This is a genomic window from Photobacterium sp. GSS17, from assembly GCF_028621875.1.
Classification (GTDB): domain Bacteria; phylum Pseudomonadota; class Gammaproteobacteria; order Enterobacterales; family Vibrionaceae; genus Photobacterium; species Photobacterium ganghwense.
Genome location: NZ_CP117518.1, coordinates 172,743 through 230,413 on the forward strand (window position 1 = coordinate 172,743; position 57,671 = coordinate 230,413).

At 49.8% G+C, this 57,671-nt stretch carries 50 protein-coding genes (1 of these 50 only partly in view); 25 read left to right on the forward strand and 25 right to left on the reverse strand.

What is annotated here, in order from left to right:
- Window positions 1-230 precede the first annotated feature (230 nt).
- Window positions 231-1,403 carry a cation:proton antiporter gene (locus PGW97_RS17195; protein WP_047887711.1) on the reverse strand — a complete coding sequence of 391 codons (1,173 nt, stop codon included), beginning with the start codon at window positions 1,401-1,403 and terminating at the stop codon, window positions 231-233.
- A gap of 495 nt (window positions 1,404-1,898) precedes the next feature.
- On the opposite strand from PGW97_RS17195, the gene PGW97_RS17200 reads away from it, so the two are divergent.
- From PGW97_RS17200 to PGW97_RS17215, 4 genes are read left to right on the forward strand one after another with little or no spacing between them, the layout of a single operon-like run.
- On the forward strand, window positions 1,899-3,275 hold the full coding sequence (locus PGW97_RS17200; RefSeq protein ID WP_273860665.1) for a TolC family protein: 1,377 nt from the start codon (window positions 1,899-1,901) through the stop codon (window positions 3,273-3,275).
- Window positions 3,272-4,246 (forward strand): HlyD family secretion protein, encoded by a 975-nt coding sequence (locus tag PGW97_RS17205; RefSeq protein WP_273860236.1) that lies wholly within the window; start codon window positions 3,272-3,274, stop codon window positions 4,244-4,246. The genes PGW97_RS17200 and PGW97_RS17205 overlap by 4 nt, the downstream gene beginning before the upstream one ends.
- A 5-nt stretch (window positions 4,247-4,251) precedes the next feature.
- Window positions 4,252-5,508 (forward strand): ABC transporter permease, encoded by a 1,257-nt coding sequence (locus PGW97_RS17210; RefSeq protein WP_273860237.1) that lies wholly within the window; start codon window positions 4,252-4,254, stop codon window positions 5,506-5,508.
- Entirely contained in the window at window positions 5,505-6,707 is a 1,203-nt protein-coding gene (locus PGW97_RS17215; RefSeq protein WP_273860238.1) for an ABC transporter permease, read from the forward strand. The genes PGW97_RS17210 and PGW97_RS17215 overlap by 4 nt, the downstream gene beginning before the upstream one ends.
- Window positions 6,708-6,821: 114 nt before the next feature.
- On the opposite strand, the gene exaC is transcribed toward PGW97_RS17215, so the two are convergent.
- A complete protein-coding gene (gene exaC, locus PGW97_RS17220; RefSeq protein WP_273860239.1) occupies window positions 6,822-8,342 on the reverse strand; it encodes an acetaldehyde dehydrogenase ExaC in 1,521 nt (506 codons plus the stop codon).
- A gap of 192 nt (window positions 8,343-8,534) precedes the next feature.
- Here exaC and PGW97_RS17225 point away from each other — a divergent pair, with 192 nt between their 5' ends.
- A complete protein-coding gene (locus PGW97_RS17225; protein WP_047887715.1) occupies window positions 8,535-9,425 on the forward strand; it encodes an AraC family transcriptional regulator in 891 nt (296 codons plus the stop codon).
- A gap of 128 nt (window positions 9,426-9,553) precedes the next feature.
- Here PGW97_RS17225 and PGW97_RS17230 read toward each other — a convergent pair whose 3' ends face one another.
- Window positions 9,554-10,030, reverse strand: a complete 477-nt coding sequence (locus PGW97_RS17230; RefSeq protein WP_047887716.1) for a CreA family protein — start codon at window positions 10,028-10,030, stop codon at window positions 9,554-9,556.
- 198 nt (window positions 10,031-10,228) lie between these two features.
- Here PGW97_RS17230 and PGW97_RS17235 point away from each other — a divergent pair, with 198 nt between their 5' ends.
- Entirely contained in the window at window positions 10,229-11,992 is a 1,764-nt protein-coding gene (locus PGW97_RS17235) for a lysophospholipid acyltransferase family protein (protein WP_273860240.1), read from the forward strand.
- Window positions 11,993-12,101: 109 nt separating this feature from the next.
- Here the strand turns inward: PGW97_RS17235 and PGW97_RS17240 are convergent, their stop codons facing one another.
- From PGW97_RS17240 to ovoA, 5 genes are all read right to left on the reverse strand, one after another.
- Window positions 12,102-13,154: a hypothetical protein gene (locus tag PGW97_RS17240; protein ID WP_047887718.1), complete on the reverse strand. Its 1,053-nt coding sequence runs from the start codon at window positions 13,152-13,154 to the stop codon at window positions 12,102-12,104.
- Window positions 13,155-13,227: 73 nt separating this feature from the next.
- The gene (locus PGW97_RS17245; protein WP_047887719.1) at window positions 13,228-13,677 is read right to left on the reverse strand and encodes an META domain-containing protein; all 450 of its coding nucleotides are present in this window, start codon (window positions 13,675-13,677) and stop codon (window positions 13,228-13,230) included.
- Window positions 13,678-13,790: 113 nt separating this feature from the next.
- Window positions 13,791-14,132: a hypothetical protein gene (locus PGW97_RS17250; protein ID WP_273860241.1), complete on the reverse strand. Its 342-nt coding sequence runs from the start codon at window positions 14,130-14,132 to the stop codon at window positions 13,791-13,793.
- Window positions 14,133-14,313: 181 nt separating this feature from the next.
- Entirely contained in the window at window positions 14,314-14,619 is a 306-nt protein-coding gene (locus PGW97_RS17255; protein WP_273860242.1) for a DUF1289 domain-containing protein, read from the reverse strand.
- 102 nt (window positions 14,620-14,721) lie between these two features.
- The gene (gene ovoA, locus PGW97_RS17260; protein WP_273860243.1) at window positions 14,722-16,848 is read right to left on the reverse strand and encodes a 5-histidylcysteine sulfoxide synthase; all 2,127 of its coding nucleotides are present in this window, start codon (window positions 16,846-16,848) and stop codon (window positions 14,722-14,724) included.
- 299 nt (window positions 16,849-17,147) lie between these two features.
- Between ovoA and PGW97_RS17265 the strand changes: the two genes are divergently transcribed.
- Entirely contained in the window at window positions 17,148-17,717 is a 570-nt protein-coding gene (locus PGW97_RS17265; RefSeq protein ID WP_273860244.1) for a hypothetical protein, read from the forward strand.
- A 53-nt stretch (window positions 17,718-17,770) separates the two neighbouring features.
- Here the strand turns inward: PGW97_RS17265 and PGW97_RS17270 are convergent, their stop codons facing one another.
- From PGW97_RS17270 to PGW97_RS17290, 5 genes are all read right to left on the reverse strand, one after another.
- On the reverse strand, window positions 17,771-18,082 hold the full coding sequence (locus PGW97_RS17270; RefSeq protein WP_047887723.1) for a hypothetical protein: 312 nt from the start codon (window positions 18,080-18,082) through the stop codon (window positions 17,771-17,773).
- Window positions 18,083-18,910: 828 nt separating this feature from the next.
- Window positions 18,911-19,456, reverse strand: coding sequence for a GNAT family N-acetyltransferase (locus PGW97_RS17275; protein ID WP_242551945.1), 546 nt, complete (start codon window positions 19,454-19,456; stop codon window positions 18,911-18,913).
- A gap of 144 nt (window positions 19,457-19,600) precedes the next feature.
- Window positions 19,601-20,047 (reverse strand): SRPBCC family protein, encoded by a 447-nt coding sequence (locus PGW97_RS17280; protein ID WP_217392844.1) that lies wholly within the window; start codon window positions 20,045-20,047, stop codon window positions 19,601-19,603.
- A gap of 1,043 nt (window positions 20,048-21,090) precedes the next feature.
- Window positions 21,091-21,666 carry a hypothetical protein gene (locus PGW97_RS17285; protein WP_273860245.1) on the reverse strand — a complete coding sequence of 192 codons (576 nt, stop codon included), beginning with the start codon at window positions 21,664-21,666 and terminating at the stop codon, window positions 21,091-21,093.
- A gap of 446 nt (window positions 21,667-22,112) precedes the next feature.
- A complete protein-coding gene (locus PGW97_RS17290; protein ID WP_273860246.1) occupies window positions 22,113-23,438 on the reverse strand; it encodes a S41 family peptidase in 1,326 nt (441 codons plus the stop codon).
- 858 nt (window positions 23,439-24,296) lie between these two features.
- Between PGW97_RS17290 and PGW97_RS17295 the strand changes: the two genes are divergently transcribed.
- Window positions 24,297-25,505 carry a NupC/NupG family nucleoside CNT transporter gene (locus PGW97_RS17295; protein ID WP_273860247.1) on the forward strand — a complete coding sequence of 403 codons (1,209 nt, stop codon included), beginning with the start codon at window positions 24,297-24,299 and terminating at the stop codon, window positions 25,503-25,505.
- Window positions 25,506-25,604: 99 nt separating this feature from the next.
- On the opposite strand, the gene PGW97_RS17300 is transcribed toward PGW97_RS17295, so the two are convergent.
- Window positions 25,605-26,486 (reverse strand): NAD(P)-dependent oxidoreductase, encoded by an 882-nt coding sequence (locus tag PGW97_RS17300; protein ID WP_273860248.1) that lies wholly within the window; start codon window positions 26,484-26,486, stop codon window positions 25,605-25,607.
- Between the two features lie 222 nt (window positions 26,487-26,708).
- Here PGW97_RS17300 and PGW97_RS17305 point away from each other — a divergent pair, with 222 nt between their 5' ends.
- The 5 genes from PGW97_RS17305 to PGW97_RS17325 all read left to right on the forward strand — a co-directional run bounded on the left by PGW97_RS17305 (window position 26,709) and on the right by PGW97_RS17325 (window position 32,895).
- Entirely contained in the window at window positions 26,709-27,380 is a 672-nt protein-coding gene (locus PGW97_RS17305) for a hypothetical protein (RefSeq protein WP_273860249.1), read from the forward strand.
- Between the two features lie 176 nt (window positions 27,381-27,556).
- Window positions 27,557-29,380 (forward strand): protein translocase subunit SecD, encoded by a 1,824-nt coding sequence (gene secD / locus PGW97_RS17310; RefSeq protein WP_273860250.1) that lies wholly within the window; start codon window positions 27,557-27,559, stop codon window positions 29,378-29,380.
- Complete coding sequence (secF, locus tag PGW97_RS17315; protein WP_273860251.1) at window positions 29,380-30,279, forward strand: protein translocase subunit SecF; 900 nt, start codon at window positions 29,380-29,382, stop codon at window positions 30,277-30,279. The genes secD and secF overlap by 1 nt, the downstream gene beginning before the upstream one ends.
- A 443-nt stretch (window positions 30,280-30,722) precedes the next feature.
- Entirely contained in the window at window positions 30,723-31,475 is a 753-nt protein-coding gene (locus tag PGW97_RS17320) for a hypothetical protein (RefSeq protein WP_273860252.1), read from the forward strand.
- Between the two features lie 229 nt (window positions 31,476-31,704).
- Complete coding sequence (locus tag PGW97_RS17325; RefSeq protein WP_047884781.1) at window positions 31,705-32,895, forward strand: cystathionine beta-lyase; 1,191 nt, start codon at window positions 31,705-31,707, stop codon at window positions 32,893-32,895.
- Window positions 32,896-33,018: 123 nt separating this feature from the next.
- Here the strand turns inward: PGW97_RS17325 and PGW97_RS17330 are convergent, their stop codons facing one another.
- Entirely contained in the window at window positions 33,019-33,678 is a 660-nt protein-coding gene (locus PGW97_RS17330) for an HD domain-containing protein (protein ID WP_217393293.1), read from the reverse strand.
- Between the two features lie 129 nt (window positions 33,679-33,807).
- On the opposite strand from PGW97_RS17330, the gene PGW97_RS17335 reads away from it, so the two are divergent.
- A complete protein-coding gene (locus tag PGW97_RS17335; RefSeq protein WP_273860254.1) occupies window positions 33,808-34,308 on the forward strand; it encodes a hypothetical protein in 501 nt (166 codons plus the stop codon).
- A gap of 155 nt (window positions 34,309-34,463) precedes the next feature.
- On the opposite strand, the gene PGW97_RS17340 is transcribed toward PGW97_RS17335, so the two are convergent.
- On the reverse strand, window positions 34,464-34,742 hold the full coding sequence (locus PGW97_RS17340) for a hypothetical protein (RefSeq protein WP_273860255.1): 279 nt from the start codon (window positions 34,740-34,742) through the stop codon (window positions 34,464-34,466).
- Window positions 34,743-35,148: 406 nt separating this feature from the next.
- On the opposite strand from PGW97_RS17340, the gene PGW97_RS17345 reads away from it, so the two are divergent.
- From PGW97_RS17345 to astB, 5 genes are all read left to right on the forward strand, one after another.
- Window positions 35,149-35,736 carry a DNA-3-methyladenine glycosylase I gene (locus tag PGW97_RS17345; protein WP_047884778.1) on the forward strand — a complete coding sequence of 196 codons (588 nt, stop codon included), beginning with the start codon at window positions 35,149-35,151 and terminating at the stop codon, window positions 35,734-35,736.
- 124 nt (window positions 35,737-35,860) lie between these two features.
- Window positions 35,861-36,784 (forward strand): cation diffusion facilitator family transporter, encoded by a 924-nt coding sequence (locus tag PGW97_RS17350; protein WP_047884777.1) that lies wholly within the window; start codon window positions 35,861-35,863, stop codon window positions 36,782-36,784.
- Window positions 36,785-37,100: 316 nt separating this feature from the next.
- The gene (locus PGW97_RS17355; RefSeq protein ID WP_273860256.1) at window positions 37,101-37,487 is read left to right on the forward strand and encodes a hypothetical protein; all 387 of its coding nucleotides are present in this window, start codon (window positions 37,101-37,103) and stop codon (window positions 37,485-37,487) included.
- A gap of 114 nt (window positions 37,488-37,601) precedes the next feature.
- Window positions 37,602-37,934, forward strand: a complete 333-nt coding sequence (locus tag PGW97_RS17360; protein ID WP_373689507.1) for an SMR family transporter — start codon at window positions 37,602-37,604, stop codon at window positions 37,932-37,934.
- A gap of 498 nt (window positions 37,935-38,432) precedes the next feature.
- Window positions 38,433-39,767 (forward strand): N-succinylarginine dihydrolase, encoded by a 1,335-nt coding sequence (astB, locus tag PGW97_RS17365; protein ID WP_217393296.1) that lies wholly within the window; start codon window positions 38,433-38,435, stop codon window positions 39,765-39,767.
- Window positions 39,768-39,823: 56 nt separating this feature from the next.
- On the opposite strand, the gene PGW97_RS17370 is transcribed toward astB, so the two are convergent.
- Window positions 39,824-40,792: a LysR family transcriptional regulator gene (locus PGW97_RS17370; RefSeq protein WP_047884773.1), complete on the reverse strand. Its 969-nt coding sequence runs from the start codon at window positions 40,790-40,792 to the stop codon at window positions 39,824-39,826.
- Window positions 40,793-41,047: 255 nt separating this feature from the next.
- Between PGW97_RS17370 and PGW97_RS17375 the strand changes: the two genes are divergently transcribed.
- The 5 genes from PGW97_RS17375 (at window position 41,048) to PGW97_RS17395 (ending at window position 46,832) form a co-directional block, all read left to right on the forward strand.
- Window positions 41,048-41,782: a beta-ketoacyl-ACP reductase gene (locus PGW97_RS17375; protein ID WP_047884888.1), complete on the forward strand. Its 735-nt coding sequence runs from the start codon at window positions 41,048-41,050 to the stop codon at window positions 41,780-41,782.
- 403 nt (window positions 41,783-42,185) lie between these two features.
- A complete protein-coding gene (locus PGW97_RS17380; RefSeq protein ID WP_273860257.1) occupies window positions 42,186-44,687 on the forward strand; it encodes a purple acid phosphatase family protein in 2,502 nt (833 codons plus the stop codon).
- Window positions 44,688-44,940: 253 nt separating this feature from the next.
- Complete coding sequence (locus PGW97_RS17385) at window positions 44,941-45,771, forward strand: helix-turn-helix transcriptional regulator (RefSeq protein ID WP_273860258.1); 831 nt, start codon at window positions 44,941-44,943, stop codon at window positions 45,769-45,771.
- A gap of 48 nt (window positions 45,772-45,819) precedes the next feature.
- Window positions 45,820-46,515, forward strand: a complete 696-nt coding sequence (locus tag PGW97_RS17390) for an AzlC family ABC transporter permease (protein ID WP_047884772.1) — start codon at window positions 45,820-45,822, stop codon at window positions 46,513-46,515.
- A complete protein-coding gene (locus PGW97_RS17395; RefSeq protein WP_047884771.1) occupies window positions 46,512-46,832 on the forward strand; it encodes an AzlD domain-containing protein in 321 nt (106 codons plus the stop codon). The genes PGW97_RS17390 and PGW97_RS17395 overlap by 4 nt, the downstream gene beginning before the upstream one ends.
- Window positions 46,833-47,015: 183 nt before the next feature.
- Here the strand turns inward: PGW97_RS17395 and PGW97_RS17400 are convergent, their stop codons facing one another.
- The 8 genes from PGW97_RS17400 to PGW97_RS17435 form a co-directional block, all read right to left on the reverse strand.
- The gene (locus PGW97_RS17400) at window positions 47,016-48,035 is read right to left on the reverse strand and encodes a substrate-binding domain-containing protein (protein WP_047884886.1); all 1,020 of its coding nucleotides are present in this window, start codon (window positions 48,033-48,035) and stop codon (window positions 47,016-47,018) included.
- 64 nt (window positions 48,036-48,099) lie between these two features.
- Window positions 48,100-49,020, reverse strand: coding sequence for a ribokinase (rbsK, locus tag PGW97_RS17405; protein ID WP_273860259.1), 921 nt, complete (start codon window positions 49,018-49,020; stop codon window positions 48,100-48,102).
- 258 nt (window positions 49,021-49,278) lie between these two features.
- Window positions 49,279-50,157 (reverse strand): ribose ABC transporter substrate-binding protein RbsB, encoded by an 879-nt coding sequence (gene rbsB, locus PGW97_RS17410; RefSeq protein ID WP_047884769.1) that lies wholly within the window; start codon window positions 50,155-50,157, stop codon window positions 49,279-49,281.
- A 66-nt stretch (window positions 50,158-50,223) separates the two neighbouring features.
- Window positions 50,224-51,207 carry a ribose ABC transporter permease gene (gene rbsC, locus PGW97_RS17415; RefSeq protein ID WP_047884768.1) on the reverse strand — a complete coding sequence of 328 codons (984 nt, stop codon included), beginning with the start codon at window positions 51,205-51,207 and terminating at the stop codon, window positions 50,224-50,226.
- Window positions 51,204-52,709 carry a ribose ABC transporter ATP-binding protein RbsA gene (rbsA, locus tag PGW97_RS17420; RefSeq protein ID WP_047884767.1) on the reverse strand — a complete coding sequence of 502 codons (1,506 nt, stop codon included), beginning with the start codon at window positions 52,707-52,709 and terminating at the stop codon, window positions 51,204-51,206. Before rbsA ends, rbsC begins: the two co-directional genes overlap by 4 nt.
- Before the next feature lie 42 nt (window positions 52,710-52,751).
- On the reverse strand, window positions 52,752-53,171 hold the full coding sequence (gene rbsD / locus PGW97_RS17425; RefSeq protein WP_273860260.1) for a D-ribose pyranase: 420 nt from the start codon (window positions 53,169-53,171) through the stop codon (window positions 52,752-52,754).
- 651 nt (window positions 53,172-53,822) lie between these two features.
- Entirely contained in the window at window positions 53,823-54,614 is a 792-nt protein-coding gene (locus tag PGW97_RS17430; RefSeq protein WP_273860261.1) for a TOBE domain-containing protein, read from the reverse strand.
- 137 nt (window positions 54,615-54,751) lie between these two features.
- A complete protein-coding gene (locus PGW97_RS17435; protein ID WP_273860262.1) occupies window positions 54,752-56,101 on the reverse strand; it encodes an endonuclease/exonuclease/phosphatase family protein in 1,350 nt (449 codons plus the stop codon).
- A gap of 1,141 nt (window positions 56,102-57,242) precedes the next feature.
- On the opposite strand from PGW97_RS17435, the gene PGW97_RS17440 reads away from it, so the two are divergent.
- Window positions 57,243-57,671, forward strand: the 5' end (the start) of a protein-coding gene (locus PGW97_RS17440) for an NAD-dependent malic enzyme (protein ID WP_047884763.1). The gene runs 1,287 nt beyond the window's last position; 429 of the gene's 1,716 nt are visible here — the first part of the coding sequence; its start codon is at window positions 57,243-57,245; the stop codon falls past the right edge of the window.

The window sequence follows — 57,671 nt, forward strand, 5'->3', positions numbered from 1 at the left end:
AAGGCCACAAGCGAAGCCAAGTCTGAACAACACTATTCAACGATTTCTACGTTCATGCTGACCGTAGTTTGCTGCAACCCTTGAGGCTGGGGTTGCAGCTTTTTTTTGTTTAATTCAGCAGGGCGGATCGGCTGAGCCACAAGCACGGGAGGACACACCCAAGTGAATACCAGATATCAGGCGGATTCCAGTTATCAGGTGGATTCAAGGTAAGAGCCGATGTAAAGACATCAGTCCTGACGTAACGTTTTGACCGTGGATATGGGGGTCGGGTAGCGCTTCACGACCCAGTAGGTCGACAGAATAAAGGTGGCCATAGTCGCAAACTGAATGAACAGCGCTGCCTGATTAGACAGCATGCCGGTCTCCATGGCGGCATAAGCGACCAGGAAGGAAAACTCACTGGCCTGACTGAGCCGGGCACTGAGTTCCTGATGCATACTGGGTTTCTCTTTGGCCAGCTGCAAGGCAACTTTAAATCCCCAAAATTTCACACCAACCAGAATAACCCCAAATGCCAGCCCCAGCAGGCTGTAGATATTGGCTTGCTGAATATCTATTCTGGCCCCGATGGCAAAGAAAAACAGGATAAGGAAAAACTCCCGCAGCGGTTTGAGGTGAACGGCAATAGCCTGTGATACCTGACTGACCGCAATGGACAGCCCCGCGATAAATGCGCCGCTTTCATAAGACAACCCCACCTGATGTGCCAGCTCTGACCAGAAAAAACACCAGGCTAAGGTGGTCACAAAGCTGTATTCCTGAATGACATCGAAACGCCGGAACAGGGGCAAAATCACAAATCTTACCCCCAGAAAAGCCATCACACACATCAGAGCAAACTCGCCCAGCATCATCAGGAAGCTCAATGCCATTGCCTCACCGCTTTCCATGTTGAGGAAAATAATGACGCTGATCGCCAGAATATCCTGTACCAGCAAAATACTGGTAATCACTTCCCCCATACGTTTGTGGTGCAGAGTGGTGGTCGGAATGAGCTTTAGTCCGATGACGGTACTGGAAAACATCAAGGCCGCGGCAATGATTGCTGAATCCAGTAGTGGCAGTCGGATCAGCAGGCAAAATCCGAGGGTCACGGCAAAAAAGAAAGCGCTGGTGCACAGAGTGATAATGGCGCTTTCATGAAACAGGCTGAGCAGCTTTTTGGGTTGCAGGTTCAGGCCGATCAAAAACAACAGCAGAATGACCCCTAGATTACCGAACTGAGTAATATTTTCGGCACTGGTGACCAGATTGAGCCCGTGTGGCCCTAGCAGCAGACCGGCCGCAATGTAGGCAAGAATGATGGGCTGGCAGGCATATAGAAACAGGGTGCCCAGCAGGGCTGCGCTGATAATGATCACGCAAAGCTCAAAAATCAGGGGAGCTAAGTCAAGGGACATACAGGCAGTACCACAGTCTTTCAGAGGGCAGTCTTTATTGTGGTTCAGAACCTCAGGGTGTGCTTAGGTGCCAGATTGCGTATCATGTCTGGGTTTCTGTATAACGCTGTATGTGCAGTTGCTGAAATAAAGTGCCGATGCAATGCGTCCATACCAGCAGACCAGAACCGCTTGAGACTGATAACTGACAGAAGACTTGGTTGCCCTGTGGGAGGGTTCAGGCACGTGTTTGATATTAGCCGTGCTTGTCAGATAAGGAGACTGGTTGTTTTTTAGAGCTATTGCTCTAGAATTGGCAGTTTCAATCCGTCTCTATCGCCAACGGTAAACGGCCAGGAATGGTTTATAGGTAAAAAAATGAAGAAGAAGCGAACAGTCTGGTGGCCGGGCTGTGCCTCATTATGGCTCTCGGTTGCCTGCGTAGCCTCACCGGTTTCTCAGGCCTCAACGGCCCAGATAGCAGTATCTGGTGCGTCGACCTCTCAGGGGACCGCGATGACAAGCCGCATCGAAAGCGGACATACACAGCAGACCATCAGTTTTTGGGATGCCTGGCAGAAAGTTATCAGCGAGAACGATGGCCTGGCCGCTGAGCGAGCAAATGTGGACCGGTATCGCCATATGCAGGATGCCGCCAGGGATCTCTACCTGCCGAAAGTCACCGCGTCGGCCAACTACACCCGACTGGATCAGGCCGTTGAAATTAAGCCATCGGATCTGGCTGCTAGTATGCCGGCTGGCGAGGCGATTCAGGGCATTGCCCAGATGCTGGGGATCAACCCGGCTAATATCGATCGCTTGTTTACTTCGCAACTGACAGACAGGGATGTGTTTACCAGTTCGATCCGAGCAGTTTGGCCGATTTTTACCGGTGGCCGAATTACCGCTGCGCAGGATATTGCCGAAGGACAGACGGTTGAAGCGAAATCCCTTTTGGCGATGAAGCAGCAAGCGACGTTTGAAGACCTGTCCAAGTTTTATTTTGGCGTCGTGATGTCAAAGCAGGTGCTTGATACTCGTATTGATGTAGAGAACGGCCTGAAAAAACATTGGGAGCATGCCCAAAAACTGGAGCAACAAGGACAGATCGCTCGTGTTGAACGTTTGCAGGCAGAGGCATCCTATGACAAAGCGCGGGTTGATCGCCAAAAAGCCCAACGGGATTTGGAAATTGCCCAGGCGGCATTGTCTCGGTTACTGAAATTCCCGGGTGCCTTGATGCCGTCTACGGCGCTGTTCATCAATCCGTCGCTGCCGCCGATGCACACTTTTATCGACAAGACGCTGGCAGACTACCCGGGTTTACAGATTCTTGACGCCAAACGCCGTCAGGCGCGGGGACTGATTGATGCGGAAAAAGGCAAGTACTACCCGGAAGTGTTCCTGTACGGCAATTACAGCCTGCATGAAGATGACACCTTGGCCGCGAAAACGGCACCTGACTGGGCGGTTGGCGTTGGAGTATCAATTCCGCTGGTGGATAACGGTGGTCGCTCCGGCAAAGTTAAAGCTGCGCACAGTGCCGTGACTCAGGTGAACTATCTGCGGGCCCAGGCTGAGCAGGATCTGTCGGTGCTGGTTGAAAAAACATACCGCGAAGCGATGCAGTCGCTGGAGGAATACCATGGTCTGGCGTCCAGCCTGTCTTTGGCACAGGAAAATCTCAACCTGCGTGAAAAAGCCTTTAGTCAGGGTCTGTCGACATCACTGGATGTGGTCGACGCAGAGTTATACCTTGCCGGTATCCGAACCCAGCGTTCGGCGGCAGCCTATCAGTATGTAATGTCACTGACCAAGTTGTTGGCGGTCAGCAGCGATATCAATCAATTCAGTCAATATCAGCAATACCAGGGGATTAAGGTTCAGTCATGAGTAAGTTGAAAACATTGGCCGCGGTTATACCGGCTGCGGCATTGGTCGGATGGCTGGGTTACTCCTTCTGGCAGGCTTATCAGCCGTTTCCCGTCCGTTTGCAGGGGCAAGTTGAAGCCCAGCAGTACAATATCTCATCCAAAGTGCCGGGACGTATTGAACATGTTCTGGTGCGTAAGGGGGATACGGTTGCGAAGGGTGATCTGATTTTTACTCTGCTGAGCCCGGAGCTGGACGCCAAGCTGGAGCAAGCCCGTGCCGGTGAAGAAGCCGCGGGCGCGCTGGCACAGCAGGCAGAAAACGGTGCGCGTTCTCAGGAAATCGCAGCAGCGAAAGATCAATGGCAAAAAGCTAAAGCCGCCGCCGGATTGATGGAAAAAACCTATCGTCGGGTCGACAACCTGTACAAAGACGGTGTGATGGCCGAGCAAAAACGGGATGAAGCCTTTACCCAGTGGCAGGCGGCGCTTTATACCGAACGCGCCGCTTATCAGATGTATGCTATGGCTACTGAAGGGGCACGGGAAGAAACCCGTCGTGCCGCGCAGGAAAAAGCCCGCATGGCCGCTGGCGCAGTGGCGGAAGTGGAAGCTTACGCGGCGGATACCCAGATCACCAGTTGGTACAACGGTGAGGTTACCCAAGTTTTGTTGCATGAAGGAGAGCTGGCACCGCAGGGTTTCCCGGTAGTTAGCGTGGTTGACATGCAGGATGCGTGGGCTGTGTTCCATGTCAAAGAAGATCAACTGAGCAAGTTTACCCTCGGGGCAGAGTTTAATGCGGTGATTCCGGCGCTGGGTGATAAAGCCCATGCGTTCAAGGTTAGCCATGTGGCGGCCATGGGGGATTTCGCTACCTGGCGTACCACCGATCCGGCGCAGGGTTTTGACATGCGTACGTTTGAGGTGGAAGCGCGCCCGATGAGGCCGATTGATCATCTCCGTGTCGGGATGAGTGTAATTATCGAGTAATGACAATGGCACATTCCGATTTATCCGTTACGCCACCGACATGGTGCAGACGACAGGCACTGAAACAGGAATGGCAGCTGATCCGGCGTGATGGTTGGCTTTTCGCGATGGTGAGCTGGGTACCGGTGCTGGTGTTCCTCCTGCTGTGGGGCGTATTTTCTGCCGGGATCGCCAGAGATTTACCGATCGGGGTGGTTGATGGCGACCACAGCCGTCTGTCGCGCCAGTTGATCCGTGATTATGACGCCAGCCCGACGCTCAGTGTGACCAGATCGTTCACGTCGGTTGAAGAGGGGGGCGCGGCACTGCGGGGTGGTGATATTTATGCGCTGGTGGTCGTACCGCGGGATCTGGAAAAAGAGACGCTGACCGGCAAAGCGCCCACGGTTACGGTGTTTTACAACAGCCAGTTTATTCTGATTGGCAAACTGGTGAACTCGGCGGTGCTGCAGGCGCAAGGAACACTGAACGCCAAAGTGGAAGCCTTGCAGCATATGGCATCGGGAGCTACGGTTCCGTTACAGGCGCTGGGGCAGGCCGTGCCGGTGCAAAGTCAGATTACGCCGCTTTATAACAGCAATAGCCATTACGGCCAGTTTCTGGTGGCGGCTGCAATTCCTGCCGCATGGCAGATTGCGATAGTGATCACCACCATCATGGCCCTCGCCGCAGAACAGCGTGGACGGGGGATAAGCTCATGGCTGGAAAGTTATCCGGTTCGCTGCCTGTTGGCGAAATTGTTGCCCTATACCTTGATATTCACGTTGCATGGTGCGCTGTTCCTTTGGGGGTTGTACGGCGTACTGGACTGGCCGATGCACGGTCACTGGGGCGTTCTTTTGTTGGCGCAATGCCTGACGGTTATTGCCTGTCAGGGCATTGCCAGCCTGCTTTTTCTGATGACCTTGGATGCCACCAAAGCAATGAGTCTGGCGGCGGGGTTTACCGCGCCGGCCTTTGCGTTTGTTGGGGTGACGTTTCCGGCGACTGATATGCCGGGGTTTGCTCAGTTCTGGCGTGCGATGCTGCCAGTATCGCACTATCTCGATATACAGTTACATCAGGTTAACCATGGACAGAGCTGGTCACTGGCCATGCCGCAGTTGTTGGTGTTGGCCGTCTTTTCGGTGACGCTGTGCCTGGCCGCCTGGCGGGTGACTCACCTGGCGAAGCCGAACAACCCCACGCTGCCTGGTGTCAGTGACATTAATCGCGTCAATGACATCGGCGCAAGCCAGAGCGAACAGGAGGGGAGTCAATGAGCTGGCGTACCTTGTTTAAGTTTGAGTTGCGCGCCATTTTTACCAATCCGTCCATTCTGTTTACGGTTTTTGGTGGCGTCCTGATTTACTCTTTTCTGTATCCGATGCCTTATGCCAATCAGCTGCCGCGGGAGCAGGCAATTGTGGTCGTCAACCAGGATAAAACCCCGCTCAGCCGTGAACTGGAACGCATGGTGGATGCCACGCCGCAAGTAACCATTGCCGTCAGGGCAGAGTCTCTGGCTGAGGTCCGGCAACGCATCAATGCCGGGCAAGCTGAAGGCTTGTTGGTGATCCCGCCGAATTTTTACCGGGATTTGTTGCTGGGGAAAAGCCCGACACTGGTTTACGCCGGTGATGCGGCTTATTTTCTGGTGTATGGCACGGTGGTGGAAGGGTTAGCTTCTGCCGGAGGCACACTGGCCGCCAAAGCCAAGGTCAGCCGTATGGTCATGTCCGGTGAAAACCTGACTCTGGCTGCCCAGCAATTTACCCCGATAAAGCTCAATGCCCAGCCGGTTTTTAATCCGGGGATGGGGTATGTCAATTATGTGGTGCCGGCCGTTTTTGTATTGATTCTGCACCAGACATTGCTGATTGCGGTCGCCTTGCTTGGAGGCGGGCAGAATGAGTATCGTCTGGCCGGAAAAACCGGCTACTGGCTGCAGTATCCGGCCTGGCAAGTGGTGGTGGTTCGGGGAATCTGCTTTTCGCTGATTTATCTGCCGCTGGTCATGTACTATTTCGGCTTCAGTTTCAGCTATTACCACATCAGCCGACTGGCCAATATCCGGGATTTGCTGGCGGTTACACTGCCGTTTTTACTGGCCGTGATTTTCCTGGGAATGATTCTGGGACAGCTTATTCCGCGCCGGGAACTGGCCACGGTTGTCGTACTGCTCAGTTCGTTACCGTTAGTTTTTTCGGCAGGTTTTATCTGGCCGCCGGAAGCGATACCGGCACCGATAACGGCGCTGGCACAGTTGATTCCGTCGACACCTGCGATTAATGCTTTTCTGCGTCTGAATCAGATGGGGGCGGATTTCCATCAGGTCGTTGGCTGGTGGACGCAGTTGTGGTTACAGGTGGCGGTTTATGGGGGCATCGCAGCAGCAATGATGTTGTCTGTTAAACGTCAGCGGAAGCAACAGGTGCGGGCGGCAGGGAGCACTCAGCATAAAAGCGAAAACAGCCATTAAGCAGCATTCTGTATTCCTGTCAATAAAAGAGCGATAGGGTTTCCCCTATCGCTCTTTGTCTTATCAGGGCATCAGCCCTATGAGAGGACGCTTCTCATTGACGTTGTTTTTGAATCAGAAGAAACCCAATGCGTTGTCGCTGTAGCTGACCAGCATGTTTTTGGTCTGCTGGTAATGATCAAGCATCATTTTGTGGGTTTCACGGCCAACACCAGACTTCTTGTATCCGCCAAAGGCTGCGTGTGCCGGGTAGTGGTGATAGCAGTTTGTCCATACACGACCGGCCTGAATTGCACGGCCCATGCGGTACGCCAGGTTCATGTCGCGGGTCCAGACCCCGGCACCCAGACCAAACTCAGTATCGTTCGCAATGGCGATGGCTTCCGCTTCGTCTTTGAACGTGGTGACTGCCACAACCGGACCAAAAATCTCTTCCTGGAAAACACGCATCTTGTTGGTGCCTTTCAGCAATGTTGGCTGGATGTAGAAGCCGCTACCCGGCAGACTTGATGTTTGATCGATACCGCCACCGATCAGCACCTGTGCGCCTTCTTCTTTACCGATTTCCAGGTAAGACAGGATTTTGTTGTACTGCAGCTTTGAAGTCTGCGCACCTACCATGGTCTCGGTATCCAGTGGGTTGCCGCGTTTGATTTCCTGGATACGAGTAATGATACGAGCGATGAATACGTCGTAAATGTCTTCCTGAATCAGCAGGCGCGACGGACAGGTACAGACTTCACCCTGGTTGAAGAAGGCCAGTACGGCACCTTCAACACACTTGTTGATGTAGGCTTCGTCCTGATTCATGACATCAGAGAAATAGATGTTCGGTGACTTACCGCCCAGCTCAACGGTCGACGGAATGATGTTTTCCGCGGCACATTTCAGGATGTGGGAGCCGGTAGGCGTCGAACCGGTAAAGGCAATTTTTGCAATACGTGTGCTGGTTGCCAGCGCTTCACCGGCTTCGGCACCAAAGCCGTTAACCACATTCAGTACGCCCGGTGGCAGCAGGTCGCCAATGACTTCAACCAGTTTAAGGATAGAAACCGGAGTCTGCTCGGCAGGCTTTAGGATCACACAGTTACCTGTGACCAGTGCCGGCGCCAGTTTCCATGCTGCCATCAGCAGTGGGAAGTTCCAGGGGATGATCTGACCGACAACTCCCAGCGGCTCATGGAAGTGATAGGCCACGGTGTTTTCATCGATCTCACCAATCGAGCCTTCTTGGGCACGGATACAACCGGCATAGTAACGGAAATGATCGACGCAAAGCGGCAGGTCGGCAGCCAGAGTTTCACGCACGGCTTTACCGTTATCCCAGGTTTCTGCCACAGCCAGCATTTCAAGATTAGCTTCAATGCGATCAGCAATTTTCAGCAGGATATTGGAGCGGTCTGCGACCGAGGTTTTGCCCCATGCATCTTTTGCATTGTGAGCAGCATCCAGCGCCATTTCGATATCTTTGGCGCAAGAGCGAGGAATTTCACAGATAACTTCGCCATTTACCGGGCTGATGTTCTCAAAATAGGTGCCTTCAATCGGGGCAACCCATTCACCATTGATGTAGTTTCCGTAGCGGGATTTAAACTCAACAATACTGCCTTCTTGTCCAGGGCATGGGTAAATCATATTGTCTTGCTCCTTGTTTCGTTATTATCTGAGAGTGTGGACTGTTGCTGGAGTCACACTGTCGTTGGTAAGCAAGGTTAATTTAGTGTTAAAAGTGTGTGCTTTCTTTCATCAGAGTACAGACTAATTGACTGTGGGTGCATATTTCACCATGATATGAACTCAAACAAATTAACAACTGGTTAACAATGCATGGCAAATATCTCTGTCGCAGTACCCAAAAAACTGGTTGAAAACCGCGTGGCCGTTACCGGAGAGCACTCTCAGGTCTGTATGTACGATACTTATCTGCCGGAGGATGCCGTTGGATTTTCGGTCAGCGAGCTGACACTTTGCGCCATGATTACTGGCACCAAAATCATGCATCATGTTAATGACCAGAAGTTGTTTCGTCCGGGTGAGTCATATGTGCTGGCGGCGGGGGAGTCGGTGAATATTGATTTTCCGGAAGCCAGGCTGGATCAGCCGACTAAGTGCCTGACGATCGAAATTTCCCGTGAGAAAGTGCGTCAGGTGGCGAATCAGTTGTGCCTTGCTGACAGTACGTATGAACAAAGTAGTGATATGCTGCCGATGGCCTGGCATACGCCCAATGCTCCCCAGACTCAGGCGCTGATTCATAAACTCAGCCATGTGTTCGAAGAACACAGTCGAGATCGGATGCTGGTGGCAGACTTAGCCATTACTGAACTGGTGTTGCGTCTGCTGCGCCAGAACACTTGTCATTTTGTGTTGCAGCACAGCCAGGATGAGCCGGATTCGCACGGTCTGAATGCCGCACTGCATTTGGTGCGTAAGAACGTCACCAGCGACCTTGATATCGATATGCTCTGTAAAGCGGCCTGTATGAGCCGCACCAACTTGTATCAGAAGTTCAAGCTACTGCTGAACTGTACTCCGGCGGAATTTATTATCAACACGAAGCTTGAGGCTGCAGCCCGGCTACTCAACGCCGGTGGCAATATTACCGAAGTCAGCTATACCTTGGGATTCCGGCACCCAAGTCATTTTACCCGTCGGTTTAAGCAAAAATTTGGGTTGAGCCCGCGGCAGTACATCGGCCAGTCGGCGGCTAACCACTAATTTAAGATGCATTGAAAAAGGCGCTGTTTTCACAGCGCCTTTTTTGATCGTTGTGGTTCTGCCTGTCACCTTGCTAGCCAAAAGCCAAAAGCCAAAAGCCAAAAAACAGCTAGAGCCTCAATGTGAGCTTATTTTTCCGGCGTAGGCTCGATATACGCCTTGGTGCCCCACAATGGCACGGTAGACAGGCTGTGCTTAAAGCTGCCCGAGGTTTCTTTTGTCGAGTACGACAAGTACATCAGCGTCTGGTTCTGTGGATCGTAAATACGGCGAATTTTCATCGACTTGAAGAAAATGCTTTTGGATTTCTTAAAAACAACGTCGCCGGATTTGGATTTGTCGATTCGGGCAATCATTTCCGGCGTAATGTCACCGGTTTGTCGACATGAAATGGAGCTGTCACTCGGGTCAGCCAGGCTCAGGTCGGCTTCAACACTGGCGATGTGGCATGTTACCCCAGGGACTTCCGGGTCGACCAGCATGTTGAGTTTAATGTCTTTCAAGGTAAACATACCCAGGCTGACGTCGCCCACTTCATCATCGGAACAGCCAGCCAACAACGCTGCTGCGGCCAGCAGAGCGGCAAGAAAGCGTTTTGATTTCATTGTCTTTTTCTCCGTTATTTTTGCTGATGATAGCAGCTATCCGGGGCATCCCCTAATTTCATATCCTGCCGGAGCAGGATGTCGCTTTCATTAAACCGTCTTTTTTCTCTCACTGTTCTGCCGTAAAAGTGACACAGATCAGTCATGTCGAACTCTCATAATTTTTCCCACAACAGGTTAGGTTTTGCAGGAAACATTATGGACATAGCGAGCCCTTTTCGATTGCCAAGGAAAACCCCGTTTGGAATGGGAGAGCATGTTGCTGAGTGGGCAACAGGCCTGAAAACACTGAATAAGTTCTATGCCAACCGTCCCGCAGGTGGGGATGTGTCGGCGTTCTTGCGCTTTACCCTGGATGTGCTTGGCATTCAGTATCAGGTTCAGCAAGGTAATATTCAGCATATTCCACAAAGCGGCCCGACGGTAGTGGTGGCAAATCATCCGCTCGGGTGTGTCGAAGGCGTGATACTGGCAGAGATTCTGCGAGCGGTCCGCCATGACGTAAAAATTCTGGCTAACCAGTATCTGAAAACGGTGCCGGAGTTGGATGAGCTGTTTATCGGTGTGGACGTATTCGAAGGGGAAAAAGCGATCAAGGCTAATATCCGCGCCCTGCGGGAAGCCAATCGCCATCTGGCGGAAGGTGGATTGTTGCTGATGTTTCCTGCCGGTGAAGTGTCCGGTTATGACAAGGCGACCCGGCAGATTACAGATAAAACCTGGAGCCATTCGGTCAGCCGTCTGATTTGTAAAAATAAGGCCGTAACGGTGCCGGTGTACATTGATGGTCGTAACAGTCACCGTTTTTACATGGCGGGGCGAATTCACCCATTGCTGCGTACTCTGATGCTGGGGCGTGAGTTGCTCAACAAACGTGACCGGCAGATTAATCTGGCGATTGGGGAGAATATTGGGTACGGCGAAATAAAAGGGCTGGAAGAACGTCAACTGGTGAATTATCTGCGCCTGAATACTTATTTGCTGGGGTGCCAGCTTAAAAAAGCCAATCTTCGAGCAGAGATTATATTAGACGCGGGCGAGCAGGAACCGGTTGTTGCACCTATGTCTGTCTCGGATCTCGAAAACGATATCAAACAGTTAACGGCCAGTGAGCACTTGCTCTCTTCCGGTGCGTTTGAGGTATATTGCGCCACCGCAGATCGGATCCCAGCGGTAATGGCCGAACTTGGACGGCTGCGGGAAATTAACTTCCGGGCTGTTGGTGAAGGTACCGGAAAAGCGACGGATATTGACGAGTTTGATGCTGCCTATCATCACCTGTTTGTCTGGGATTCTGAAGCAAAATGCCTGGTTGGAGCATACCGCTTGGGGCTGGTGGATCAAATTTTCGCCAAGCAGGGAATCAACGGGCTCTACTCCCGTACACTGTTCCGATACGATGAGCGATTTATTCGCCAGATGGGGCAGTCTATTGAGCTGGGGCGTTCGGTGATTGCCAGTGACTACCAGAAAAGCCTGAGTGCGCTGATGCTGTTGTGGAAAGGGATTGCCACGTTTGTTTCCCGTCACCCGGGTTACACTCATCTGTTCGGGCCGGTAAGTATCAGCAACGACTACAGCCCGGAAGCGCGTCATCTCCTGGCTGACAGTATGGCGTTTCACCACTATGACACGGCCAATGCCAAACTGGTGGCGCCGAGCAACCCTTTGGACAAAGGTGCTGATACATTTTGGCAACCGGACATGCTGGCGGCTCTGGCAGATATCCAACTGCTGTCACGGGTGATTGGACGCTTGGACGGCGGAAAAGGAGTGCCGGTGTTGTTGCGGCAATATCTGGGACTGAACGGAAAACTGGTGTGCTTCAACGTTGACCCTGATTTTAATGATGCCCTGGACGGCCTGATTGTCGTGGACTTACGTAATGTGCCTGCTAAAACGCTGGGTCGTTACATGGGGAAAGACGAGGCGGATGCCTACCTGCTTAGTCATCAGGCCTGAAGACGGAGCCTGGTATCAAAGCCGGATCGATGATTTGGCTGTGCAGGTATGGAAGAGGGTATTAACGGAACGCGGCAGCTGATAAGGCTGCCGCGTTTTTCGTGGTCAGTTAATCCGCAGAACGGTTTTCACCGCGACGGCTGAGCTGCCATAAGTTTTCGGCTTGAGAGCCAATGACCCAGAAGCTGAGTGCCAAAATGGCAAAAAACAAGGTCTTGTGCATGGCATCCCAGAAGTACTCGAAGTAGCGGGTATAAAGGTTAATCAGTAAGAAGGTGATCCCAAAGCCCCGCGCCAGTTTATCTTCCTGACGAATGCCAAAGACCAGCAGCGCGACGCAAACCACTCCCGACAGGAAAGCCCATGGCAGCATACGCAGCTGAGAAACCTGTGACCACTCGGCTGCATTTTCGTAATTACCGAAGATAGACACCAGCCACAGTGCCGACAACAGGTACAACAGGCCCACAAAGCGTGTTGGTTCGTACAGAGTCACATACTGAGATAAGCGGCCCAGCCACTTTGAACCACCGAGTACGATAAGGGCTATCACAATCATCCAGCAAGGCAGGTTCAGTCCAAGAAAGTAGCCACCGGGTTCAGCCAGAAGGCTGATGAGTTCCAGCCCCCAGGCAGCGAACCCCAGCAAAGCAAACATCCAGATCAACATACTGCTGAGGCGTAGAGCCAGTGCTGCATACAGTACTGTCAGAATGAGCAGGAACCAGACTATATGGAGTGATTCCAAGAGCGAGGTTTCGCGCAGAAAGCCCACAGACACGGCGCTGAGTAATACGCCAAAAAAGTAAATTGCCTCATTACTGATGGCTTTGTCCGGAAAACGCTGGCGGCGCTGAAATCCAAGGCGGAATGCCAGAGCCGCCAGTATTGCGCTGATGACAGCGAGTACGCTGGCAGGGGTATCAATAATTTTGGCCAGCAGCTCCATGAGATAGTCATCAGCCAGTAAAACGGCGATGGAAATAATAAAGCAGGTAATGGCAATCCAGAATGAGTAGACAGCCAGCAGTTTCCAGTCAAAGCCGACAACTTCGTAACTTTGTCGTAATTCACTGGCTTGGTCGGCCTGAATCATCCCTTCGGATTCCCAGTGGGTGAGGGCATGATTGACCGCTTTTGCCTGTCGTTTGGTTAGTTTCATGGTGGTCAGTTTTCCAAAAGCAGCACGCAGCCAAAATGGCTGCGTGTCTGAATAAGAATGAAAAATTAGGACGTTACTGCGTCGCCTTTTCCTCAACAACATTTTCCGGCATGAATGTCAGGATATGCTGTTCTGAAGTGAGCGTAAGAATATTGTTTTCCAGCGCAGCGTTATTCCAGCTTTGCAGGGATTTGGTCATGACGGATTCCACTTTTGCCTGGTCTTCCTGAATGCAGGCCATTTTGGTAGACCCCATCCCCGTCAGGCGAAACTTATTCCCTTCTTTCACTTCAGCCTGACCAAAAAAGCGGTTACAGCCACTGAATCCGGAGACTTTCAAGTTGGCATCAATCGACATGCCCGGTACGGTTCGGGGTTCAGTAATTGTAATTGCTTTACCGTCTACTTTGGTGAGCACCCAGCTTTGTTGCAGTTTTTGTTCCGAAAATCCCTGTTTCATTTCAGTGTCGCAGCCCATCACTAAGAAAGGAACGACGCTGAAAGGGATGAGCCATTTTTTCATATACATCACCTTAGACGGATTTGTCCGTACAGTCAGACATTTGACGGTCGGCGGTTTTGTATAATAGTAGCACTTTGTCGTTCGAATCAGAATCTTAACTATTAGGCTGGGAGTTAACTTTGTTGGCTTCGGAACACGCTGATTTCACCTGGTTTGGAACGAGTGTCACTTTCTTGACTGTGTGCTTGCAGGGCCTTCTGTGCATCGCAATAACTGCCGTGTCTGGCATAAGCATCCCGGCTGGCATCAATTGCCCGTTCAGCATGACGGCGAACCTCTGGATCAGCATGGCGATCACTAAACAGTATCTGCTGTTGACCAAGCAGAGCCTCCACGGACTCGAGGCATATTTTTTCATTATCAGGTAGCACGTTGTTGCCCTGATTCAGGGGAGAGCCTGATGCAGCAAAACTGGTCGTAAGCAGCAAGACAATCATGGAGCGAAGAGAAACCATATGAATACCGGCATTTCCAATTCAAGCGGGGGATTATAGGTGACAGTATTACTAGGCGACAATGTGCATAGATCAATTAAACGTGGCGATGGAGTAAAAAGCCAGCCGTCGAGGGGTGGCATTACTTGAACGTTGATTCGAAGCCAAAGCTGTTAAATGGATCTATGAATCGGAGTCAGGATTAAAGCAAAGGCAGTTTCTCAAGGCATTTTCGGCACAGACAAAGACCAGGTGCAATACCAGATGTATCTCGCTTGGTTAGCTCGAAACACCAACAGGTACTTTTTCCGGCACTGATGTCGCAGTACGCAGGCTCACCACACTGGCTGCAGTGGTGGGTTGAGCAGCTGCCCTGAATTTCGTCAATACGCTGTTCTTGCTGTTCGTCACCCATTTCACGCCAGGCCGTTAGTTCACTCATGGTACGGTGGCATCCGCTACAGATACCTTCATTATTTTTGCATTTAGCGACACAAGGGGTTTTCACAATTTACTCTGCGATACAGTACGACAACGAAGCCGTACAGTACCACAGAGCCTTTTGGCTGTCTTTATGCAAGCCTGATAACTCTTCAGTGACGATATTGGGCTAGCTGTTTCCCTCTCGCTTGCGCCAGATGGTCATTTCCGACACCGTATGCTGAAATTTCCGTTTGGTTTCGCGAATCACGAACGGGATTTCTTTTACCGCAATCAGCTCGAAGTGTGGGATCAGCGTTTCAGTCAGGCCATCCAGCGTCGTAAAGTTCTCCCCATGAACTTTGAATCCGCCCAGCCATTTTTCTTTTGGCGTGTACTCACTTAGCCAGGTGTAAGGTGAAACGATGACCAGATAACCGCCATCATTGATTCGCTGGTGGATGGTAGATAAAAACTGTTTCGGATCTCCCAACCGGTCAACCAGATTGGAAGCATAGACAAGGTCATATCCGGTGAATTGTGGTTTGAGGTTACAGGCATCGCCCTGCACAAAATTGATCTTATCGGCGATGGATGTGTACCCCAGATCCTCAAGGGTGACGCTTTTGAACTCGACCAGTTCCCCTTCTGTTTTGATAGTGTAGCGTTTTTCGCCCTGCTCGGTGAGGGAGTAAGCCTGCTGAATAAAACGGGCAGAGAAATCAATAGCATCGACGTGTTTAAAGGTCCGGGCTAATTCAAAGGACGCGCGTCCGACGGAGCAGCCGATGTCCAGAGCCCTGGCGGTATGGCTTAGCTGAATTTCCTGTAAGCATTGCTTCACGCCGTTAACGCAGAAATTAGGCACTGAAAAATACTCGGCACCGTAATGGAATTCCAGATATTGGGAAATCAGCTCATCAGTTTCATAAATGTTGAGCGAGGCCATCGTTTCTGGTGCCTGACGGGACTCTACGTAGCGGAAACCGGCGTGCTGGTAAAAGTGGCGGCGGAAGGCGTAGCGTGACCATTTGATGGACTCATTGCCGGTTGAAATCCACGAGCCGCCTTTGATCAGATTATGCTGGCCGTCAAAGGTGGGGGTGGAGAAATCGTCGTAGAGCGGATGGACTTGAAAGCCGGGGAATCCATCAATACAGGTTTCTGTCCATTGCCACACATTGCCGACTATGTCGCAAAAGCCCTCATGTTCGAAGCGGTCAACCGGGCAGGAAGAGGCAAAGTAGCTCAACTCAATGTTACCCGGCGGCTCATCCCAGTCAGGTGAATCAGTTTCAATATTGTGGCGCAATAAATACCATTCCGCTTCTGTCAGTAACCGGATATTGCGTTGAGTTTGCTCTGCTTTCCAGTTACAGAACGCTTTGGCCTCCAGTTGGTTGACTTCCACCGGCCAGTTCAATGGCAACGGGATTTCTTCGGTGAGGTTGCGTTGCAGCCATTGGCCGTCCTGATAGCGCCAAAAACGCGGCATGGTGGCTTTGGTGTAGGCGAGCCACGCTTTTCCTTCTTCGTTCCAGAATCGCGTATGGCGGTAGCCTTCTGCATTAACAAACTCCAGATATTCCTGATTAGACACCAAATACTTAGAGGCTTTGAAATCTTCAACATGGAAACTTTGCTGGCCATATTCATTGTCCCAGCCGTAGGTTGGTTCGTCATCCGATTTACCAAGGCTGATGTGACCGCCTGATACCGACAGTAAACAGTTGCTCGGAGCCCTGCCAGTGGCGTCACAAGGGGACCACTCAGGGTGGGGTGTGACCTCAGACAACGGCAGCTGACGAATAATAACGGATGAGGTTTCCAGATGAATTCTTTCATGCTCAATACCCATCAGTATTACCCACGCCGGGCAATGCGGGGTAATCGGTAGTTGTAAGGGCATAGTATCAATGAGCTGGTTGATCAGGACGTTGACTTGTTGTCGGTAGTGCCTTACGGCGTCGACTGTCGGCCAGTCATAATTAGTCTCATCAAGGTCGTCCCATGACATTTCATCTACGCCGATAGCGAACATGGATTCGAAATGTTCGTTAACACGCTCATCGATCAGTTTGGCGAGTTTGAGTTTGTTGATGTAAAACGTGGCGGTGTGGCCAAAGTAAAAGATGAGGGGATGGCGTAATGGTTCTGCTTTGATGAAGTACGCCTGATCGTTATTCATAACATCAAACAGAGATTCATAGAGTTGCCAGGTTTGATTGAAGGCGTTTTTAATGGCGTGCCGTTTGGCGTTGGGATCCTGGCCCGTCAGGGGCACTGTTCGTGTTGCATACTGTCGGTTAGATTCCATGTTGTTCTACTTCCTTCTCATTCGAACCCTGAACTTTAAAGATAGACAGAGTTTATAGGGTTAACCAATAAGGTTTTGTTTCATCTATGAAAATGGGTGATGACAACCGCTTTTTGTTTATACGCACTTAAGCTTGCTACCGATGACTTCTGCCATACTTTAATTAGGTTCTGGATAGGTGACAGTAATGAACAGGTGAGCGAAACTGCGTTGAGGTGTGCCGTGAGCAATCATAGCTGGCCGCCAGAACAAGCAACTAACAGCCGCAGGCAATAAGGCATCACTGATATGAGGGGCAAATGGCAAATCGGACTATCGACAGGGGGCGTCGTGTCAGGAGAGGGCGTGTTCCGACCTGGTTGCTGGTTGGATTTGGGTTGTTACTCAATATTATATCCGCGCTACTGACCAATTTTTATATTGATGATGCGACTCGGCAGGCGAATGGATTGATTCAGCAACAGCAAACTCATGAAAAGCTTATTACTCTTATCTGGACGCAGATCGAAACAGTAGAAAGAAAACGAGAATTGGTATTGGCTTTGGTTACGGCCAGTGAGTTGGCCGGACAACCTTTACCGTCTGAAGTACAACAGCAACTGACACATACGCTCACTTACTGGTTGTCCGACTTGCCCGCCGAGCTGACAACCGCCCACGTCCCAGAGCTGATGGCCGCTCTGAATGAGTATCAGGACAGCCAGCGAGAAAGAATTGACCAACTGTATCTGAATAACCTGGAACTGACTGCGGAGTACGGGGAGCAAATGGCGTCAATATCACGGATGCGAAATTTGGCGTTGTTTCTGCAAATGCTGGGGTTGGCATTTGTCCTTGCACGCGATTTGAGTCGCCGTAGTGAACGTTAAACCGTTGAAACATAAGAAAGGCCCTCGTAGAGGGCCTGACTAACTAATTCATACTATTTATTATTGGTCGAATGGAAAGCAAAGCGTGAAGACTGTTTACCGTCTTCAGTTGTTGCTTTGTACTTCACTGAACGAGAGCTTTGTAGTGATAATGGAATGAATACCCTACCGTTCTCATCAGTTTTGTACATTTTACGTTGTTGAGGGACGTTTGCGACGCTCACACTGGCATTGGCAGCAGGTTGACCATTTTCTGTCACTGTTACCCATGCACCATTTTGAGTATCCGCTACACGAATATCCGCCATCGCAGATGATGACATTATCAGTACAGCACTAGCAGTAATTACTTTTAAGCTAGACATAATCTTCACCTCATTATCAGTGGCTTGCTCATTGTTGTATCTGCATATAGTTATGAGTGCATACAGTCCACAATCACATTATAAGACCTGCCATCGAATAATTTATTTCAACAAGATTATCATTATTTGCTTAATCTAATACTAATCAAACGCTTATATAACAATTTACAGTTTTTTCGATTGATAACATCGCTTAATAACAAATTGTATAACGTCATTTGATATCAAGAAGATCACTTATAAGCAGATCTTTCTCTATCACAGTATAGCTATATGTCACTAATAGAAGTGGCACAATTCGTAGTGATATTGATTAAGTAATTAATAAAAAAGGGAAATAAGATTATAATAAATTCAAATAAAGTAGAGAATAATTACACTGAAACGTGATTTAGCGGATTTTGTTATCCAAGTTGGCCTATTCTGTTCATGAATTTATAAAATAATGCATATCAGAGTAGCCCAATTTGCCTTCTTATTATGAAACTGACGTTGTCTGGCCGCTGTTATTTCATTCCTATATGGGGCATGTTGCATTGATAACCTGCATTACGAGCAATCAACTCTCAATAACCTCGTTTCTATGAGTCAGGCTCATCTATTGTTAAGGACTATAGGGCTCAGGGCTATATGGTTCAGGGCTATATGGTTTATGGCTATATCCCTCCGGGCCTCAACAGGCGCTGTACTTCATTTGACGTTGTTCATGAATGGGCTGGCCGCGTTCGCTTAGAACGATGTGTTTGAGCAGTGAAGGTCAACAGGTTGCTTGGTACAGCACTGAGCGGTCGACATTAGAACGTTAAGGGTCAGAGATAAGCGGTGAATTTAACTCACCGCTTCCGTTTCCGGGCACTTTTTTTCGTAATATTCCACATCTTCTGTGATCATGTTGACCCGGACAGCGTCAGGTTTAGTCATCACATGGGCCATCCCAATTTTTTTCATCACCTTGCCCGGATTTTGCTCGCGGCTAAAGTGCTGCCCGTAAATCGTATGGAGCTTTAAGCGTTTAAAGCCAAATTCGCTGATTCGTTCGGCTGCCTCGGTGCAATACCCATTGCCCCAGTAGGGAACGCCAATCCAATAGCCGAGCTGAGCTTTTCCGTCACAGATATTGCGCAAGCCAATACAGCCCACTAATTCCAGGGTGCTTTTTAGTGTGATGGCATAAATTGCTGACTGCCCGTTGTTCCATTCCGCCAGTAACTTTCCAATCCACTGACCTGCCATACCATCGGCGTATGGATGAGGAATATTGATCGTACCATTGGCGATACGTTCATCACCGGCCAGTTTTTGTACCTTATTTGCATCCGAAAGCTGAAACGGGCGCAAAATCAGGCGGGAAGTTGTCAGTAACGGTTGTTGCATCATCAAAATCCTCATCCAGTATCGAACCGTTCTGTAGTAAATCGTTAACGGAGGCGCTTGACCAGTGCCTAGATCAAAATAACGGATGAATATGAAAGATTTGGTACATAAATATGATGCAATAAAGTCAGGGCACGGGAACAGCTACTCTTTATTCCATGTCGTTTCACTGTATTCAGCTACGTTGTTTAATGCTTTTTTTAATTTAACTTCAAACAGATAGCGTAGGATCCAGCCTGTACCCATAAATTTGGGAGAAAACTTAATACGGTAATGGATCAGACTTTGGTCTGCGTTCAGACTGGTGAATTTTATCCAGCCGCCGTGTTCATTAACCGGGACGCCCTGGATGATTTTATAGTGTAAGTGCTCATTTTCCTTGTAATCAATAATCTGTTCCTGAATGGTGAAAGGTCCGCTATCGACTTCTCTGACAGCGCCGATCCCGTTCTGTTCGGGTTTTCCGGCTTTGATCAGACGATACTTGCCATCGAAGAAACGCCCCAGATTTTGATGATCAGAAAGGAGCTGAAACAGGAGTTTCTTCGGCGCTTTTGCGGTTTGTTCAAGTGTTATAGTGTGAATACCCATAGCAACCACCTCTGGCAAACCATCATGCCATCATATCATTGATCACAATTGTGTCAATAAGATGTTGCATTTGTGTTTTAATTGTGATTTTGATTTTAGGCAGAGGCAGAGGCAGAGGCAGAGGCAGAGGCAGAGGCAAGACAGAAAAAACTGATAGGCATTGAATGTTTTTTCACCAGGCTTTCAGTGTGATCGTTGTTCAAATTCAGAGGCTTAATCTTGAAATTCATGCGTTGTTACATTGGTGGGGTGATTTGAATCACAAAAAAATTGCAAAAATAGTATTGCAAAATGAGAATTAGCCTCTTATATTGAATTTTGTTGTTGATCGAACAGAGGTGCAAACGTAAGCAGAGGATTCCTTAATCCGTCAATTAAGGAGCATACCCATTCACTTCTGTACGATCGCAAGCCTTATACTCCTGAGCACTACCACCTGTAACTTTTCATGTTGGTGACCTAGTGGATTTTTTATCAGAGAGTTGTGACGTTTTTCTTTTACCAAACTGTCATAGGGATGTCACAGGTAATTGGTTAAGTAAAAAATGTTGGTTGAGTAAGCACGGTATTATATAAAAGTTGTGAAATATCAGCCTTACTCGTTTAGGAAAATGAGAGGTGTAAAATGTCTAATAGAAACCGCCGTCAATGGTTTTACTATAAGTCTCAGGCAAACAGTCTGAAAACCAAGTCAAAGTAATATTCTGAAGCTAACTCTAGCTTTGCTTTGAATGGTATATGTGAAAAGCCAGAAGCACACAGTGATCCAGTGTTTCTGGCAATATCTTTTCTCTGGTTTATTTTTCTTGCTAGCTCTTAATTAATCGCTCTTACTGCAAACTTGTTAGCGTATTAATCTCGTTACAGCCATAGCTACCCCAGTTATCGGCCTTGATGAGCTCGAATCCATTTCTGCTGAAATAACCCTTTTTAATTTACTAACTCATATATTAATAAATGAGTTTCTCTCAATATTGAGAAATTGATAAAGCGGCCAGCATCTTCGTCAGAGGTGATGCCGTTCACCACAGAAGTATTCGTCTTTATTGGTAAATGGTACCGCCGACTTTGACGCCGTCAGGAATGTCGTGAATAGCCAGTCCGCCTAGATATATATTGCCGCCGACCACCAGAAATGGGGGGAGCGACTGAATCGCGGAATTAGCCAGATAGAGGTTTCCTCCAACATACAAGTAAGGTGGTAGCTCTGTGACGGAGGTGCCCATGAGGCTCAAATCCCCATTTACTCGCAGGCCATTGTTCAAACGTCTGATTTTAGAGTGGGCCAAGTTAATGTAACCACTCACGTTCAGGTCTTGCGGCAGCTGAGTAACATGGCTGTATGCGAGGTTGAGATTCCCTTCCACTGTTAGTGCACGGGGTAACTGAGTGATTTTACTTTGTTCCAGATTTAAATTGCCTTCAACGATCAAGGGATCGGGCAGACGGACGTCAGGGGCATGGCGAAGGGTAATATTGCCGTAAGTATCGGTGTAATTCAGTAGGTTTCTTTGCGACAGGCTTAATTCAAAGGCCTGAGAACCATTGGTGTAACCGGCCACAATGAATACGCTTGCTGCCAATAGAGTTGATTTCAGGGTGCCTGATAAAAAGGCCATATGTACGTATTCTCCTGAAAGGAAGCCGAGCTGAAAGGGGGATTGGGTGGACTATTTTGGTGCAAGTTAGCGGGTTAATCCAGTCAATGACGATTAAATACTATTATTAGCCTTCATGAAATCGTCATTGACTAAGTGATTCATGCTGAATTATTGCGGACACATTGAGTAAAAATGAAATCTTTTAGGATATATGGCATGGAAACTGTGATTTTTTTCTTTTTTGAGTTTCTGTCTCAATTGTTGGCCTGCCGGTTGCTATTTAAAGGTTGAGCGATTGAACTGTGCACTGTCCAGACAGTGACCCCCGATGCGATCTCATGAGTGAGGTTATGAAAGGTTCAACCGTTTAATTTGCACGCAACTTCCTTTTAGGGCGCTATTTAGGCGCCCATTTTTTTATCTGGTTCTTATTTTTACTCCAAACGTTTAACGCCAAGCCCGGCTTAGTGCATTTCTGAATGAAGAGCAGACGTGCGAAGTGTTCCGGATGCCATAAGAATGTTGATTGCTGCTGTCAGGGCGGGATCATTCCCCTGCGGATCCCGGTCGGCAGATTGAGTCAGTATCGTGGGCCGGTAATCTTCCCGAAAAATACCGTTGATGTGATAAAGCCGCTCAAACCCGACTTCCAGCCAGGTCTGGCTTTTCGTTAGCTGAATCGTTTTTATGCCACCCAGTAGTTTAGCCATTGGCGTACCAACCACCGCTTTAGCTCCCAGTGCGTCCAGTCCTATCGTCATCCCTTCACCCATGCTGCCAGTCCAGTGGCCAGCCAGAACGACAAAAGGATGAGGATAGGCTGGCGCTGTGGGTGTCGCATAAGCGGTCTGCATCGTCGCCTGCGAGTATGGCGTTCCTTTCTGTTGTACCTGATAACGTTGATAAGGCGATTTAGCCTGTGCAAAGTGGCCCAGGATCGGTTCCGCCACACCGGTGTTTCCACCGCTTGGGGTATTGCGCAGATCGATGATCAGTGATGATGATTCGGGTAACTGATTCAGCGCAGCCTTAAATGCATCCGGTGTTTCATTGTTTCCCAGCGAGTTATTGAAACGAATATAGCCGACTTCACCAAACTGTCTAGCCGTTACAGTCGCACCATCTTTCAGGGTGTTGATGGCATCGTAGCTTGCTGCCAGCGTTAGTGCCTGTTGATGCTGATCCCGCCGGAGGGTGAGTTGGCGAGGCTGATTACGAAAGCCCCCCAGACTGATATTTGCGCCATAATTGGCTTGCGCTGCGGTGAGCTGACCAAAGTGTTCACCAAACACTTTTTCGACCGCGTGTTTTACTGATAAGCCATCAATGGTTAATACTTCCTGGCCAGGCCGGATTCCGGCGATGTCTGCAGCCGAGCCGGCTTTTACATCGAGCACCATTAACTTCAGCGTATCGCTTTTGTTTGTGCTTTCTGCTTGGGAGGTAGGGACAAATTCGGCATAAATGTCTGAGCCTGTTGGATACACACTGTAATCTTCGCTGTTGTATGGGCCCAGATTCAGGTGAGGATCGGTAAAGTGACGCAGGAATTGCTGGCTGATATCAGCAAACATTTGAGGGGTCGTCGCCTTTGCGGCGCGGGCACCGAACTCTTGGAAGAGTGCATCGGTGTCCAGATCGGAACGATGCAGATAAGCGTAATGCTGACGCAAAGCTTGTTCCAGCTCCTGCCAGGCTTCCGCACCATTGAAAGGTGCTTGTTTTTGCGCCACCCCACAACCAGAGAGTAAACCGGAAAAGAAGAGTGTTAAAGCCAGAATTTTCTTCATTGGAGAGGCCTGCAAATTAGTCAATGCAATATGTCAAAACAGCACGTTAAAGCAATATCTCACAGCAATGTGTCACACAGTCAGTAAATGGCCAGTCACTAACGAGTCTGAGGTAGGGCTACCCGAAGTACTAGCACTTCCTCTTCATCAGCGGAGGGTTCAATTGTTGTGATTGGCGGTTGATCATTCTTTGCACTGTGTAGCACCACCGATGGTCAAACCATTTGTGCCAAAAGAACGATGGCCATAAATGATTCAGTTTCATCATAAGGTTAGCACCCGCCCGAGGGTTGACTCAGCAACATACTTCGCAGTGATTCGATAAAATGACGGATTTAACCGTAGAGGCAAAAATGTACTTCGTCAGTAGCTGAGTGGCGGGTTTGTGATACAACCTGGAAAATTTGCCTATGAATTAGACTCTTCGTGTCATAAAAAGCCCACGAAGTGTTAGCGCTCTGTTGGAAAACGATTAAAAACCAGGGCCGCATTGTTTTAAATGTATTCAATTGGCATTTTGTCATGAAAAAAAATGCTATTACTCTTGATTATGTGAGATTGATCTCTATATACTCCGCCTCCGGCCAGAACCATCGAGTTCAGCCACCTTAGTTACAAGCTGTCACCATGGATAAGTGAACGACCCACGGAGTTGGACCGGCAATTTTTGAGCTTGTTAATTTAGGTGACTTGTATGTTTTACACTTGGGCGGACACATCTTTCATGCCGACGCTTTCTTGCGTGGCTCCTTCCTTTTTTGCTTTCTCCCCGAAGGCATTGTCCCCCGTTGTATTGCAGGCAGTAACACCTTCATTTTTCGATATCCCAACACAGATTCAAAACAACAGGACGAAATAATGCAGTTGTTGATTAGTTTGGCCGGTATTCTGGTACTGGTATTGTGCGCCTACGCGCTTTCTGAAAACCGTAAAGCCATTAACTGGCGGACGGTAGGCGGTGCGTTATTGTTACAGGCCAGTTTTGCCGCTTTGGTACTGTATATACCGGTTGGGCAAAAAATGCTGGGAGCAATGAGTAGTGGTGTTGCTAGCGTACTCGGCTTTGCCGATGAAGGGATCAAGTTCCTTTTTGGTGATCTTGCTTCTTCTGGTTTTATTTTTGCTGTTCGCGTTCTTCCCCTCGTTATTTTCATTAGTGCCCTCATTTCTCTTCTTTACTACCTAGGTGTCATGCAGTGGATCATTAAAGTGATCGGTGGTGGTATCCAGCGTCTTCTGGGTACCAGCCGTGCAGAATCCCTGGTAGCAACCGGTAATATCTTTCTGTCTCAGGGTGAATCACCACTGCTGGTGAAACCGTTCCTGCCGCAAATGACCCGTTCAGAGCTGTTTGCCGTGATGACTGGTGGTATGGCGTCGGTTGCGGGTAGTGTACTGGGCGGATACGCCGGTCTGGGGGTGGATTTGAAATACCTGATTGCAGCCAGCTTTATGGCGGCTCCGGGTAGCCTGCTGATGGCAAAACTCCTGGTTCCAGAGCAGAGTGTTGCGGTTGATCAGACTGACATTGAAATGTCGAAGAGCGATCACAGTAATGCGATTGACGCACTGGCAGCTGGTGCCATGAACGGTATGCGTGTGGCGGTCGCGGTCGGTACTATGCTGATTGCGTTTGTCAGTGTGATTGCCATGACCAATGCGGGCCTGGAATCGCTGGGTGAGCTGGTTGGCATTCAGGGACTGACAATGCAGGCGATGCTGGGTTATCTGTTCTCGCCACTGGCTTTCATTATTGGTGTGCCAGTCAGTGAAATGCTGCAGGCGGGGGCATTTATCGGCCAGAAGATGATTCTGAATGAGTTTGTCGCTTTCCTTGATTTTGTCAGCATCAAAGAGACACTGTCTCAGCACAGCCAGGTGATCATTACCTTTGCGTTGTGTGGTTTTGCTAATATCGGTTCGATTGCTATCCAGATTGGTTCGATTGGTGTGATGGCACCGGAGCGTCGCAGTGAAGTAGCGAGCCTAGGTGTGAAAGCGGTAATCGCGGCAACACTGGCGAACCTGATGAGTGCTGCGCTGGCTGGTATCTTTATCAGCCTGTAAGAACAGTGTGTAGTGTTTTAATCACCACACACTGCCGCTGAAAAAGTCAGTGTTCATTAGAAAAAAACCGCCGTTTACGGCGGTTTTTTACTTTTCAGCTCAGGCTTTGTCCTGATCAAACTGCTTTATCAAGACAGAAGTATCAGCACGGTTGTAGCCCCGCTGTTGTAGCTCGGCATATTTTTCGTCAACCTGGCGAGCCAGCGGCAGTTCAACCCCTAGCTTCTCGGCCGCTTTGAAGCAGATTCCCAAGTCCTTGCGCATCCAGTCGATGGCAAAACCAAAATCAAATTTTCCTTCCGCCATTGTGCCGGCGCGGTTTTCCAGCTGCCACGAACCGGCTGCGCCATGTTTGAGTACGTCTGTCATTTTCTCAATGTCCAGCCCGGCAGATTTTGCCAGCGTAATGGCTTCTGACAGTCCCTGGAGAATACCGGCAATACAGATTTGGTTGGCCATTTTGGTAATCTGGCCGTACCCGATGTCGCCCATCAGGGTGGTCGCTTTAGCAAAACAGTCAATTACTGGCTTGGCTTTATCAAAAACAGCCTGATTGCCACCCACCATTACGGTCAGACAACCGTTTACCGCGCCAGCTTCGCCACCGGATACCGGGGCATCCAGAAAATCCAGACCTAAGCCAACGGCTTTGGCTGAAATGTCACGAGCAACCTCGGCAGAGGCTGTGGTATTGTCAATCAGAATGGCACCGGCTTTGGCCGTTGACAGGATGCCATCCTGGCCGCAATACACTTCGCGTAAATCATCATCATTACCGACACAGCTAAAGATAAAGTCCGCATCTTCAACGGCGGCGGCTGGTGTTTCAGCGTAGTGCCCTTTGTAAGTTTCTACCCACTGCTGTGCTTTTGCAGTGGTACGGTTATAAACGGTCACTTGGTGACCGGCATTAGCAAGGTGACCGGCCATGGGGAAGCCCATGGTGCCAAGTCCAATAAAAGCAATACGATACGATGTCATTGAATGCTTCCCTGTCTGTTATAAAAGTCGGTGTTTGCAGATTCACTATAATGAACCGTTAACCTGCCAGCAACGTAAAAAAGTTCTATCAATCATGTCATCACTGCAAACTGGGTCAAAGTCAATTTGGAGTGAAATAAATGTGGTAGAGCGCAAATAATTTCTTGTTTCTGCACCATACTCCTCCTATTATGCGGAGAGTTGTGAGGAGTCGCTGATTTTATGCTACGAGAACTGTTACGTGTTTTTTTGTTGGTTCTGTGTGTGGGAATGGGATGGTCTAGCCAGGCCGGAGCACTCACATCTGTACCAGCAGCCAAGGCATTAGCAAACAGTGCATTAGTAAACAGTTTGTCAGCAGACAGTTCACATGTAGCGAATGTCGCATCGGTCATTCATTCTGATTTGACTGCGGTAGCACAGATCCCTCCAAGCGCTGTGACTGATCATGTGGCAGCATCCTCTTCATTGAATACTTCCTTTGTTTCCGCCCATCCGGGTGAGACAGCTTTGCACTCAACAGTGGTTGAGGCGCAACCTGGCCAGTTGGTGTGGCACTTCCCTGATTGCAGTCTGACTTCGCGTCTGCCGTCGGATTCGGGTGAAAACCAACACTCTGTCCATGATCGTCAGCTTGACCCGGCAATTACCGGTTCGTCCCGTGCGGCAAATCTGGTGCGTCACGATGCCGACGATTGGGAGCCTCTCTATCAACTTGTGATTGAGTGGCCGATTGAACCTGCCCCAAGTTTTGCCAAAAACTACAGTATCGATTTCCATTCAGTGCTGGACTGGACCCTGCAGGTGATCCCGCCAGCCGGCCGTATTGCCGGTTGGAAAGACAGCAACCAGCTCTATCAGCCCTCCCATTATTCTCTTTCTCTTGTTAGCTGAGCGCATCTGAGTTGATGCGTCGCGGGTGGCTGCCACTGCGCTGCACCTGCATGCCCCACACGCCTTGAGGCCGGTTATCGGTCAGCAGGGCGGGTTGTAGCAATGTTGCTGTGTTTTCAGCAACAGGTTCCGGTTGACCGTCATCTTAGCTGGAGCCTCATAAATGGCGAAAAACAATGAGAAAGAAACAATCACAACGGTTATTGAACCACTATCCGGCCTGGAAATATGTGGTGTTGATTATCACGCTGGTCGTGATGTTGCTAAGTGCAATTCCTACCTGGTACGGTGAAAATGCTGCGGTGCAGATTGCCGCGAAAGGTGGCCCGATGCCCGATGTCGTGCAGATTCAAAAGCAACTGTCTGCTCAGGGCATTGAGGTGAAGCGTATTGATCAGCTGTTTGATAAAACGCTGGTGGTATTGCAGGACGAGGCACAACAGTCGAAAGCCCGTGCGGTTCTGGCTGATCTCATCGGTGCCAAAGCCGGTGATGCGCGTCTGACGCTGGCAATGTCAGCGGCCGCTCCCGAATGGTTACAGGAAATGGGCTTTGCGCCAATCAAGCTGGGGCTGGATCTGCGCGGTGGGGTACAGTTCCTGCTGGATGTCGATGTCGATCAGGTTTTCAAAGCGCAAACCGAGCAACTTCAGGATGACCTGCGCCGGGCATTTCGTGAACAAGGTATTCGTCTGGCCAGAGTGGAAATGGCCGACGTTGACAGCGTGATTGTGCGCCTGCCATCTGGCGAGGCAAACAGTCAAATTCGTCAGTATATCCGCAAAGAAGCGCCACAATGGCAGGCCACCAATGAGTCTGGCAACAATCTGCGCCTGCAGCTGAAGCAGGACGAAAAATCACAGCTGCGTAACTTAACGGTGCAGCAGAACCTGCAGACGATGCGCAGTCGTATTGAAGAGCTGGGGATCACCGAAGCGCTGGTTCAGCGTCAGGGTGAGAATCGGATTCGTATTGAGTTGCCTGGGGTACAGGATCCGGCGGCTGCTAAGAGTGTGATTGGTGCGACGGCCAGCCTGGCGTTCTATCCGGTGAGAGAGCAAGGTGTTGGCAGCACCATGGTGATCCCGAATGAGCAGGGGGAGCCGGTACGTGTTGCACGTAAGCCAGTGTTGAGCGGCGACCATATCATTGATGCCCGAGCCAGCTTCGGTGAAATGGGAATGGCAGAAGTAAACATTACGCTCGACAGCGCGGGCGGTAAGATTATGTCTGATTTCTCCCGTCAGAACATCGGTAAACCAATGGCGACTGCGTTCAGCGAGTACAGCCGAAATGCGCAAGGCCAAGCGGTACAGGAAAGCAAAATCATCAGTGTGGCGACTATTCAGAGTCAGCTGGGGAACCGCTTCCGTATCACCGGCGCGGGTTCGATTCAGGATGCCCAGGAGTTGGCTCTGCTGTTGCGCGCCGGGTCGCTGACAGCACCAGTGACCATCGTCGAAGAACGGACAATCGGCCCGACACTGGGGGCAGAGAACATTGAAAACGGCTTTGCGGCACTGGGCTTAGGATTGGGTATGACGCTGGTGTTCATGGCGTTGTGGTACCGCCGTCTTGGCTGGGTCGCGAATGTCGCTCTGGTATGCAACATGGTTATGTTGTTTGGCTTGCTGGCCCTGATTCCGGGCGCGGTACTGACCCTGCCGGGGATGGCTGGTCTGGTGCTGACCGTCGGCATGGCGGTGGATACCAATGTGCTGATTTTCGAACGTATCCGCGACAAGCTTAAAGAAGGACGGAGCATGGCGCAGGCCATTGACCGGGGTTTCAGCAGTGCGTTCAGCACCATCTTCGATGCCAACTTTACCACGATGATCACCGCGGTAGTGTTGTACGCTATTGGTAACGGACCGATTCAGGGGTTCGCGCTGACGTTGGGGTTGGGTCTGTTAACCAGTATGTTTACCGGTATTTTTGCTTCCCGCGCCATTATCAATTTGGTGTGGGGTCGCGATGCACGACGTGAGGTGCGAATTTAATGATGTTTATTACCATGAAAAATGCCACCAAGTGGCGCTACTTCACCAGTGTGATTTCGCTTGTTCTGCTAGTTGCATCGCTGGTGACCATCGGTGTTCGCGGTCTGAACTGGGGGCTGGACTTTACCGGCGGGATTGTGACGGAGGTTTCTCTGAGCAGCTCAGTGACCAGCCACGAACTGGGGACGGCACTGGACACGGCTTTGCATCAGGATGTTAGTGTGATTGCAGCTGGGGAGCCGGGGCGTTGGGTACTGCGATATGCGATTCCTGAGTCAGATACCGCGCCAGATGTGCAAGCAGTGCTGCATCAGCTTGATGCTAATGTTCAGGTGCTCAACACCAGTATGGTAGGACCGCAGGTCGGTCAGGAACTGGCGGATCAGGGGGGGCTGGCGCTGCTGATCGCGGTGCTCTGTATTCTAGGCTACCTCAGCTACCGCTTTGAATGGCGTCTGGCGTCCGGTTCAGTGTTCGCACTGGCTCACGATGTTATCTTTGTGCTTGGCTTCTTCGCGGCAACGCAGATGGAGTTTAACCTGACGGTACTGGCTGCGGTGCTGGCCATTTTGGGTTACTCGCTGAACGACTCCATTATTATTGCCGATCGCATCCGTGAAGTGCTGATTGCTAAGCCCGACGCCAGCATTCAGCAAGTCAACAACGAGGCGCTGGCTGCCACGATTTCACGGACGCTGGTGACATCCGGGACCACGCTGATGACCGTTGGGGCGCTGTGGATTATGGGCGGCGGTCCGCTGGAAGGTTTTGCGTTGGCTATGTTTATCGGGATTCTTACCGGTACCTGGTCATCAATTTCAGTCGGTACGGTACTACCGGAACTGCTCAAGCTGAAGTCTGAGCATTACTTGCCAAAACCAATTGCAGAAGAGCCTTAATCCTGTCCCTCGCTCTGCTTCACAAGGAGATGCGTGACCAGGGAAATGTGAGGCGTTATTCCGTAACCAGTAACGTAACGGTTTGCACGCATTTAAACTGAATTTACAAGGCCGCTGTTGCGGCCTTTTTTATGTCTGGCAACCCCTGAATATTTGCAGGTAATGCGAGAGGTTCATTGGTAAGACACTTTCGCAATATTGGTCGCAATTCGCAAACTTGACGGATTTATTAACAATTTTGCAGCGCAAAATGTGATTGGTATTGTTTCGTGGCAGTGTAATCCAGTCATCACTATTGAGTAAGTTATCGAATAATAGGCGGTTTTCACGATTTACGTGAGTGTGCGAAAAGTCAGGCATCAAATTTGCTTCCTCTTACAAGACGCACACATAAGTTGGTCACCGATCACACCGGGGTCAGGAAAACCAGACAAGAGGGCGACATGATGTATGACACTGAAATGAAGCTTAATCACCAAATCGTGCACTTTGTGGAAAGCCAGATGCAGACGCTGGTTGAGTCTATGGCGGAATCTGACCGTGGTGTAACCGGGGTAAATGCACCATACCAGCCTTCGCAACACGCCGACAGTCATGCCATGGCGACCATCCTTACGGCCATGGAAACGTCTTTGCAGCAGTATATGGAAGGGTTAAGGGCAATCAGTTGCTTGTTGCAAAAGGGCTTCGTTTCTCAGACCCGCGGTATTTTTCAGACCCTCGGAGATGATTACGAGGAGATGATATTTCTGAGTTTGCCTTCGCAAAATGGTCAGCTTAGCAATCTCCATCGTCAGTATCTGGAAACCAGAACGGATCAGGACGGATTGTGTGGCTTGAGCCCGCTTTCTCGCTGTGAAATGCGAAATATGATCCGCAAGGCCACCCACATTAACCACAATGTGTTTCAGCTCTATCCAAAGAAGCAGGCGCTAGAGGTTCTCCGTCCACACGCGGGTAAACCGTGCCTGGTTGAAGTCGCCATCGAGCTGCACAAGCATTTTGCGTATAAAGGTGTGCTGCTTGCGGTGTTACTGGCGAAAGTGGCCGGTGATGAAGCAATAATGCGGGCTTGTCTTAACTATCGTGCGCACCTTGAAATGATTGATCCGCTAGCTACGAAAATGGAACCTCAGGTGTCTCGTTCGAAGCCGGAATATGTACCTAATCCGACACTTGTGGCCAGTGCGATATAGTGGCGGTAGAAACCTTTTGCGGTGAAAAGCTGGGATAGCTTGAGTGTTCCCGAATATGGGGCTGGTATCGACAATAAAGTGCAAGGAACCACCGGTGTTTATTGGGGAATGGCTTATAACTGGTGATTCTACCTGGTGACTGTTCAAGCTTCTGAAAACTGTGATAACTTCCTACCAACAGGGAGGTAAGTCCTCCAAGGTATTATCTCAGGAGGAAGCGAGAAGCATCATGGGAAAAAAAGCACTGGATACTCAAATTGTCACCGCGGGTCGAAGCAAGAAGTGGACTCAGTCTCTGGTTAATCCACCGGTGAGCCGAGCCTCAACGGTGGTTTTTGACTCGGTTGAGGACATGAAACATGCCACGGCTAATCGTGCGAATAAAACGCTGTTTTACGGACGTCGTGGCACCAATACCCATTTTGCCTTTCAGGATGCCATGGTGGAACTTGAGGGCGGTGTTGGCTGCGCACTGTATCCATGTGGCACGGCGGCGATTACCAACGCCATCCTTTCTTTTGTCAAAGCGGGTGACCATATTTTGATGGTGGATGGTGCGTATGAACCAACCCGAGACTTCTGTGACAAAGTGCTGGACAAAATGGGAGTCGAAACTACTTATTATGATCCCATGATCGGGGACGGTCTCCGCGATTTAATTCGTCCGAATACCACCGTGCTGTTTCTGGAGTCACCGTGTTCCATCACGATGGAAGTGCAGGATGTTCCGACACTCGCTCGTATCGCACATGAGCATGACATCGTTGTGATGCTGGATAATACCTGGGCTTCACCGATCAACTTTCAGCCGTTTGAGCACGGCGTCGATATTTCTATTCAGGCTGCGACAAAATATATCGTCGGCCACTCTGATGTCATGTTGGGGACCGCAGTAGCCAATGAACGCTGCTGGGATCAACTGCGTGAGCACAGTTACCTGATGGGGCAATGTACGTCACCGGATGATGTGTATCTGGCAATGCGAGGCCTGCGCACCTTGGGAGTTCGCCTGCGCCAGCATGAACAGAATAGCCTTAAAGTGGCACAGTGGCTGGCTGAGCGCCCTGAAGTGGATCATGTCCGCCATCCTGCGTTCCCGAGCTGCGAAGGGCACGAATTCTACAAGCGTGATTTTAAAGGTTGTAACGGACTGTTTTCGGTAGTCCTTAATCGCGGTAATACGGAAGCGCTGACGGCATTACTGGACGGGATGGATCATTTCAGTATGGGATATTCGTGGGGAGGCTTTGAAAGCCTGATTCTGGCGAATGAAAATATCAACAGCCTGAGAACCGCGAAGAAGAAAGAGTTTGCCGGGCCATTATTGCGGCTGCACATCGGTCTGGAAGATACCGATGATTTGATTGCAGATCTGGAGCGGGGTTTTGAGCGCTTCAACGCCGTTTTAGCTCGCGACTGAGTAGCTATCGGTTTGTCAGAGTTATCGGTTTGTCAGAAAGCCGTCTGCCTTATTGGCGTTTGGTATGTAAATGAGAGGCCCCGTCGGGGCCTTTTTTGATCGCGATATCTGCTGTTCACGGGATCAATCGGGATGGAAAGGCACATTGATTTCATGCCCGAGCTGGGCCAGAAAGCCCTTCATATACTCAGTGCGGAGTCGGGCTTCGCGCTTACCAGCCGTTGTGTTCATGGTTGCTTCGAGCCGAAATAGCTTGGTAAAGAAATGGTCGATGCAAAAGGCTTTGTCATCACGTGGCCGATGTTCGCCGAATGGGTCATCGGCTGAATACAAGGCGGCCTGAAACCCGACGCTGACCTGAATACATCTGGCGATACCAATCGCTCCCAGTGCATCAATCCTGTCGGCATCCTGCACGATTGCCGCTTCTAACGTCTGCACCGGAATTTGCGCACTGAAACTGTGCGCTTCAATCGCATGAGTAATGGCCGGGAAGTAGTGAGCAGGGTAGTCGATGCTTTGCAGAAACTCGATTGCAGTCTGAGCGGCCATGGCTGAGGCATGGTGACGTTCAGGGTGGTTTTTTGGCAGCGTGACGCAGTCATGTAGCCATGCAGCGGGTAGCACGACGGCGAGGTTTGCTTTTTCTTCATAACAAAATTGTTTTGCGGCTGCCACCACACGCTGTATGTGGGTGAGATCATGCGCCGGATCGGTTGCGGCCTGGCGTCGGATGAACTGTTCAAATTGCGGAGTGAAAGTATCAGGGGCAAATGATGTCATAAGGCTCTTTCGCTTGGTCTGAGAAATTTGCTGTGGCATGTGATGCCATAGAGGTCACTGAAAATTCAACAGGTTTCTATATGTTGTCTACTATTTAGAAAAGCCACACTCCATACTAAAGGCGTTACTATGAAAAAGATATGGGTAGCCGGGAGCCTGAGTGCTGCATTGGTACTTCTGTCCGGATGCGCCAATGAACCCTGGCCTAAATATGACTATGCGCTAGATGAATACAAACTGGTGCCGGATGATTACGAGTACGATGTCCCTTATAACAGCATTTACCATTATGGGTACAATCAGGGATGCGCCAGCGCCCTTCGTGCGCAGCAAACCGGCAACGGCATGGTGAAGGATGAAACGTTAGATGGCACCAACACCCGTTTTAATGCCGGATGGGATGCCGGGAACCTGGCATGTCGTAATGGCTTGCGGGTTATTATGCCAACGTCAAAAATTAATCCGGACAAAGATTTCAGTTATGCCAAAAGACTGAATTACGCTGGCCCGCCGCCTTATTCCGGAGCATCACGGTATAGCAGCGCCAGTTATGGTACGGGCGCTGAATATCAGCCAAGGGATATGTCGACGTACGGTGACAGCACTGAGGGCAGCTACCCGAAAATGTAGCACGTTTATGGTTTCATTTGCTGCCGGAAAGCAGGCATAAAAAAACAGACCAGCAATTGGTCTGTTTTGATGTCGAGAGACTGTTATCAGCAAGAATATATGAACCTAGCCGGGTATCATTATTAATCGTTCTTTGCTGTAAACCGAAAATCGACTCAGGCGGTTGGTCGGGTCAACGCATGTACCTGGCCATCACTGAATGACACGGGTACCACGGCATGTACTTCCGGCAAAAGCAGGTAAGCACTATCATCGCTGTTCATTTCGACAATGATCTGCAAATGTTTGTCCAGTGCCTGCTGTAAAGCCGGAGTACGAACTTTTTTGCCTTCTTTGCCAAACTGACTGTATTGACCTTTACTGGAGTAGACCCAAATGTTGAACGGGTCGGTTCCGTTTTCTAACTGCTCGATAAAATCGGCGATATGTCTCATAAAAGTCCTTTTATAAAATCAATAGCAATGTATTGATGAGCCCATTATGGAACGAAGGCTGTATTTTTCAATTTCAAATAAGCTGCTGACTTTGCTAACTGTGATTCTGGTTATCTAAAAATGTAACTGTCTTGTATGTTAGTTACATTGTTTCGGTTTGGGTTCCAGTTTGAGAGTCCATCCGATAAGAGTACTGTCGGATAAACCAGGCACTGTTTTGCTCGTGACATTCGTTCTTGTTTCCCGAATACTGTTTATTTACCCCTTACTGATCTCTTGAACTGTGCAATGAAACAGCGGCTGGGATAGGCTAGCTCTGAGGCTGCGGCTATCAGTCTTCAATTTTTTAATGGATCAATAGGTCGGGCGTTATTGCTCCGGCCTGGGCTGACTGAAAGGAGGAAAAATGTCAGAAAAAACAGTATGTGCATGGGCAATGAAACAGCCACTCGAACGTGAATACCACGATGCAGAGTGGGGAAGGGTGAATAAATGTGATAAATATCTGTTTGAATTTCTGACACTGGAAGGCGCGCAGGCGGGTTTGAGCTGGTATACCGTCCTGAAACGCCGGGATGCATACCGTACTGCGTTTGAGCACTATGACTTGGACAAGCTTACCGCCTATGACGATGCCGACCTGGATGAGCGGGTAGAGCAAATTGTTGAGCAATTCGATGTGATTAAACATCGCGGTAAGATCCGCTCGGTTTTTCAGAATGCCCGTGCCGCCAAGGTACTGATTGGTGAATATGGCTCATTGGCTGAGGCACTCTGGCAATTTGTGGATCACCAGCCTGTCATTAATCACTGGCAAGCTATGTCTGAGGTGCCAGCCTCGACTGACACGTCCAAAGCGCTAAGCCGATTTCTGAAAAAACACGGTTTTACCTTTGTCGGTGAAACGATTTGCTACGCATTCATGCAAGCGGTGGGCATGGTGAATGATCATCTTGTTACCTGTTATTGTCACCGCGAGGTACAACAGCCGTAACGTGACTGTAAAATCTCTGTTTTTTACGCCAGCCCTTTGTATCTGCAAGGCATTTGTGCTGGCTGGTACCGGGTAACGGGCGTATCATGCCGAGATAGATTTGTATGTTTCCGAGTGGAGAACAATGTCCGATACTCCAATTAAAATCATTCATCGTGCAACCTGGATTGGCTCGATTGCCAACGTTGGATTGGCGCTGCTGAAAATCACCGTGGGTAAGATGACCGGAAGCCAGGCACTGGTTGCTGACGGTGTCCACAGTTTTTCTGATCTGGTTACTGATACCGCGATTCTGATTGGTTCCCGTTATTGGACCGCACCGGCCGACAAAGGCCACCCGTATGGGCATGGCCGTTTTGAAACCCTCACCAATATTTTTATCGGTGTTCTCCTGGCCGCGGTCGGGATTGGTATTGGCTGGGATGCGGCGTCAGCACTTGGTCATACCGCGCCAACCATTCCTGGCATGATGGCATTTTGGGCAGCACTGGCATCGATTCTGGTGAAAGAAGCTCTGTATCGCTGGACTGTGGTACAAGCAAAGCGCATCAACAGTCGCTCATTGCATGCGAACGCCTGGCATCATCGGTCCGATGCACTCAGTTCGTTGCCGGTAGCGATCGCTGTGATTGTGAACTGGATGGTGCCGGGGCTGCATTATCTGGATCAGGTGGCCGCACTGATTGTTACCGCCATGATCATGAAAGCGGCGTTTGATATTCTCTGGCCGGCAATTCTGGAATTGACCGAAGCTGAAGCGGATACCGATGTTGAAAGCCAAATACAGAAGTACGCTTCAGAGGTGCCGGAAATCAAAGAAGTACATGCGATCCGCAGTCGCCGTACTGGCAGCACGATTTTGCTCGATTTCCACCTGCTGGTCGACCCGGATATGCGGGTCGAAGATGCCCACACTATTAGTGAAGAGTTCAAATCGCACCTTCTCAATGAAATGGCAGAAGTGGTGGATGTGATTATCCACATTGAGCCATTCACCTGTGCAGAGCGTATCGTGAACCCATGCTGCGACGATAAAAGCTGCGATTAAAACCGGCGAATAGCTGATCACCCTTCAAGTGACTATGAAAAGTGACTTCATGAAAGTGTAAAAAATTTGCACTTTATGTTGTCACTTTTTTGTTTTTGTCTCATTTTTAAGATAATACGTGACCGTTCTTATTAACTATCTTCTTAACAGGTGACATGCAATCGGCTTAATAGTCTCTGCCTGTTGTCGCGACCTATCAGGAGCGACAACAGGCAGGGATTGTGCTTGCCATAGGCTGTTGTGAGACCAGGCCTGAGGCAGACAAAAGCCAGAGCAGACAGTGGGCGGCTGGTGCCGCATATCAATCGGGGGATGTATGCCGTTAGTCCGTATAAAATCGCTGCCTTTTGCCCAGGAAGTGGATATTCCAACCGTCTTGAGCCAGTTATCTCGTACCCTGGCGGAAGGCAGCGGGATCTCGCTACAGCATGTGATGGCAACCTGGGACTTCCTGACTCCGCATCACTATGCCCATAACGGCAAGGTCGTCGATTGCCAGCCAGCGAAAACGCATCCGATTCTGGTTCATTTGGTGGCTCCCAATTTCAACACGGAGAATGACATTGCCGATATGCTGGAATTGATTGCTGAAAGCCTGTCTGAACAGTTGCCAATTGATAAGAGTAATATTTTTATTAATTACTCACCGGCTTACAGCGATGGGGTGTTTGATGAAGGGCACGTTGTCGAGTGGGATATGTAATTGAATGGGATATGTAGCGGATTCTTCATGAATTTTTCATGATTCTCGATTACACTCCGCGGGTTTCGTTTTCTTCTCACAAGAGTGTAATTGATGCTGAAGTCTCTTGCGTCTATGCCCCCGATGCTGGCGTTATCCATAGCGATTATCTGCGAGGTAATTGCCACATCTATGTTGCCGAAAACCCAGCAATTTACCCAACCTTTACCAACCGTTGTCACCCTGGTGGGCTATGCCGCTGCGTTTTTCCTGCTGTCAGTAACAGTGAAATCGGTACCCATTGGCATTGCTTACGCCATCTGGTGTGGAGCCGGTATTGTCCTGGTCGCGATGATCAGCTGGTTATGGCATGGTCAGCAGCTGGATCTGGCGGCGGTGATAGGTATGTTGCTTATATTGGCCGGTACGCTGGTGATTAACTTGTTCTCTGGCGCCGTGAGTCACTGAATCCCCGGTTTATTGGGCATGGTTTCAATTGTATTTTTTATCTGGCATAGGGTATCCGTAAAAACGGATGGCGACTGATGAAAAATGAAAGATCAATGATGAAAGTACCCTGCAGGCGTTCGTAGCCGTACAAAAAAGCAACGTACCTAAGAGGTTCACAATGCTTGAATCCTGATCCAGAGCACAAAAAAGACAAAAAGCCAGCCTTAAAAAAGCTGGCTTTTTGTGATCTTGAAACGCGTAAATATGTCGCGGCCTGTTCGCGATTGTTTGTAATCAGACAGGAAATTTTCCGGAATTGAGATAAAGATTAAAAGGTCTATCGTGCCGAAAAGGAACCAGTAGACGACATCGGGTTTGACCGGAGAGGTGCATAGTCATGCTCGATGCAGAGATTTCTATCTTAAATATCATGAATTTTAATGCGATGTGCTGAGGTTGTTGGAAATGTAATGGTTTTGTTATTGTGTCGATGTGGAAATTAAACATGGAATGTCTATGAAAGCACTTGAAGCAAATTTTGATGGGTTGGTTGGCCCAACTCATAACTACAGTGGTCTGTCGTTTGGTAACGTAGCCTCGGCAAAAAACCAGGCTAACCCATCGAATCCGAAAGAAGCGGCCAAACAAGGTTTGGCGAAGATGAAAGCGCTGTCGGATCTGGGAATGGTGCAAGGCGTACTCGCGCCGCAAGAGCGTCCGGATGTTTATACTCTGCGTCGCCTTGGCTTCACCGGCAGTGATCAGGATGTGATTACTGCGGCGGCCAAACAAGCGCCTAAAGTATTGGCGGCCTGCTGTTCGGCATCCAGCATGTGGACGGCAAATGCTGCAACCGTATCTCCTTCGGCAGATACCGCTGACGGTAAAGTTCACTTCACGCCAGCAAACCTGACAAACAAATTCCATCGCTCAATTGAGCATGAAGTGACTGGCCGTATTTTGAAAGCGACGTTTGCGGATGAAGGTCACTTTGTCCACCACCCAGCTCTACCGGGTGTGGAGCACTTTGGTGATGAAGGCGCAGCAAACCATACTCGCTTTTGCCACGAATACGGCGAGCAAGGCGTTGAATTCTTTGTCTTTGGCCGTCACGCGTTCGACAGCCGTTTCCCGGCACCACAGAAATTCCCGGCTCGTCACACCTTTGAAGCGTGTGAAGCCGTTGCGCGTCTGCACCAACTGCATGATGACAAAGTGGTAATTGCCCAGCAAAATCCATCGGTGATTGATGCCGGCGTTTTCCACAACGACGTTATCGCTGTGGGTAACAAGAATATTCTGTTCTGTCACGAGCAGGCGTTCCTGAATCAACAAGCAGTGTACGATGAACTTGGCCTGAAACTGGGCGGTGATTTCAAAGTGATTGAAGTGCCGACCAGCGCGGTTTCAGTTGATGATGCCGTTACTAGCTACCTGTTTAACTCGCAACTGCTGGCGATGCCTAACGGTGATAATGTTCTGGTTCTGCCGGAAGAATGCCGCAATAACCAGAATGTATGGGCATACATTGAGCAACTGCTGGCAGAAAAACGCGGCATTGACGCAGTGAAGGTCTTTGACCTGAAACAGAGCATGGCAAATGGCGGTGGCCCGGCGTGTCTGCGCCTGCGTGTTGTTCTGAACGAAGCGGAGCAGGCTGCCGTTAACCCGAATACTTTGATGAACGATACCTTGTTCGCAACCCTGAATGATTGGGTGGATCGCAATTACCGCGATCGCCTGGTTGAGGCGGATTTGGCTGATCCACAGCTGTTGGTTGAATCCCGCACGGCACTGGACGAACTGACCCGGATTCTTGGCCTGGGTGCAGTGTACCCGTTCCAGCGCTAGTTCCTTTCTTTGCTTCCTGTTATGCAGCCCCGACGGGTTTTCTGTCGGGGCTTTTTTCATTCTGCTCCGCTTGATTCAATAACGGCTTTAACGGTTTGCTGGCGGGACCATCCCTGTTGTTTCAGAGGTTGTATATCAGCCACCCGGCTGATCAGATAATCTTTGAAGTTTGCACAGCGAGCCGGCATGTATTTGCGTGGTTTGAAATAGAGATTAAGCTCAAACTGGCTACTGACATAGTTTTCCAGAATGGGGGTCAGGCGTTTGAGCTCCAGATCCCGCTTTATCAGGCTGTAGGGCAGGTAAGCAACGCCACCACCGGCAATGGCAATGTTTCGCAGGATTTCACTGTCATCCGCTTCGACCGTCTGGGGTATCTCGACGGAAGAGTATTCTCCGTTTTGCTCGAAGATCCAACGGTTCCCGCCCACCAGAGTTGTCGCATAGAGGCAGTGATGATGTTTCAGATCATCGGGGATGACAGGTTTGCCGAATTTTTCGATGTAGGCCGGGGCGCAGCAGGCCATCAGTGGCTCTTTAAGTAACGCCCGCTTGACCAGTAAACTGTCTTTATCCTGAAATCCGCGGTATGTGGCATTGGCTCGAATGGCGAAATCTACGTCATGCACGTGATCCACTTCAAACGCGGTTTCCAGTACGACGAAATTGAGTGACGGGTGCTGCTGAAGATATTCACCGATGATTTGGCTGAGGTAATGCTTGGCAAACAGCGGCGTGCTGGCAATTTTGATTGTGCCGCGATCTTCGCTGCTCATGTTCTGAACTTCATTGAATACGTCATCAATTTCGGTATGTAGCAGACTGAACCTGTCATACAGACGCTGACCTGCCTGGGTTGGGGTAATTTTGCGTGTTGTCCGCTTTAGCAGACTGACCCCCATCCCTTCTTCCAGCTCGTTGAGCCAGCGACTGGCGGCCGATGCTGACATATTATTCAGCTTGGCGGCCTCACTGATCGAGCCCGTGCGCACCACATGTAGAAAAAAAACAACCTTGTCCAGCATGATCAATCCTGATTCGCCGCTTCCTTTGTCCTTTTATAGCAAACCTGAAAAAAGAGAACCACGAAAGAACGATGACAGTTGCATATATTCGCAAAGGAGAATTGCAGCAATGTTGGTAATCATTTTGCATGGCTCAACTACAATAGGGACATACAGTGAGTTGTGGTACCCGACGCAACTGTAGTCGCTATTGCAAATACCATTATGTATCTGTTTGGCGTTTTTCAGTTTGGTATTCAGAAAGGGGAAGAAATGATGCTAAATAACAAAGTCTGTATTGTCACCGGTGGGGCGCAGGGGATTGGTCGCTGCATTGTAGAAACATTTGCAAAACACGATGCATTACAGGTGTATGCTTGCGATATGAATGGGGCTGCAATGGCTTCGCTGGAAGCCAAGTATCCGAATGTTACTGTGGTGGAGTTGAATGTCTGCGACCGGGCGTCCATTCAGCAGTTTGTTGAAAAGGTAAAAAGCGAACATGGCAGAATTGATGTACTGGTCAATAACGCAGGGGTAACGCGCGATAACCTGATTGAGAAAATGACCGAAGAAGAGTGGGATTTTGTCTGTGACGTGAACCTCAAAGGGGTGTTCAATATGACGCAGGCGGTTGCACCGGTCATGATGGAAAATGGCGCAGGTTCTATTGTTACTATGTCCTCGGTCGTGGGTACTGACGGCAATATTGGTCAAACCAACTACGCGGCGACTAAAGGCGGTGTGATTGCAATGACGAAAGGCTGGGCTAAAGAACTGTCACGTAAAGGGGCGCAGGTCAGGGCGAACTGCATTGCCCCAGGGTTCATCGAAACACCGATGACCGTTGATTTGCCGGAAAAAGTGCTGCACTACATGCGCAGCAAAACGCCTCTGGGGCGTATGGGCAAGCCGGAAGACATCGCTAATGCTGCGCTGTTTCTGGCAAGTGATAACTCGGCGTTCATTACCGGTCAGACGCTGAAAGTCGATGGTGGCCTGGTGATTTAATCGTATTCAATTCATACAGCGATTCTGTTGTATGTTTTGAGTCAGCAAAGCCGATCTCAGCAGGTACCATGTCAAAGGTCATCATTTATGATGGCCTTGCTTATTTTTGTATCACCGCAAATTCTTGTCTTGTCTTGTCTTCTGCCTGAACGACTTCTGGGCTAGTCCATCTTATGGATGATCTGAATATCTCCTCTTGGTTTGGGGGCGGCCGCCTGCGTATTTGATTGCTGTTTTCTATTCTCGGCCCAGAAAGCCATGCCTCGTTGTCAATTTTCTGCTACCTAATTGTCATCCATTCTGTCATTTTCTGTCACATAGCGTCCCTAGTATGGCTTGCGAACCTTGCTGGACTAGTCCAGTAAAAAACGGTCAGTAAGCCTTAAAATAAAAGGATGTAAGAATGTCTACGAAAACAGAGCAGCCCGGCACGATTCTTTCTCTCACTATGCCACCCGCAGTGCCTCCCTTCGCTTCCCCCTCGTTTGAAACACTGCCAATGAAAAAAGTCGTCGCTTTACTCATGTCAGCGTTGTTAGTGGCAGGCTGTAACGACAATGATCATGTCGATAACGGTGGTAAAGAAGGCAATACCGATTCAGGCAGTGGTGAAGTGATTGAGCCACCGGCGGTGGTGATACCTGCGCCCGAGTCGGATACCGCTGTCACCTTTACGATCCATCCGTATTTGCAACAACCGTCTGCTGATCATATGGCGGTGTTGTTTGAATCAGAGGAGAGTAAGCTGACCGTCTGGGTACGGCCTGCCGGTAGTCAGGGGGAATTCCAGATTGCTGAACCTGTTGCCGTGGACCAGACCACACTTTACAGCGCGTCTCTGACCGGGCTGAAGGCAGATACGTTGTACGAGTACTATGTGGTTGCAGGTGAAGGCGGGATTACCGCGGTCTCTCCCCGTTATGCGTTCAAAACGTACCCCGAAGCGGGGCGGACACCGGAAGCGTTTAATGTAATCGCTATCAGCGATACACAAAATAACAATACGCTGGGGGCATTGAGCGATCTGGTCAGCAAAGGGATTGTCGCCCATGTTTGTGCCAACGAGGCTGAGCAGTGTGCATCGAATATTGCCGCGATCACTATCTCTGGTGACATTGTTAATAACGGTGAAAGCTTGTTGCAATGGCGTCGGGATTTCTTCGACCAGCTTAAAGCGATTACGCCGTATGTCCCTTTGGTTGCTGTGCCGGGCAACCACGATTATTACGGCAACCCTGAGCTGTCGAATTACCGCCATTTTTTCCAGCAGCCTGAAAACGGCTCGATGGGATATGAAGAGCAGTGGTATTTCCTGGATTACGGCAACTTACGGATGATTGGCCTAGATAGCTACCCAATCTCAAAAAATCACGGCAAATTCCAGGCGGAGATTCTTGGGATTCAGCGCCAGTGGTTGCGCGAACAATTGGCGGCCACGGAAACAGATAACAACGTAGACTATGTCGTTAGCATGTTCCACCATCCGTGTTTGTCGGAATTGTGGCTGTCCGGGGAAAGTATTGGTAGTTGTGAAATGGTGGCGGAGATGGAAGATTTCACCCGTCGCAGCGGTAAGATGTCAGGCCACTTCTTCGGTCACACGCATGCGTACTCCCGTGGCCAGTCAATGGATACCAACCACCTGTGGCTGAATGCGGCCACCGCAGCGGGATACAGAGAAAAAATCAACGATGATAACTATTACAACAAAGATACCCGAGATTATGACACCTTTGCCATCAGCCAGAGCGAATTTGGTTTTAACCTGCTGACATTCAATCAGCAACAGGAACCGTCTATTTCACTGACCCGTTACAGTGCGGAAGTGGCGTCGAAAGGAGAGGGACTGGCCAGCCTAAAAGAGACATTCACAGTGTCAGATACGCTGACCATGAAACGTGCCTCGGTGGATGCACCGCAAGTGCTGGAAGGGAACGGTAACGTTGCTTTCAATAATATGAAGTTGGCGATTACTCACCCGCAAAGTGATGGTGTGTATGAAGTGCAGTGGCAGTTGAGCAAAGATCCAAGTTTCGAACAGGATGTGTTTGATATCTGGGGGAATAAGACTCGTCGTCACAACATCTGGCCAATGCAGGATGGCACCATTCAGGGGATGCCAGTGGATACTCAGGCGGGCGTTGATCTGACCCGAATTGACCTGGCCGACTTTTCCGGCAAGGTGATGATGGGGGGGGATGAATCGTATAAATGGCAGAAGCGGGCTTCTGAGTATTCCCATGATTCTTATCGTGATCCGTTCAACGGCAGCTCTGCGCCAGTACTAACACTATTCCCGGGCGAAACCTGGTATTGGCGAGCCCGAGTTCGAGATGAACACCTGAGCTGGTCTGAGTGGAGTGACAAGGCAACGCTGGCCATTGCCGCTGGTTCGACATCATCGCTGAACATGGAAAATGCCGGAGCTGAACTGAATGCTCTGACAGGCTGGTCGGTCGATATGGGATACTGGCGCGTAGCATCGGATATGGACGATATTCTTGCTAGTGAAGGCACCTACTATTTCAGTGCCCGCCCGAATAACAACGCCGCCGGCGGTGATCCTTACGATGAAATGAGCCAGATCATCGATGTCAGCGGTTTCAATGATGCCATTTCCCAGTCGGCAGCTTTTGTCCGACTAACCTTCAGCAGCAATGGCTGGGGCGACGGGGATCATGCGGTTGTTACCCTGCAGCCGCAAGACAGTCAGGGAGCAACTGTCGGAGAGCCTATCGTGGTGAAAACCCTCAGCCGCAAGCAGCAATGGCTCGATAATGAAGCGGTCGGGTTGCTGCCGACAGGCACTGACAACCTAAAGCTAACGGTGCGTGCGGTAAAATTGTCGGGGAACATGGCTGATGTGCACCTGGATAACTTCCGTGTGTCATTGACCACACCATAACCTTGGTGATTAATCACGCTTTTTTGCGCGCAATATGGCCTCAAGTGATTCATATGTATATTGAGCTTTTTATTGACGGCTAGCGTCGCTTATCAGGCCCCCGGTAATTGCCGGGGGCTTTTTGCTGATGACAGTATGCAGATTTCTGTTACTCTCAGAATCTCCCCGATTATTGAATGTGCAATTTTGTACAAAACAAATCGTCATGATTGCGATATGTTGATAACCAGGGAAAATCATCAGAGAGTGCCATATGCAGCCACGAAAAAATCAGGTCAATTATTCAGATGTGGCTGAACTGGAAGGGCTTGAGTTTCTCAATGCGCGCTACATCGAGCAGACATTTTCCAGGCATTCCCACGAAGGTTACACCGTCGGCGTTATCGAACACGGTGCGCAGGGGTTTTACCGAACTGGGGGTGAACATACCGCGCCACAGAACACCATTATTTTGGTTAATGCCGATGAAATTCACAGTGGCTATTCGGCCACTGAGGGCGGCTGGGCTTATCGCGCAATGTATCCTCTGCCGGAGCATTTTGTTCAGCTGAGCCGGGATTTAGGGATGCCAGAATATGGCGCACCTTATTTTCCTGAACCTGTCGTGAAAGACGATGTTCTGGCAGCCCATCTCAAGCAGGTGTTTGACGTTCTGGAGGTTTCAGACAACCCCTTACAACGGGAAACGCTGGTGTACTCTGCCCTGAGCAGTCTGATGCTGCGTCACGGTCAATCCCGGTTGTATGCCGCACCTGCCAAGGCTTCTGAACAGGCGTTGTCACAGGTCAAATCCTTTCTCGATGAGTATGCAACCTGGAATGTGACGTTGGCAGAGCTGGCACAATTAGCAGGCATGAGCCCTTTTGGCTTAGTGAGAGCGTTCAGCAAAGCCTTTGGTTTGCCGCCTCATGCGTATCAGATCCAGGTGCGGTTGAAACGCGCAAGAACCATGCTCAAGCATGGCTTGCCGTTGGCGGACGTTGCCGTTGAATCCGGCTTTCATGATCAGAGCCATCTTCATCGTCACTTTAAAAAGGCGATGGGGATAACCCCCGGCCAGTATGTAAAAGCGAACCGTCATTAAAAATTATAAAAGTAAGGAGTTTGTGTGGAAAAAGACGGAATATTAACGATGGAAGTGGGATCGAACCGCTTACAACAAGCAGCGCAGGGCGCATTGGCTATTTCCCCATTGAGTATTGCGGTGGTGCCCTGGGGGATCCTCGCCGGATCTTTTGCTGTGGATGTCGGGCTAAATCCGCTGGAAGGGCAGGCCATGTCTGCCATCTTGTTTGCGGGGGCGGCACAGTTGGTGGCCATGGGGATGATTAAAACCGGTGCGAGTCTGTTCAGTATGCTGGTGGCCATTTTCTTTGTGACGTCGCGCCATTTCTTATACGGGCTGGCGATGCGGGATCGGATCAGTCCGCTGAATGTTCGTTGGCGGGTGGTGCTGGGGTTTCTGCTGACCGATGAGCTATTTGCCGTGTGTGCCAATCAGGATAAGGCGCGGTTTGACCCCTGGTACGCGCTGGGGGCGGGACTGAGTTTTTATCTGATCTGGAACGCGGCCACGTTTGCCGGCATTGTCGCCGGAACCAACATTCCGTCGCTGAATGAATACGGTCTGGAGTTTGCCATTGCATCGACTTTCATCGCCATTGTGATTCCGACGCTGAAGAATGTGCCCATGTTGTGCGCGGCGCTGGTGGCATTGATTCTGTCTGTGATGATGAGCTATTTCGGCATTGAAAGCGGGTTGGTGATTGCTAGCTTGGGAGGAATGCTGACGGGGTATCTGCTGGAAACACGGAGGGTACAGCCATGATTTTTCTGACGATAATTGCGCTAACGGCCGTGGTGTTTCTCAGTCGGTATCTGTTTCTCGAGCCGTCATTACCGCTGAAAATGGGGGCAAATGCTCAGCGGTTTCTGAGTTATGCCAGCCCTGCGGTGCTGACCGCGATCTGGGGGCCGATTGTCTTTATGCCTAAAGGAGAGCTGGTACTAAGCGACAACGCTCCGTATCTGCTGGCTGCCACGTTTGCCATTTTGTTGGCATGGAAAACAAAGAACGTGCTGGCGACGGTATTGACCAGCATGGGGATCTTTCTGGTATTAAAGCTGTGGCTGTTCGCGTCTTGAAATGCGGCGTCTGAGTCGGGGCGAATCACGGAAAAACAGTTGATCCTCGCAAAACCGTTTTTTACGTAAATCAAGGCTGCGAATCCTCGCAGCCTTTTAGTGTGCTCATTGGGTGTGTGCTCAGGTCAAATGATCATGTTGAGCGGTAGCCTGTGCGGGATGGTTGAACAACCGCCACGCTGATCAAATGGTATCCGTAGGGTTGAGGTTGAGCACGCTGTCGCGGACAACAAGGGTCGGCTCCAGCTGGATAACGGTATTGGTCGCACGTTTACTGTGGATCTTATCCAGCAGTGTATCCACGGCTTGTTGCCCCAGCCGATGTTTAGGCTGGTGAATGGTGGTCAGTGACGGCGTGATGTACTTCGCCAGCTTTATGTCATCGTAGCCGACGATAGATAAATCCTCCGGCACCTTGATGCCTTTTTTATTGGCCGTGTTAATCACGCCCATTGCCATCATGTCATTACAGACAAACAGAGCGGTCGGTAATTCGCCCCGCTCAAAGACCTCATTAAAAGCCAGCTCACCACCTTCGCATTCGAAGTTGCCGGAGGCGATCCACTGCTTATTGATTTCCAGCCCGGCTTCTTCCATGGCCTGAATAAATCCGGACAGACGTTGTTGTGCCGGAAGTTTATCCAGCGGGCCGGTCAGGCAGCCGATTCGGGTATGGCCCTGTTCGATTAGGTGGCGGGTCGCCAGATACCCACCATGATGGGAGTTGTCCTGAATTTTGTCGCTCGGAAAATCAACCGGCCCCCAGTCCATTACAACGGTCGGCACCGGCTGATGGCGGGAAAACGGATCAAACACACTGCCTTCCATTTCGCTGCACATCAGCAGCAGGCCATCGACACGCTTTTGCAGCAGGGTATCGAGATTGTCATGCATTCGATCCAGATCCCCTTCGGTGTTACAAAGGATCAGGTTATATCCCTGTTGGTAACAGCGACGTTCAACGCCCTTGACCACTTCACCGAAAAACGGGTTGGTTGAGGTTGTCAGCAACATCCCGAAGGTACGGGTATGGTTGACCTTAAGGCTGCGCGCCAGCGCTGAAGGCGCATAGTTGAGCTCTTCAACCGCCGCCATCACACGTACCGAAATGTCTTCACTGACAAAGCGGGTTTTATTGAGAACGTGGCTGACGGTGGAGGTTGAGACTCCGGCGTATTTTGCTACATCTTTTATGGTCGCCATGGTTTCCCCTGTGTGCTGACTCCCTGAACCGTGCCCGTCAGGCACGGTGACATCCTTGTTGCTGTTACTGGTGTTCCATCAGAAAACGCTCAACTTCGCGACGATGCGGAATTGAGGTCTGCGCGCCGAAACGGGTGACTGAAATAGCCGCGGCCGCATGGGCGAAGCGGATGGCTTCTTCCATCTCACGCCCTTCCTGCAGTGCCGTCAGCAGTGCGCCATTGAAGGTATCACCGGCGGCGGTGGTGTCTTTGGCATCCACCCGAAAGCCCGGTACCTGGCGGCCTTTGCCGTTGTCACTCAGCCAGACGCCTTGGCTGCCAAGCGTGATCATCACCTGTTTGATCCCTTTGGCATGCAACGCATCGGCAGCTTGCTGAGCGGTGGTGACGTTGTCTACCTTAACTCCGGTCAACAACTCTGCTTCCGTTTCGTTAGGCGTAATCATATCAAGGTGTTGCAGTAAGTCATCAGAAAGTGGTTGCGCCGGAGCCGGGTTGAGCACTACACGTGTGCCTGCCTGCTTGGCAATCTTGGCGGCCGCTTCGATGGTTTCCATAGGCGTTTCCAGCTGCATCAGCAGGGTATCTGCCTGCTCAATCAGATGATGATGGGGAGCCAGACGCTCTGGTGTCAGGCAACCGTTGGCTTCCGCTGAGATACAAATGCTGTTCTCGCCGGTGGCGGCGACTTGAATCATGGCAATGCCGGTTGGCATATTATCTTCAATCATCACTGCTTCGGTATTCATCCCTTCGCGGGCGAACGTGTCGCGCATCTGGTGGCCAAAGCTGTCGTCGCCGACACAGGCAATAAACGCAATATCCGCACCCAGACGGGCTGCCGCGACGGCCTGGTTTGCCCCTTTTCCTCCCGGAATCACACAGTAGCTGTGGCCATGCAGTGTTTCGCCCGGACGAGGGAAAGATGCAACCTGAAGAACATGGTCGGCGTTCACACTGCCTAATACGACAAGTTTATTCATTGTGGAACCTTTTGAAATTTAACGGCCAAAATGTATGGCTTAACATCTGCTTGAAGAAGCTGCTAAGCAATGCAGACTGGACAAACGGGCGTTGATCCTGAGGGCTTTCAGAGGTTGTCAGCGTTCCGGTGTATCTTCGCAAAAAGTGAGGAGCCTGATTTATGGGGAACTGACTCGTGTTTCTCCCCTGACGAGGGTGACAGGGGGAAACACGGGTTATCAGGCTCCGGTTTTTTACTTGATTGATGACTGAATTTATTACTCAGCAATCACTTTCAGTGGTACCGGAATATTCGCTTCCACTTTTTCGCCTTTCAGCATCTTATCTGCAGTCTCCACACCCAGCGCGCCAATCAGATCAGGCTGCTGAGCGATAGTCGCACCCAGTTTGCCGCGTTTTACGGCAGCGATACCGTCATCAGTACCGTCAAAGCCAACGATCAGCACTTGTTTACCTGAAGCCTGTACCGCACGCAGGGCACCCAGAGCCATTTCGTCGTTCTGCGCAAAGACGGCTTGAACATTCGGGTTCGCTGCCAGCATGTTTTCCATCACGTTCAGACCTTTGGTACGGTCGAAGTCAGCAGGCTGACTGGCCAGCAGTTCCATGCCGCTGTTATCTACTGCGTTCATGAAGCCTTGGCCGCGCTCACGGGCTGCTGATGTCCCGGCGATACCTTCCAGCTGGATAACGCGAGCTTTCTCGCCCACTTTTTCCATGATGTATTTACCGGCCATTTCACCACCGGCAACGTTATCAGACGCGATATGGCTGACAACATCACCACGGCTTGCACCACGGTCCAGCGTCAGTACCGGGATGTTAGCACGGTTAGCCATACGGATAGCATTTGACACGGCATCAGAGTCAGTCGGGTTGATCAGGATGGCTTTCACGCCACGCACTGTCAGATCTTCCACGTTCGACAACTCTTTGCTTGGATCGTTTTGTGAATCAAGAACAATCAGGTTATAGCCCAGTTCCTGCGCTTTCGCTTCAGCACCTTCTTTCATGGTTACAAAGAACGGGTTGTTCAGGGTGGAGACGACCATTGCCAACGTATCCTGTGCGGCAGCGGTTGTGCTGAATGAAGCAGACATCACTGCGGCAGAGATCAGGGTTGCTAACTTTTTCATTCTGTATTCCTTTCTACATTTGTCGGGTGTTGGCGGGCAGGGTGATGCCCGCGCTCAGAGGTTTGTTTACTTATTTTTGTTATCTACAAGGACTGCCAGCAGGATAACCACCGCTTTAGCAATCATTTGGTAGTAGGACGATACGTCCAGCAGGTTCAGGGCATTGTTCAGGAAGCCGATAATCAGTGCACCAATTAGGGTACCCATGATGCGACCTTTACCCCCGGCCAGGCTGGTACCGCCCAGAACGACAGCGGCAATCGCATCCAGTTCATAGCCCATGCCCGCTGTTGGCTGTGCCGATGACAGGCGTGAGGTGACGATGATGCCTGCCAGCGCGGCCAACAGACCACAGATGGCATACACCCCGATTTTCACGCGGTCAACGTTGATACCAGATAGACGGGTCGCCGATTCGTTACCGCCCAGCGCGTAAATATAGCGACCGAAGCGAGTATGATTCAGTAGATACCAGGCCGCGGCAAACACGATAGCCATCAGCCAGATAGGAACCGGAATACCCAGAGCATAACCAGTACCGAACCAGGCAAAGCTGTCTGCCACATCAGTAAAGCCGGTTGAGATAGGTCGACCATCGGTGTAGACCATAGTGACACCGCGTAGCAGGGTCATGGTAACCAGCGTGGCAATGAAAGCCTGAACTTTACCTTTGGCGATAATCATACCGCTGATGGCACCCAGCGCCGCACCTGCCAGCAGGGCAGTCGGCACGGCCACCAGAACCGGGACTTCCATCGCAATCAGGCTGGCGGCGAATGCACCGCAGAGGGCCAGTACCGAACCGACGCTCAGATCAATCCCGGCGGTCAGAATGACAAGCGTCATCCCCACAGCAATAATGGCGTTGACGGAAGTCTGGCGCAGAATGTTCAGAATATTGTCGACGGTAAAAAAGTTCGGGTTCAGGAATGACACGACAACAATCAGAAAGATCAGAGCGATCAGCGATTTTTGTTCGATTAGCCACTCTTTGCTAAACAGCTTTGCGCTGCCGGAATCTTGTTGTTTGGTCATAGCGTTGCTGCTCATGCTGCTACCTCATTAATGTATTTACCTACCGCGCAGGCCAAGAGTTTTTCCTGATCGGCGTCTTTGGCCTGAAACTCGCCGCTGATTTTCCCTTCATGCATGACCAGAATGCGGTCACTCATACCAAGTACTTCCGGCATTTCGGAAGAGACCAGAATGATGCTCATGCCTTCCTGCTTGAACTGGTTGATCAGCTGGTAGATTTCTTTCTTTGCCCCGACATCCACGCCACGGGTTGGCTCATCCAGAATCAGCACTTTCGGCTTAGTCATCAGGCCTTTGGCAATCGCCACTTTCTGCTGGTTACCACCGGAGAGATTGCCGATGATCTGGTCGCGGCTCGGGGTTTTAATATTAAACAGACGGATAAAGTCTTCGACAGCGGTGACTTCTTCCTGATGATCCAGTTGTACGCCTTTGGACAGTTGTTCAAGCGAACAGATGGACATGTTTTCTTTCACTGACAGCCCCAGAATCAGGCCATCACCTTTACGGTCTTCAGAAATGTAGGCAATCCCATTTGCCAGTCCATCCTGCGGACTGACAGGATTAATTACCTTGCCATCCAGTATCACGTCACCGGATTCACGGTGCAGCGCGCCGTAAATGACTTTCATCAGTTCGGTTCGACCGGCGCCCATCAGGCCTGAAATACCAAGGATTTCGCCGCGATCCAGCTTGAAACTGACGTCGTTGACGCCGCCGCCGGTCAGGTTTTTCACTTCCAGGCAGGTTGTACCGTGTCGGACATCTACGCGTGGGTACTGTTCATCCAGACGACGGCCAACCATCATTTCGATCATGGTGTCTTCATCGATGTCAGCCACCGCACGTTGGCCAATGAACTTACCGTCACGCAGTACGGTGATGTCATCACAGATTTCGAAGATTTCTTTCAGGCGGTGCGAGATATACACGATCCCGGTGCCTTCCGCGCGCAGCTCATTGATCACCTTGAACAGGGATTCCGTTTCTGTATCCGTCAGGGCGTCAGTAGGTTCATCCATGATGATGACCTGAGATTTAAACGAAAGGGCCTTGGCAATTTCGACCATCTGCTGTTCACCCAGGCTCAGTTCGCCCAACAGCTTGCGGGAGCTGTGTCTGACATTCAGGCGCTGGAGCAGCGCATCGGCCTCGCGGTACATTTCTGACCACTTAATGCCGCCAAAAGCATTGGTTTTTTCGCGTCCCAGAAAGATGTTTTCTGCAATTGTCAGCTCCGGAATCAGGTTCAGTTCCTGATGGATTATGCTGATCCCTGCTTCCTGAGAATGGCGAGGGCCCTGAAAGGCAACGGCTTTTCCCTGATAACGGATTTCACCGGCATCGAGCGTGTAAATACCGGTAAGCACTTTCATCAGGGTGGATTTCCCCGCACCGTTTTCGCCCATCAGGGCCATCACTTTGCCTGGGTAGACATTGAGACTGGCTTTATCCAGCGCTTTAACGCCGGGAAACGCTTTCTCAATGTCTTTAAGTTCTAGTATTGGCTGATTCATCGTTGCGCCTGCTTTGTCGACTTGCCTTACACTACCTGAGGGTTAAAACACCACACCGGCCTGGAAAATCACGTTCGCGTAAGGCGTGCACTCACCGGTCCGGATCACCGCTTTGCTGTTTTGGGTGCGCACTTTAAACGCTTCGTGCGAAACATAAGTCAGCTGAATGGTTTTACCCGACTGTTGTTCTTCGGCACGAATGAGCGTTAGCAGTTCATCGTGGTGTTCAGGGCTGACTTGCTTAAATTCTTCAGCCATGACCACCCCTTCAATTTGCATTTCGCCCAGTAACGCTTTTACCGTTTGGATGAAAGTCGGTACGCCTGGAATCAAAGCCAGATCGATGCGTTGCGAAGCGTCTGGAATCGGAAGACCGGCATCACAGACGGTCACTTCATCAATATGGCCGAGGGTTGCCACCAGATAGGACAGTTCAGCGTTGATTAGTGCGCTTTTTTTCATGCTTGAACCTTGAGTACTTATGCTTTATGAGCGTTTTCTTGGGAAACCAGGAAATATACCGCCTGGTTGAAATATGTACATCGAAACGTTTACGCAAACGTTTCGATGGCTGTAAATGTAGAGCGAAACGTTTCGATGCGCACTCGTCAAACCTGTATTTTGTGACTTAGCTCAGATGAAATATGCTTTCAATGAATGAAATGTGACCGGGTCGATACTCTTATCAATAATGCAAGCCTTTTTTATGTAAAGCTGTGCAAAGAGCAGCGATTAGCTTTGAAATCAGGGTGTAAAACAGCGTATTATTCGCCCCCTGTGAACAATAGTTGTTGTAGCGGGAAGCGTTGTGACGGTTTCACTTCTAAATCTTCAGCCTGTTATATTGAGCATCATCCCTGTCTTAGTGATGATGTTAATGTTTGCTTTAAACAGAAAAAAACTCTGGTTAGTAAGGCTGACGCTGGCAGGTATGGTGTTGATGGTCGTTTTTTTAATGCTGTTTCAGTATCTTGACTATAAGCATTTTGAAAACTGCCTGCTGAAGGGGGAGGGTTATAACCCTTTTCACAATATCTGTATTCAGTTTAACTGAGTCCTTCAGCCTGCATCGGTAAAAATCGGGATGACCGTCGTCGCTATGCTGGTAGCCTGTCAGGTTAGGGTTGCAACAATGACCTGAGCCGGAGAGAAGCTTGCATAAGCGGTCATACCGGTTTTGATTGTCGCCGGTGCTTTCGCCTCGTGATCCATCAAGGCATACACTGCATCATTGTCACTGATTTTTATCACTACCTCCGTTGCATTTTCATCGGTGCTTACCGACTCAACGACTCCCTTGAGCTGATTGATAAAGCCCTTTTCCGATGGTAGAGGCTGTGTTGTCACACTCACGGCTGGACCTTTTATCAACGCGACCACATCTTTGCCGATATCCAGTTTGAGCCGTCGTGTGCTGCCACGAGTGATACTGGCCGTCAGTGTTTGTTGGTCGTCGAGAGAAATGGTAACGAGATCATGCAGGGAATGGGGCTGAATATCGGTAATCGTACCAAACAACTGGTTGCGAGCACTGGTTTGCAGCGACATTCTGCTCATGATACCGAGCAGGCTGTGCAGCGGGACATTCTCATCGTTGAGGGCTTGCAACCCCATTGTCTGGATTGTTTCCAGCAGTTCGTACATTTGCACCATGCGCAGCCCGTGTCGGGTCAGCGACGCGCCGCCCCCTCCTTTACCGCCTTTTTCACTGTCAATCAGCGGTGCTTCAGCGCGGCTGTTCATGTCTTTGACGGCATCATGGGCGGCTTTGTAGCTGATTCCGGCCAGCTTTGCTCCCTGACTGATTGAGCCGGTTTGCTGAATGGCTTTCAACAAGGCAATACGCATGGGATTGGCGAAGAGCTTTCCGTTTTGGGAAAGGGTCAGCTGTGCTTCAACATCCATTCTAAGAATCCTATGAAAACAGGCTGTTAAGCCAGTCTTGGACAAGACGGTAAGTGTGGGAGTATAGCAAAGTGATGAAAGCCTCATAAGAGGCTTTCATCGGAGTTTTACTGTTCAGCGCAAGTTGCGAGAAAAGATTATTGGTTGAAATCGATATCCACCCACACTATGCGATGGTCTGAAGAGACCCCTTTACTGTTACCTAGCGCAGCATCATAGACAAGGTGATAGCCGGTTTCACTGCCCGATGGCCAGAACACGCCTGACGCTTTCACCGCGAGGGTGGCTGACGGAATGACGTAATCAAGGCGCAGGCCGCTGGTACTGGTAATGTTTGCCGGATGCGGCGTATCCTGGTTTCGCTGGCAAATGCCTTCGCTGAGACAGTACTCACCGCCGTTGCTGGCCGGAGCCAAACTACCAAGCGTGCTTTCGACATTCATCTGAGTGTGACTGAGCAGGCCGGCAATGGTGGCGCGATCGCCGTCGCCCATCTGATGATCTGCGTTCAGATCACCGGCAATGACAAAATGGCTACCAAGCGGTAAGCCGCCAGTCAGCCCATTGTCATCATAGATATAGGTCTGGTTTTCGATGTAGTCCTGCCAGAATTTCAGTTCAGCCCGGTTTCGCTCGGTGTTGTGTTTTGCCGGGTTATCAAAAATCGGTGGTGCCGGGTGCGAGACCAGAAAGTGAACCACCTGCTCACCGGATTTCGTCGGGATGATCACCGGTACATCCACATGGTTTTTGGAGGAAAGCGGGAACTGCTCCCAGGCTTCATTGCTGTACCAGCTATCGCCGCACGCTTTACCTTCCGGAAGCGCTTTGTCACAGTTGACAATTTTCAGGTTGTTTTCGCCCGGCATATCTTTCCATCTAAAGTCCTGGAAAGTGCGGATATTGGGCTCATCAATCTTGAACCGTGAAAACACGGCAAAGGCATACTGGCCGTGGTAGAAACCAAATCCCCAGGCATCATCACCTTGGTCTGATTTATTTCCGTCCAGGTTTAAATCCTGACCACTTGGCTTGCCGGTGTTGGTGGCAAAATTCTCGCGATAAGCGAACTCAATGGGTGACTGCCCATTCTGGCTGTGCGACAGGTAGTTATTCTGAAAACCATCCAGAGCCTGCATATCTTCGCCACTACCGTCATTATTAAACTCGGCCAATACAAAAGTATCGGGGCGAACGCGCTGAATAGTCTCGGCAACGTTCCGAATCTGAATAATCCTTTTAGCCGTCTCAGTTTCTTCCGTCGTTAATGTGCTGTCGTTAGCCTGATAACGTTGTAACAGTGCACTTTGTTCACCGTGGGTAAATGACATTTCACTGACCAACGTTTCGTAGGTCGCGCGGTCAAATGACAGGTTAAACGTGGCAAATCTGGCCTGGGAGTGAGTGATTTCGGCATTATTACTGTTACAACCTGCCAGTGCTGACAAAGCCAGAGTTGCGGCAATCAGAGAATGTTTAAAATGCATGTTTTGTGTTCATGGACTTAAAAAGAGTGACTTAGGTTATACAAAAGCAATATTACACTTCTGTTGATAAACAATAGTTTGCGATCAATGTCATGAAAATAGCTTAAACAAAGATGAATGTACTGCCGAGGTAGGTTCGAAAAATGTTTACAACACCAGCAATAAACAAAAAGCCGCCAGAAATGACATAACTGTAATGAAACCAGATATAGGTTGTTGGATATTTAATATTCAATAATGCGGTGAGAATTTCATCAGGATAAAAGCACTAAATTAAAACATCGATGAATGAGTGATGAAAACAAAGAATAACGATCATCACATTGTTTGGGATTGGTCCCAAAAATTCCTGTCAATTTTTTCCCTGACTCAAAATTGACAGGAATTTAATAAAAAGGGAACACTTGATCCAGATAATGGCGACAGTGATTGAATAAACATTAAAAGATATGGATGAAATGTGATGCTGGTCTGAGGAGTTTTTTATGACTTCCTTAACTTGGGCGTTAATAATTTTTTCTCTATCGCAAAATAAAAAAGATAAGTGCGAAAAGTCTGTAAATATGTGGATTAATCTTCCCTGTTTACAGTTTTTTACGCCTTGAAATCGCTACTGACCAAGATGTTTTTAAGTAGCGGTGGTTACAACAGGCTAGGTGTATGTGTGAAAAATGTAATGGGCGAATGATTCAGGTTCGTCGTAACTGGTTTCAAAAACTTAAGTATCGCTCTATCTGGAAATGTATCGATTGTGGACAGGAGGTCAAACTATGAGAGATAACCAGCGTGTGAGAAAAATCGTAACTACAGGAAGTATGCGGGCAATTGCCAAAACACGCCAGAAGCATCTTGAGTTGCTGCGAAAGACGCAAATCACCGAAGAAGGAGCCCGTCCTCATTTTTCATAACAGTGATAACTGTTGATGTTCCTCCGTTCACAGGAGATGGTGGCTGTTTTTAACCGGCTTGCTGGAAAATAATATTCTTTTCCGCAAAGAGACCGAGGGTCACATTTTTTGTCATACAACTTTATTACACTCGTGTAGCTTTCTATTGATATTTTACTCTCAATGAAAGCTATCAACGATGAATAAGGCAAAATGCCAAATAATAACAATGACAAATGTGAACGGAGGAATGAATGACGATAGGAAAATACCTACGTTGGAAAGATGAAAAAGGAAATGCCTTTCGTCCGGTTTCCCTGACCGGAACGGCACTACTCAACGATCGTACCCTCAATAAAAGTACAGCCTTCACCTACGAAGAACGAAAAGAATTTGAACTGGATGGGCTGCTGCCGCCTCGAGTCCAGACTTTTGACGATCAGTTAAACCGTGTTTATGACGGTTTCCGTAGCGCTTCAACGGATATTGAGAAGTATCTGTTCCTGCGTGCCCTTCAGGATCGTAACGAAACCCTGTTTTATGCCTTGTTATCGCGCCATATCGAAGAAATGACGCCAATCATTTACACCCCGACAGTGGGCAAGGCGTGCCAGGAATTCAGCCACCGTTACCAGAAAGCACGTGGCCTGTATATTACCGCAGACAACGTAGACAAGATGGAT

Bases quoted from the DNA above. Each gene is read 5' to 3' on its own strand.
- PGW97_RS17235 (WP_273860240.1), top strand. From the start codon at position 10,229: ATGGACATAGCGAGCCCTTTTCGATTGCCAAGGAAAACCCCGTTTGGA.
- PGW97_RS17205 (WP_273860236.1), top strand. From the start codon at position 3,272: ATGAGTAAGTTGAAAACATTGGCCGCGGTTATACCGGCTGCGGCATTG.
- secF (WP_273860251.1), top strand. From the start codon at position 29,380: ATGATGTTTATTACCATGAAAAATGCCACCAAGTGGCGCTACTTCACC.
- PGW97_RS17290 (WP_273860246.1), bottom strand. From the start codon at position 23,438: ATGAAGAAAATTCTGGCTTTAACACTCTTCTTTTCCGGTTTACTCTCT.
- PGW97_RS17430 (WP_273860261.1), bottom strand. From the start codon at position 54,614: ATGGATGTTGAAGCACAGCTGACCCTTTCCCAAAACGGAAAGCTCTTC.
- PGW97_RS17295 (WP_273860247.1), top strand. From the start codon at position 24,297: ATGCAGTTGTTGATTAGTTTGGCCGGTATTCTGGTACTGGTATTGTGC.
- PGW97_RS17285 (WP_273860245.1), bottom strand. From the start codon at position 21,666: ATGGCCTTTTTATCAGGCACCCTGAAATCAACTCTATTGGCAGCAAGC.
- PGW97_RS17215 (WP_273860238.1), top strand. From the start codon at position 5,505: ATGAGCTGGCGTACCTTGTTTAAGTTTGAGTTGCGCGCCATTTTTACC.
- PGW97_RS17370 (WP_047884773.1), bottom strand. From the start codon at position 40,792: ATGCTGGACAAGGTTGTTTTTTTTCTACATGTGGTGCGCACGGGCTCG.
- PGW97_RS17280 (WP_217392844.1), bottom strand. From the start codon at position 20,047: ATGGGTATTCACACTATAACACTTGAACAAACCGCAAAAGCGCCGAAG.
- ovoA (WP_273860243.1), bottom strand. From the start codon at position 16,848: ATGGAATCTAACCGACAGTATGCAACACGAACAGTGCCCCTGACGGGC.
- PGW97_RS17400 (WP_047884886.1), bottom strand. From the start codon at position 48,035: ATGGCGACCATAAAAGATGTAGCAAAATACGCCGGAGTCTCAACCTCC.
- PGW97_RS17275 (WP_242551945.1), bottom strand. From the start codon at position 19,456: ATGCAACAACCGTTACTGACAACTTCCCGCCTGATTTTGCGCCCGTTT.
- PGW97_RS17200 (WP_273860665.1), top strand. From the start codon at position 1,899: ATGACAAGCCGCATCGAAAGCGGACATACACAGCAGACCATCAGTTTT.
- rbsK (WP_273860259.1), bottom strand. From the start codon at position 49,020: ATGAATAAACTTGTCGTATTAGGCAGTGTGAACGCCGACCATGTTCTT.
- PGW97_RS17245 (WP_047887719.1), bottom strand. From the start codon at position 13,677: ATGAAAAAATGGCTCATCCCTTTCAGCGTCGTTCCTTTCTTAGTGATG.
- rbsC (WP_047884768.1), bottom strand. From the start codon at position 51,207: ATGAGCAGCAACGCTATGACCAAACAACAAGATTCCGGCAGCGCAAAG.
- PGW97_RS17270 (WP_047887723.1), bottom strand. From the start codon at position 18,082: ATGTCTAGCTTAAAAGTAATTACTGCTAGTGCTGTACTGATAATGTCA.
- PGW97_RS17250 (WP_273860241.1), bottom strand. From the start codon at position 14,132: ATGGTTTCTCTTCGCTCCATGATTGTCTTGCTGCTTACGACCAGTTTT.
- PGW97_RS17340 (WP_273860255.1), bottom strand. From the start codon at position 34,742: ATGAGACATATCGCCGATTTTATCGAGCAGTTAGAAAACGGAACCGAC.
- PGW97_RS17225 (WP_047887715.1), top strand. From the start codon at position 8,535: ATGGCAAATATCTCTGTCGCAGTACCCAAAAAACTGGTTGAAAACCGC.
- PGW97_RS17350 (WP_047884777.1), top strand. From the start codon at position 35,861: ATGTCCGATACTCCAATTAAAATCATTCATCGTGCAACCTGGATTGGC.
- PGW97_RS17305 (WP_273860249.1), top strand. From the start codon at position 26,709: ATGCTACGAGAACTGTTACGTGTTTTTTTGTTGGTTCTGTGTGTGGGA.
- PGW97_RS17230 (WP_047887716.1), bottom strand. From the start codon at position 10,030: ATGAAATCAAAACGCTTTCTTGCCGCTCTGCTGGCCGCAGCAGCGTTG.
- rbsB (WP_047884769.1), bottom strand. From the start codon at position 50,157: ATGAAAAAGTTAGCAACCCTGATCTCTGCCGCAGTGATGTCTGCTTCA.
- exaC (WP_273860239.1), bottom strand. From the start codon at position 8,342: ATGATTTACCCATGCCCTGGACAAGAAGGCAGTATTGTTGAGTTTAAA.
- rbsD (WP_273860260.1), bottom strand. From the start codon at position 53,171: ATGAAAAAAAGCGCACTAATCAACGCTGAACTGTCCTATCTGGTGGCA.
- PGW97_RS17240 (WP_047887718.1), bottom strand. From the start codon at position 13,154: ATGAAACTAACCAAACGACAGGCAAAAGCGGTCAATCATGCCCTCACC.
- PGW97_RS17390 (WP_047884772.1), top strand. From the start codon at position 45,820: ATGGAAGTGGGATCGAACCGCTTACAACAAGCAGCGCAGGGCGCATTG.
- PGW97_RS17300 (WP_273860248.1), bottom strand. From the start codon at position 26,486: ATGACATCGTATCGTATTGCTTTTATTGGACTTGGCACCATGGGCTTC.
- PGW97_RS17320 (WP_273860252.1), top strand. From the start codon at position 30,723: ATGATGTATGACACTGAAATGAAGCTTAATCACCAAATCGTGCACTTT.
- PGW97_RS17355 (WP_273860256.1), top strand. From the start codon at position 37,101: ATGCCGTTAGTCCGTATAAAATCGCTGCCTTTTGCCCAGGAAGTGGAT.
- PGW97_RS17210 (WP_273860237.1), top strand. From the start codon at position 4,252: ATGGCACATTCCGATTTATCCGTTACGCCACCGACATGGTGCAGACGA.
- PGW97_RS17335 (WP_273860254.1), top strand. From the start codon at position 33,808: ATGAAAAAGATATGGGTAGCCGGGAGCCTGAGTGCTGCATTGGTACTT.
- rbsA (WP_047884767.1), bottom strand. From the start codon at position 52,709: ATGAATCAGCCAATACTAGAACTTAAAGACATTGAGAAAGCGTTTCCC.
- PGW97_RS17195 (WP_047887711.1), bottom strand. From the start codon at position 1,403: ATGTCCCTTGACTTAGCTCCCCTGATTTTTGAGCTTTGCGTGATCATT.
- PGW97_RS17435 (WP_273860262.1), bottom strand. From the start codon at position 56,101: ATGCATTTTAAACATTCTCTGATTGCCGCAACTCTGGCTTTGTCAGCA.
- PGW97_RS17380 (WP_273860257.1), top strand. From the start codon at position 42,186: ATGTCTACGAAAACAGAGCAGCCCGGCACGATTCTTTCTCTCACTATG.
- PGW97_RS17330 (WP_217393293.1), bottom strand. From the start codon at position 33,678: ATGACATCATTTGCCCCTGATACTTTCACTCCGCAATTTGAACAGTTC.
- PGW97_RS17325 (WP_047884781.1), top strand. From the start codon at position 31,705: ATGGGAAAAAAAGCACTGGATACTCAAATTGTCACCGCGGGTCGAAGC.
- PGW97_RS17360 (WP_373689507.1), top strand. From the start codon at position 37,602: ATGCCCCCGATGCTGGCGTTATCCATAGCGATTATCTGCGAGGTAATT.
- PGW97_RS17375 (WP_047884888.1), top strand. From the start codon at position 41,048: ATGCTAAATAACAAAGTCTGTATTGTCACCGGTGGGGCGCAGGGGATT.
- secD (WP_273860250.1), top strand. From the start codon at position 27,557: ATGAGAAAGAAACAATCACAACGGTTATTGAACCACTATCCGGCCTGG.
- PGW97_RS17265 (WP_273860244.1), top strand. From the start codon at position 17,148: ATGGCAAATCGGACTATCGACAGGGGGCGTCGTGTCAGGAGAGGGCGT.
- astB (WP_217393296.1), top strand. From the start codon at position 38,433: ATGAAAGCACTTGAAGCAAATTTTGATGGGTTGGTTGGCCCAACTCAT.
- PGW97_RS17385 (WP_273860258.1), top strand. From the start codon at position 44,941: ATGCAGCCACGAAAAAATCAGGTCAATTATTCAGATGTGGCTGAACTG.
- PGW97_RS17395 (WP_047884771.1), top strand. From the start codon at position 46,512: ATGATTTTTCTGACGATAATTGCGCTAACGGCCGTGGTGTTTCTCAGT.
- PGW97_RS17345 (WP_047884778.1), top strand. From the start codon at position 35,149: ATGTCAGAAAAAACAGTATGTGCATGGGCAATGAAACAGCCACTCGAA.